This window comes from Nocardia wallacei, assembly GCF_029868745.1.
Classification (GTDB): Bacteria; Actinomycetota; Actinomycetes; order Mycobacteriales; family Mycobacteriaceae; genus Nocardia; species Nocardia wallacei_B.
Genome location: NZ_JARWOP010000259.1, coordinates 1 through 47,596, shown reverse-complemented (window position 1 = coordinate 47,596; position 47,596 = coordinate 1). Strand labels below are relative to the sequence as shown.

General features: G+C 66.3%; 32 protein-coding genes and 1 pseudogene. 16 read left to right on the top strand and 17 right to left on the bottom strand.

Annotation, left to right across the window (positions count from 1 at the left end):
- The first annotated feature begins 422 nt into the window (after positions 1-422).
- From QH470_RS23570 to dprA, 3 genes are all read left to right on the top strand, one after another.
- On the top strand, positions 423-779 hold the full coding sequence (locus QH470_RS23570; protein WP_280274536.1) for a YraN family protein: 357 nt from the start codon (positions 423-425) through the stop codon (positions 777-779).
- The gene (locus QH470_RS23565) at positions 779-2,287 is read left to right on the top strand and encodes a YifB family Mg chelatase-like AAA ATPase (protein ID WP_280274535.1); all 1,509 of its coding nucleotides are present in this window, start codon (positions 779-781) and stop codon (positions 2,285-2,287) included. Before QH470_RS23570 ends, QH470_RS23565 begins: the two co-directional genes overlap by 1 nt.
- Positions 2,288-2,454: 167 nt before the next feature.
- A complete protein-coding gene (gene dprA / locus QH470_RS23560; RefSeq protein WP_280274538.1) occupies positions 2,455-3,612 on the top strand; it encodes a DNA-processing protein DprA in 1,158 nt (385 codons plus the stop codon).
- Between the two features lie 13 nt (positions 3,613-3,625).
- Here dprA and QH470_RS23555 read toward each other — a convergent pair whose 3' ends face one another.
- Positions 3,626-4,579 (bottom strand): GlxA family transcriptional regulator, encoded by a 954-nt coding sequence (locus QH470_RS23555; protein WP_280274534.1) that lies wholly within the window; start codon positions 4,577-4,579, stop codon positions 3,626-3,628.
- A gap of 318 nt (positions 4,580-4,897) precedes the next feature.
- On the opposite strand from QH470_RS23555, the gene QH470_RS23550 reads away from it, so the two are divergent.
- Positions 4,898-5,488: an alpha/beta fold hydrolase gene (locus tag QH470_RS23550; RefSeq protein WP_280274533.1), complete on the top strand. Its 591-nt coding sequence runs from the start codon at positions 4,898-4,900 to the stop codon at positions 5,486-5,488.
- A 23-nt stretch (positions 5,489-5,511) separates the two neighbouring features.
- Here the strand turns inward: QH470_RS23550 and QH470_RS23545 are convergent, their stop codons facing one another.
- Complete coding sequence (locus QH470_RS23545; protein ID WP_280274532.1) at positions 5,512-5,892, bottom strand: hypothetical protein; 381 nt, start codon at positions 5,890-5,892, stop codon at positions 5,512-5,514.
- A 91-nt stretch (positions 5,893-5,983) separates the two neighbouring features.
- On the opposite strand from QH470_RS23545, the gene QH470_RS23540 reads away from it, so the two are divergent.
- Positions 5,984-6,907 (top strand): tyrosine recombinase XerC, encoded by a 924-nt coding sequence (locus tag QH470_RS23540; RefSeq protein ID WP_280274531.1) that lies wholly within the window; start codon positions 5,984-5,986, stop codon positions 6,905-6,907.
- Between the two features lie 303 nt (positions 6,908-7,210).
- On the opposite strand, the gene QH470_RS23535 is transcribed toward QH470_RS23540, so the two are convergent.
- Positions 7,211-7,726 (bottom strand): DUF1990 domain-containing protein, encoded by a 516-nt coding sequence (locus QH470_RS23535; RefSeq protein WP_280274530.1) that lies wholly within the window; start codon positions 7,724-7,726, stop codon positions 7,211-7,213.
- Between the two features lie 133 nt (positions 7,727-7,859).
- Here QH470_RS23535 and QH470_RS23530 point away from each other — a divergent pair, with 133 nt between their 5' ends.
- The gene (locus QH470_RS23530) at positions 7,860-8,621 is read left to right on the top strand and encodes a siderophore-interacting protein (RefSeq protein WP_280274529.1); all 762 of its coding nucleotides are present in this window, start codon (positions 7,860-7,862) and stop codon (positions 8,619-8,621) included.
- A 169-nt stretch (positions 8,622-8,790) separates the two neighbouring features.
- Here the strand turns inward: QH470_RS23530 and QH470_RS23525 are convergent, their stop codons facing one another.
- On the bottom strand, positions 8,791-9,291 hold the full coding sequence (locus QH470_RS23525) for a M23 family metallopeptidase (protein ID WP_280274528.1): 501 nt from the start codon (positions 9,289-9,291) through the stop codon (positions 8,791-8,793).
- A gap of 361 nt (positions 9,292-9,652) precedes the next feature.
- Between QH470_RS23525 and rpsB the strand changes: the two genes are divergently transcribed.
- From rpsB to QH470_RS23500, 5 genes are all read left to right on the top strand, one after another.
- Entirely contained in the window at positions 9,653-10,531 is an 879-nt protein-coding gene (rpsB, locus tag QH470_RS23520) for a 30S ribosomal protein S2 (RefSeq protein WP_280274527.1), read from the top strand.
- A gap of 106 nt (positions 10,532-10,637) precedes the next feature.
- Positions 10,638-11,462 carry a translation elongation factor Ts gene (gene tsf / locus QH470_RS23515; protein WP_280274526.1) on the top strand — a complete coding sequence of 275 codons (825 nt, stop codon included), beginning with the start codon at positions 10,638-10,640 and terminating at the stop codon, positions 11,460-11,462.
- A 240-nt stretch (positions 11,463-11,702) separates the two neighbouring features.
- Positions 11,703-12,431, top strand: a complete 729-nt coding sequence (gene pyrH, locus QH470_RS23510) for a UMP kinase (protein ID WP_187687673.1) — start codon at positions 11,703-11,705, stop codon at positions 12,429-12,431.
- Positions 12,432-12,487: 56 nt separating this feature from the next.
- Entirely contained in the window at positions 12,488-13,045 is a 558-nt protein-coding gene (frr, locus tag QH470_RS23505) for a ribosome recycling factor (RefSeq protein ID WP_280274525.1), read from the top strand.
- A gap of 63 nt (positions 13,046-13,108) precedes the next feature.
- Entirely contained in the window at positions 13,109-14,032 is a 924-nt protein-coding gene (locus QH470_RS23500; RefSeq protein WP_400182838.1) for a phosphatidate cytidylyltransferase, read from the top strand.
- Positions 14,033-14,037: 5 nt separating this feature from the next.
- Here QH470_RS23500 and QH470_RS23495 read toward each other — a convergent pair whose 3' ends face one another.
- Positions 14,038-14,421 carry a LapA family protein gene (locus QH470_RS23495; RefSeq protein WP_280274523.1) on the bottom strand — a complete coding sequence of 128 codons (384 nt, stop codon included), beginning with the start codon at positions 14,419-14,421 and terminating at the stop codon, positions 14,038-14,040.
- 124 nt (positions 14,422-14,545) lie between these two features.
- On the opposite strand from QH470_RS23495, the gene rlmN reads away from it, so the two are divergent.
- Positions 14,546-15,655, top strand: coding sequence for a dual-specificity RNA methyltransferase RlmN (rlmN, locus tag QH470_RS23490; protein WP_280274522.1), 1,110 nt, complete (start codon positions 14,546-14,548; stop codon positions 15,653-15,655).
- Between the two features lie 552 nt (positions 15,656-16,207).
- Complete coding sequence (locus tag QH470_RS23485; RefSeq protein WP_280274521.1) at positions 16,208-16,345, top strand: hypothetical protein; 138 nt, start codon at positions 16,208-16,210, stop codon at positions 16,343-16,345.
- 316 nt (positions 16,346-16,661) lie between these two features.
- Here QH470_RS23485 and QH470_RS23480 read toward each other — a convergent pair whose 3' ends face one another.
- From QH470_RS23480 to QH470_RS23430, 11 genes are all read right to left on the bottom strand, one after another.
- On the bottom strand, positions 16,662-18,752 hold the full coding sequence (locus QH470_RS23480) for a DEAD/DEAH box helicase (RefSeq protein ID WP_280274537.1): 2,091 nt from the start codon (positions 18,750-18,752) through the stop codon (positions 16,662-16,664).
- Positions 18,753-18,766: 14 nt separating this feature from the next.
- Entirely contained in the window at positions 18,767-20,047 is a 1,281-nt protein-coding gene (brxD, locus tag QH470_RS23475) for a BREX system ATP-binding protein BrxD (RefSeq protein ID WP_280274520.1), read from the bottom strand.
- The gene (gene pglZ / locus QH470_RS23470; RefSeq protein WP_280274519.1) at positions 20,044-22,737 is read right to left on the bottom strand and encodes a BREX-2 system phosphatase PglZ; all 2,694 of its coding nucleotides are present in this window, start codon (positions 22,735-22,737) and stop codon (positions 20,044-20,046) included. The genes brxD and pglZ overlap by 4 nt, the downstream gene beginning before the upstream one ends.
- A complete protein-coding gene (locus QH470_RS23465) occupies positions 22,734-26,507 on the bottom strand; it encodes a BREX-2 system ATPase PglY family protein (RefSeq protein WP_280274518.1) in 3,774 nt (1,257 codons plus the stop codon). Before QH470_RS23465 ends, pglZ begins: the two co-directional genes overlap by 4 nt.
- A complete protein-coding gene (pglX, locus tag QH470_RS23460) occupies positions 26,504-30,088 on the bottom strand; it encodes a BREX-2 system adenine-specific DNA-methyltransferase PglX (protein ID WP_280274517.1) in 3,585 nt (1,194 codons plus the stop codon). The genes QH470_RS23465 and pglX overlap by 4 nt, the downstream gene beginning before the upstream one ends.
- Entirely contained in the window at positions 30,088-34,269 is a 4,182-nt protein-coding gene (gene pglW, locus QH470_RS23455; RefSeq protein WP_280274516.1) for a BREX system serine/threonine kinase PglW, read from the bottom strand. Before pglW ends, pglX begins: the two co-directional genes overlap by 1 nt.
- Before the next feature lie 483 nt (positions 34,270-34,752).
- Positions 34,753-35,937: a DUF2399 domain-containing protein gene (locus QH470_RS23450; RefSeq protein ID WP_280274515.1), complete on the bottom strand. Its 1,185-nt coding sequence runs from the start codon at positions 35,935-35,937 to the stop codon at positions 34,753-34,755.
- Positions 35,930-40,153 carry a TIGR02680 family protein gene (locus QH470_RS23445; protein ID WP_280274514.1) on the bottom strand — a complete coding sequence of 1,408 codons (4,224 nt, stop codon included), beginning with the start codon at positions 40,151-40,153 and terminating at the stop codon, positions 35,930-35,932. The genes QH470_RS23450 and QH470_RS23445 overlap by 8 nt, the downstream gene beginning before the upstream one ends.
- Positions 40,150-41,298, bottom strand: a complete 1,149-nt coding sequence (locus QH470_RS23440) for a TIGR02678 family protein (RefSeq protein ID WP_280274513.1) — start codon at positions 41,296-41,298, stop codon at positions 40,150-40,152. Before QH470_RS23440 ends, QH470_RS23445 begins: the two co-directional genes overlap by 4 nt.
- Before the next feature lie 3 nt (positions 41,299-41,301).
- Positions 41,302-42,867 (bottom strand): DUF2397 domain-containing protein, encoded by a 1,566-nt coding sequence (locus QH470_RS23435; protein WP_280274512.1) that lies wholly within the window; start codon positions 42,865-42,867, stop codon positions 41,302-41,304.
- A gap of 274 nt (positions 42,868-43,141) precedes the next feature.
- Entirely contained in the window at positions 43,142-44,008 is an 867-nt protein-coding gene (locus QH470_RS23430; protein WP_280274511.1) for a hypothetical protein, read from the bottom strand.
- A gap of 1,409 nt (positions 44,009-45,417) precedes the next feature.
- Here QH470_RS23430 and QH470_RS38305 point away from each other — a divergent pair.
- The 3 genes and pseudogenes from QH470_RS38305 to QH470_RS38300 all read left to right on the top strand — a co-directional run.
- The gene (locus QH470_RS38305) at positions 45,418-45,933 is read left to right on the top strand and encodes an AAA domain-containing protein (protein ID WP_425302767.1); all 516 of its coding nucleotides are present in this window, start codon (positions 45,418-45,420) and stop codon (positions 45,931-45,933) included.
- A 227-nt stretch (positions 45,934-46,160) separates the two neighbouring features.
- Complete coding sequence (locus QH470_RS23425) at positions 46,161-46,400, top strand: hypothetical protein (RefSeq protein WP_280274510.1); 240 nt, start codon at positions 46,161-46,163, stop codon at positions 46,398-46,400.
- A gap of 13 nt (positions 46,401-46,413) precedes the next feature.
- Positions 46,414-46,536 (top strand): annotated as a pseudogene (locus tag QH470_RS38300) (hypothetical protein); the annotation flags it as partial.
- A 146-nt stretch (positions 46,537-46,682) separates the two neighbouring features.
- Here QH470_RS38300 and QH470_RS23420 read toward each other — a convergent pair.
- A complete protein-coding gene (locus tag QH470_RS23420; RefSeq protein WP_280274509.1) occupies positions 46,683-46,970 on the bottom strand; it encodes a helix-turn-helix domain-containing protein in 288 nt (95 codons plus the stop codon).
- Between the last annotated feature and the right edge of the window lie 626 nt (positions 46,971-47,596).

Below are 47,596 nucleotides of genomic sequence, written 5' to 3'. Positions count from 1 at the left end.
GGCTGGTTTGGCGGCCCCGGGGGCGGACTTGGGCGTTCTTCGGCCCCCCCCCACAAAACCCGTATACGCGCCGAAAACTTACGGGGTTGGCGTGCTACAGGGGAGGTTTTTGGCGGAGGGGGTTGCGTGGGGTGGAATGTGGGCGTGAGGGTTGCTCGGTGGGGGCGTGGGCGTGAGGGTTGCGCGGTGGGGGATGTGGGCGTGGGGAGTTGCGCGATGTGGGTGTGGGCGTGGGGAGCTGCGTGATTTGGGGTGTTGGCGTGGGGGAATGGTTGGCGGACCTGTAGTGGTGCCGGTTTAGGCTCGCGGGTTTTTGGGTTGGGGGTGGGCGTGTTATCCACAGGGGTTCGGTTACTCACAGGGTTTCTGTTTGTGCAGGTCGGCTTGGTTGAGGTGGGTTGGCGGTTCTTCACGCTGGGTGGGTGGCACATAATCTGGCGCTTGGCGCACATGGGGAAGAGTTGGCCGCGCGGTTCTTGCGGGCGGCGGGTATGGAGATCGTCGAGCGGAACTGGCGGTGTCGGTACGGCGAGCTGGATCTGATCGGGCGGGAGGGGGATGTCACCGCTTTTATCGAGGTGAAGACTCGGTCGGGGGTGGGGTTCGGGGTGCCGGCTGAGGCGGTGACATTTACCAAACAGCAGCGTATTCGGCGGCTGGCGCTGCTGTGGCTCGACGAGCAGCCGGGGCCGTGGCGGCGCATCCGGTTCGACGTGGTGTCGGTGCTGCTCGTTCGTCATCGTGAGCCGGTGATCGAGCATCTTCCGGCGGTGTTCTGATGGCGCTCGGGCGGGCCTATTCGGTTGCGGTCACCGGTGTGGACGGTCAGCTGGTCGAGATCGAGGCCGATATCGGGCAGGGCTTGCCTTCTGTTCATCTGGTCGGGCGGCCCGACACCACGCTGCAGGAATCGCGGGACCGCGTGCGCGCTGCGGTGACCAACTCCGGCGAGAAATGGCCCGACGGCCGGGTGATCATGGCGCTGTCCCCGGCGACGCTTCCGAAGATCGGCAGCGTGTACGACTTGGCCCTGGCGACGGCCGTGCTCGACGCGGGGGACGCGATTCCCTCGGTGCGGCTGGCGGGCACGGTGTTGCTCGGCGAACTGGCGCTGGACGGGCGGGTGCGCCGGGTGCGCGGCATCCTTCCTGCGGTGCTGGCCGCGCGGGGAGCGGGGCGGTCCACGGTGGTGGTGCCGGAGTGCGCGCTGGCCGAGGCCGGGCTGGTGGACGGGGTCACGGTGCTCGGCGCGTCGACCCTGCGCGGGCTGATCGACTGGCTGCGCGGCGACGGCATGCTGCGCGAGCCGGACGGCGCGCTCCCGCCCACCCAGCGCACGGGCGGCGACCTCAACGAGGTGGTTGGGCAGGACGAGGCCCGCTGGGCGCTCGAAGTAGCCGCGGCGGGCGGCCATCACTTACTCCTCACCGGCCCGCCCGGCATCGGCAAAACCATGCTGGCGCAACGCCTTCCGAGTCTGCTGCCGCCGCTGACGGAATCGGAGTCGCTGGAGGTGACGGCCATCCATTCGGTCGCGGGAACGCTGTCCGGCGATCACCCGCTGATCACGATGCCGCCCTTCGTCGCGCCACATCACTCGTCGTCGGTGAGCGCTATGGTCGGCGGCGGATCCGGTTCGGCGCGACCCGGCGCGGTCAGCCGCGCTCACCGCGGCGTGTTGTTTCTCGACGAGTGCGCCGAGATCGGCACGAAGGTGCTGGAGTCGCTGCGAACTCCCTTGGAGGAGGGCGAGGTTCGCATCGCCCGCAGAGACGGGGTGGCCCGGTATCCGGCCCGGTTCCAGCTCATTCTGGCCGCCAACCCGTGCCCGTGCTCGCCCGCCCGCGACGTGGACTGCATCTGTGCGCCGCTGGCGCGGCGACGATACCTGGGCAAGCTGTCGGGTCCATTGATGGACCGCATCGATCTCTGGGTGCAGATGGTCGGCCAGGCCGCCGGGGCGTTCGCCTCCACGGAAGCCGAGAGCAGCGAGGCGGTACGCGGTCGGGTGGAGGTGGCGCGACAGGCGGCGGTGCGGCGGTGGGCGGAGTACGGCTGGTCCGCCAACGCCGAGGTCCCCGGACACGTGCTGCGCCAACGGTTCCGGTTGCCGCGCGAATCCCTGGCTCCGGTGGAGACCGCGTTGCGACAGGGCCGCATGTCGGCGCGGGCGGCCGACCGCGCGATCCGCGTCGCCTGGACGGTGTGCGATCTGCGCGGCGGTGACGTACCGAGCACTCAGGATGTCTTGCAGGCGTTGAACTTCCGGCAGCGCGGACCGTCATGAACGCGTGGACCGCGGGACCGTCCATTCGCGGCGCTGTCGTACCGGAGCGGGGTGGGCCGACACGAAATGGGGGAGCGATGAGCGATCGGGACGCGGATTTCGAGGGTACGGAACCACTGGGCGATGGGCTACGACTTGGTGGCCCGCGACGCGGTGACACCGAACTGATGACCCTCGACACCGACGAGCGCCGTCTGGCGTGGATCTACCTGTCGCGTGTGGTCGGAGGCCCGTGCGCGCCGCTGTCGGCGCTGATCGACCGGGTCGGTGTGCTCGAGGCGGCGCGGGCCGTGCGCGAGTGCGACCTACCGGAGTCCCTGCGCGGCCCCACCGAGACTCGGCGTGGAATCGACCGCGCCGAACGAGATCTCGAGGCGGTCACCCGATTGGGCGGGCGCGTGGTGACACCGGACGACCCCGAGTGGCCGGCCTGGCGTCTGCTCGGACTGAACCAACTCGACCCGGCGCGGGACGCCGGAGCCGCGATACCACTGGTGCTGTGGGCACGCGGCCCGCTGTCGCTGCTCGACTCGACCGACCGCGCGCTGGCCGTCGTCGGCGCCCGCTGCAGCACCGGTTACGGCGAGCACGCGACCGCCGAAATCGTGGGCGAACTCGCCTATGGCGGTTGGACGATCGTGTCGGGCGCCGCCTTCGGCATCGATGGCACGGCCCATCGCGCGGCACTGGCAGTCGGTGGCTCCACCGTCGCCGTGCTGGGCTGTGGCGTGGACCGCCCATATCCCGCCCAGCACGAGCGACTGCTCGCCGAGATTAGCGAAACCGGCCTGGTGATCAGCGAATACCCGCCCGGCGCCACCGCGCACAAACACCACTTCCTCGCCCGGAACCGCCTCATCGCCTCCCTCGCCGACGGCGTCCTCGTAGTCGAGGCGGGCCTGCGCAGCGGTGCCAGAAACACGGTCAAATGGGCGCGCCGCCTCGGCCGCCCCGCAATGGCCGTGCCCGGACCGATCACCTCGTCCTCCTCCGTCGGCTGCCATCGCATGATCCGAGAAGGCGAAACACTCCTGGTTAGCCGAGCCGAAGAGGTCCTCGACGAACTCGGCCCATTGCGCCTCCCTCTCGCCACCGGACCCCGCTCCGACCCAGCCGATGCCCTGGACGGCGACCCAGCCACCATCTACGCCGCTCTCCCCGCAATAGGCTCCCGCAGCCCCCTCGAACTATCCCGCGACTCCGGCCTCCCCCTCCCCGCCGTACGCGCAGCCCTGCCCGCCCTGGAACTAGGAGGTCTAGCAGGAGTAGACGAAACCGGCTGGTACCGAATACATCCCACCGACCCGAACCCATCGCCTCCATGAGGGTAGGGACGGGCTATCGGGTTTCGCCGAAGGTGCGGCGGTAGGCGCCCGGGGTCGTGCCGAGATGTTCGCGGAAGCGGCGGCGCAGATTTACCGCGGAGGCGAGGCCGGCTCGGGTTGCGACGGCTTCCACCGGGAGGTCGGTGTTCTCCAGGAGGGCGCGCGCCGCGTCGAGGCGTTGGCCGAGTAGCCACTGGCCCGGACTGGTGCCGAGCTGCTCGGTGAAGCGCCGGGCGAGAGTTCGCGTCGACAGCCCGGCCTGCGCGGCGAGGCGGTCGACGGTCAGCGCCGTGTCGAGGCGGGAGGTGGCCCACTCCAGCAGCGGTGCCAGTGATTCGTCGGGTTTGGCGGGGGCGGGTTGTGTGGCGTACTGGAGCTGGCTGCCCTCTCGATGCGGTGGCAGCACCATGTGGCGAGCGATCTGGGCAGCGTGCGCCGCGCCGTGGTCGGACCGCACGAGGTGCAGGCACAGGTCGATGCCCGCGCCGGTTCCGGCGCTCGTCGCCACATCGCCGTGGTCCACGTAGAGCACGTCCGAGGCCAGCTCCACCTCAGGGAAGGCGGAGGCGAGTTGTGCGGCGTGGCGCCAGTGGGTGGTCGCGCTCCGGCCGTCGAGCAGCCCGGTTTGTGCGAGCACGAACGCTCCCGTGCAAATGGCGACGATTCGTGCCCCGCGCCGGTGAGCGGTACGCAATGCCTCGACGACGGCCGACGACGCGGGCGTGGTCGGTGGCTGCCAGCCGGGAACGATGACGGTGTCCGCCTCCCGCAATGCCGACAGGCCGGCGTCGACGAGCATTGCGTAACCGACAGTGGTGCGCACGGGGCCGGGCCGCTCGGCGCAGACGCGGAAGTCGTAGTGATCCGGTACGTCCGGGCGGACGGTACCGAATACCTCAGCCGCACAACCCAACTCGAACGGCGACTGCGGCGGATTGACCAAAGCCACCACTCGATGACGACGCATGGCAGAAATATACCCAAGGATGTCTTTTCGGACTCTCGGCAGGAAGCCGGACTCGGACCACAGTGGTCCCATGAGCGAAACCACCGAAACGGGCGCGGTGAGGAAAGAGGTCCGCGTCGACGGCGAAACGATTTCGTACCTGACCGCGGGTCGGGACGGCCCTCCCGTATTGCTGCTGCACGGGACCTACTGGAGCCGGGTGTGGCTGCCGGTATTGGAACCCCTCGCCATTGCAGGGCTCCGCCCGATCGCGGTCGATTTCCCCGGACTGGGCCGCTCCGGGGGAGAACTCACCTGGAAACGGCGACCGTCCCGGCCTTGGCGGAATGGGTGCCGCGATTCGCGGCCGCGCTGGGCCTCGCCGAGCCCATCGCCGTCGCGGGCCACGACATCGGCGGCGCTGTCGCCCAGCATCTCCTCGCGCGCGATCGGCTGGCGGTGCCCCGGATGGCATTGGTCAACTCCGTCGCCTACGACTCCTGGCCCGCGCCACACGTGGCCCGATTCCGCGACCCGGAGGTTATCGCGGCCACCACCGCCCTCGAACTCCTCACGGCCCGCCGCGAGGCGGTGACCAGGGATCTGGCCGGTGCCGCCACAGCACAGCGTGTCGCCGACTATCTGGAGCCGTGGACCGACCCGCGCGTGCGCAGTTCTTGGCTGGCCATGGTGGCCGCGGCCGACAGTCGCCACACCCTCGATCTCGTCCCCGCATTACGCCGCTGCCCGACCCCGAAACTGCTGGTCTGGGGCGAGGACGATCGCTTCGAGAAAGTCGAGTACGCCGAGAAATTCGCCTCGGAGATCCCGCACACCACGCTCGTGCGCATTCCACAGGCCGCGCACATCCCGACGGAGAATGCTCCTGACCAGGTCGCCCGCGCCCTCACAGACTTCCTCGCGGCGTAGCGCTGTCACCCTGTCATCGAGGCTCACACACCTTGCGGGGGCCGCTCGCTATCCGTCGAAACGGTCGACGGAATCCCGTGCGCGAGGGCAGTTTCCATAGCCGCTTGCGTAATTCCCTCGGCGACCGCGGCCCAGAGCCGACTGTTGCCGGCGGCGACGGTGAAATCACCGTCGGCCGCGGTGAATCCCGCGCACATCATGGTCGTGTGCCAGGCGTCGCGCAGGCTGGTGCCGACGATGCGGGAGATGGTGCCAAGCTTCGCCGGGCCGCCCTCGACGCCAGGCCCGCCGGGACATAACCAGCTACGTGCGGTCCGCGTACCGCTGTGGTGCCCGGCATAGTTGTGTGCGCCGCCGCGGACGGTGCTGGCGGCGGTCGAACGCGACATCAAGGCGGTACTCACCGACTTGCAGGGTTTCGTGGAAACCCGTCGCCGGACGTGGTTTCCGGCGCGGGAGCTTGCGGCGAGCCCCGCTCCGGGCGACGGTGGAGGCATGGCCGACCTGCCCGAGGACCTTGCCGCCTTGCTCGAGGAGTACGGGCGGCACCTGCGACTCGGGCGGAACCGGTCGGCGCACACCGTGCGCGCCTACCTCGGCGATGCGCGTTCGCTGCTCGAGCACCTGCTGTCGCGATCGCCGGATTCCGGTGTGGCCGAGGTGGATCTGCCACTGCTGCGGTCCTGGCTGGCCGAGCAGGCGAGCGGCGGCGCGGCGCGCACCACCATGGCGCGCCGGGCGTCGGCGGCGCGGACGTTCACCGCGTGGCTCACCCACACCGGCCGGCTCGCCGTCGATCCGGGACCGCGGCTGGGTTCGGCCAAAGCTCACCGCGTACTGCCCGCGGTGCTGGGCCTGGAGCAGGCGAGCACGGCCATGAAGGCCGCCGAATCCGGTGCGGCGCAACACGACCCGATGGCGCTGCGGGACCGGCTGATCGTCGAGATGCTCTACGCGACCGGCATCCGGGTAAGCGAGCTGTGCGGACTCGACATCGACGATGTGGACCGCGAGCGTCGCCTGGTGCGGGTACTCGGCAAGGGCAACAAGGAGCGCTCGGTCCCGTTCGGACTGCCCGCCGATCAGGCACTGGAGGCCTGGCTACGCTCTGGCCGCCCTGCCTTCGCGACCGTCGACTCCGGCCGCGCCCTGCTGCTCGGTCGCCGCGGCCGCCGCCTCGACCAGCGCCAGGCCAGAACGGTCGTGCACGAAGTCGTCGCCGCCATCCCCGGCGCCCCCGACATGGGCCCGCACGGCCTGCGCCACACCGCCGCCACACACCTGCTGGAGGGCGGCGCCGACCTGCGCGTCGTACAGGAACTACTGGGCCACGCCAGCATGGCCACCACCCAGCTCTACACCCACGTCTCGATCGACCGCCTGAAAAAGGTGCACGACCAGGCCCACCCCCGCGCCTGACCGGAGCGCCCGCGAAGACGCTCGCCCACCTCGTCGCCTCCCGTACCGCCACATGCCGTCCGCCCCGTCCACCGAACGGCTCCTGCCGCGTGGCACACTGTCGCACCCGAACGACACTCCGCCGCAGCCGAATACGACTCGCTCGGCCACCCGCCGCCCCGCCCCTCCACGTGATGAAGCCGCCGCCCTGACAATGCACTTGGCTGCCGCTCTGGCGATGCACTTGGTCGTTGCTCTGGTGCTGCGGTAGTAGCACCCGCACAAGCACTGCGGCCAGAGTGCGAGCTGCCTCGTGCGGTGGGGTTAGCGGGGCCGGATGGCGTCGATGTACCGCCCGGCGAAATAGCGTTGTGCCAGGTGTCCGAAGGGACCGGCGAGGCGGGTGTACCAGGCCCCGGGGCGGGAGAAGGCGGAGATCACGCCGTATACCGCCTCGTCGGCGGGATCGAATTCCGCGGCGAACAGTTCTTCGCCGATCTCCGGGTGGCCCGGCAATGTGCCGTAGGCGAAGCCGCGGCGATTCGGCTCGTCGAGGACATAGACGACTCGGCACGGGGCGATGATGCCTACGGGTCTGGGGCCGAGGCGGACGGTCAGCAAGGTGCCGGGCTCGGCGGTGGGAGTGCTCGCCGAATGAAAGATGCCGGTGCCGTGCTGCATTCGATACGCGAGGATCTCGTTGCCCGTCGACTCGAACATCGGCCGCCCCGTGCCGATGCGGCGGCGCACCCGAAAATGGTGATACCCGGGCGGGAATTCCCCGTTGGTGGCACCGGTTTCGGCATAGGTGAACGGGGGAGTATCGCTCGGGTCGGGCATGGGGCCATCCTCCTCTCGACCGGGCCGGCCCGGAAAGCGCCCGCCCAGTGAAAATGTGCAGATGTATCGAGAGCTATCGGCGATACTTCGTGCTACCGTCGCTTAGGTAACCCTAATTATGGAGGTGTCTTCCTTGGCTCGCCCCCGTCACAGCTTCGTCGTCAGTCGTACCGAACGCCTGACCGACCACCTGATCCGGGTCTACCTCGGTGGACCGGGTTTCGCATCCTTCCAGCCCAACAGCTACACCGACGCCTACGTGAAGCTGGTTTTCCCCGGCGCGGACGGCGAAACCGTGCGCACGTACACGGTGCGCGCGATCGACCCCGAAGCGCAGGAGATCGCCATCGACTTCGTCTACCACGGCGACGAGGGCGTCGCCGGACCCTGGGCGGCAGCGGCTCAGCCCGGTGACAAGATCGAACTCATGGGCCCCAGCGGCGCCTATTCGCCCAATCCCGAAGCGCAGTGGCATCTGCTCGCCGGCGACGAGGCCGCGCTCCCCGCCATCGCCTCCGCCTGCGCCGCACTGGCGCCCGACGCGGTGGGCCGGGTCTTCGTCGAGGTCGCCGGTCCCGCAGACGAACTTGCATTCGACCGTCCCGCAGGCGTCGAACTGACCTGGGTGCACCGCGGCGACGGCGCACCGGGTGAGGCGCTCGCCGCGGCGGTCCGGGCCGAGCCGTGGCGCGACGGCCAGGTGCACGTCTTCATCCACGGCGAGGCCCAAGCGGTCATGCACGACCTGCGCCCCTACATCCGCAAGGAACGCGCCGTCCCCGCGGCATGGGCATCGATCTCCGGATACTGGCGCCGCGGCCGCACAGAGGAAACCTTCCGCGAATGGAAGCGCGAACTCGCCGAACGCGAGGGCACCGTCCCGGCCGGCCGCTGACCCGAGCTCGAAACCATCCTCGCCACAACGGCGATCGATTGTGCGAAGCGTCCGCGGCAGTCCCTCGCTGTTGTGGTCACTTCGGCGGCACGGGTCGAGCGATCGACACCCGGTCCGTGTGTCTCGGCTGACCGTTCGCGCATCGCTGAAGTCCTCGTGGCGAAGTTGATCACGGGCCTGGGCCGATCGGTTTCAATCGCAGCGGTGCCGAGTGGATCAGGGCGAGCGGGTCCAGGTACTCGCGCTCGCGCCGGACTCCCCAGTGCAGGCACGGTCCATCGCACCCGGCATGACCGGCCTCCAGCGTTCCGAGTACCGATCCTCGGGAGACCCTGTGGCCCTTCGTCACTGAAGCGCGCACCGGTTCGTAGGTGGTGCGCAGACCGCCGGGATGGTCGACCGAAACCACAGGCTTGCCGCCGACCTCCCCGGCGAAGGCGACCACTCCGTCACCGGCCGCCAGCACGGCTTGCCCGGCGCTGCCGCCGAGATCGACTCCGCGGTGCCCGGGCAGCCAGTCCTGCGGCGGCTTCTCGAACCGGCGCAGCACAGGCGGCCGCGGCTGCAACGGCCACCCGAACACCGCACCCGGCGCCGCATCGGCCTCGGGCGCGGCCAGCAGAACCGGCAGCAACACCCACCCCAGCACGAACACGATCACCCGGCGCATACCGCAACCTTGCCGCCGTCCCCCTCTATACAAAAGACCCGCTCCGGCGAGTGTGGATAAATCCAAGGTTGTGAACAACGCACGCGCCGGACCCGCGGTGCGATCTGCGCGCGGCCGATACGACTGCAACGCTCCGGCGCCCGCACGCATACCCCCACCCACCGATTAGGCCCGAACAGGCCGGGAGCGTAGACTAGCCGGGCGGTTCACCCAGGGTGAACCGACTTCGCGCGCCCGCATCGCAAGGGTCGTCGGCTGGTCCCGAGTGTTCTTCCGAATCCCGGGTCCGGCGGCCTCGGGCGCCAGGGCGGGGATCGCCGATCCCTGCGTCAACCGGCAACGAAAGCGAGATACGAGAGCTATGGCTGTCGTAACAATGAAGCAGCTGCTCGACAGCGGCGCACACTTCGGGCATCAGACCCGCCGTTGGAACCCGAAGATGAAGCGATTCATCTTCACCGACCGCAACGGCATCTACATCATCGACCTGCAGCAGACGCTGACCTACATCGACAAGGCGTACGAGTTCGTCAAGGAGACCGTCGCCCACGGTGGCACGGTGCTGTTCGTCGGCACCAAGAAGCAGGCGCAGGAGTCCATCGCCTCCGAGGCCACTCGCGTCGGCATGCCGTACGTGAACCAGCGCTGGCTGGGCGGCATGCTCACCAACTTCTCGACCGTGCACAAGCGCCTGCAGCGCCTCAAGGAACTCGAGGCGATGGAGCAGACCGGCGGTTTCGAGGGTCGGACCAAGAAGGAAATCCTCATGCTCACGCGTGAGAAGAACAAGCTGGAGCGCACCCTCGGCGGCATCCGCGACATGGCCAAGGTGCCCTCGGCCATCTGGGTCGTCGACACCAACAAGGAGCACATCGCCGTCGGCGAGGCGCGCAAGCTGAACATCCCGGTCATCGCGATCCTGGACACCAACTGCGACCCCGACCTGGTCGACTACCCGATCCCGGGCAACGACGACGCGATCCGCTCGGCCGCGCTGCTCACCAAGGTGGTCGCCTCCGCGGTCGCCGAGGGTGTGCAGGCCCGTGCCGCGCGCGCCGGTGGCGACGCCAAGCCCGAGGCCGGCGCCGGTGAGCCGCTCGCCGAGTGGGAGCAGGAGCTGCTGGCGCAGGCGACTCCGGCCACCGAGGATGCCCCCGAGGCGGCCCCGGAGACTCCGGAGACCGCCGCCGAGGCGGAGCTGAAGGAGGAGCCGGCCACCAAGACCCCGGCCGACTTCTGATCGCTCGCACAATGTTTGTTCACCGTGCCGACCCTTCCTCTTCGGAAGCGGTCGGCATGGTGTTGCCAGAGACCTGAACCTTTACCGTTGAAGGAGGCTCGCCAGGATGGCGAACTACACCGCCGCGGATGTGAAGCGGCTCCGTGAGCTCACCGGCTCCGGAATGATGGACTGCAAGAAGGCCCTCGAGGAGACCGACGGCGATTTCGACAAGGCCGTCGAGGTCCTGCGGATCAAGGGCGCCAAGGATGTCGGCAAGCGTGCCGAGCGCGCCACCGCCGAGGGTCTGGTCGCCGCCTCGAACGGCGTCATGTTCGAGATCAATTCGGAGACCGACTTCGTCGCCAAGAACGACGAGTTCCAGAACGTCGCCGGCGACATCGCCGAGGCAGCGGCCAAGTCCCGCCCGGCCGACCTGGACGCGCTGAAGGCGCTCGACGTCAACGGCAAGACCGCCGACCAGGTCGTGCAGGAGCTGGCCGCGAAGATCGGCGAAAAGCTGGAACTGCGCCGCGTCGTCTCGTTCGACGGCCCGGTCGCGACCTACCTGCACAAGCGCTCCTCGGACCTGCCGCCGGCCGTCGGCGTGCTGGTCGAGTACCAGGGCGAGGGCGACGCCGCCGCCGAGGCCGCGCGTTCGGCCGCCATGCAGGTCGCCGCGCTGAAGGCCCGCTACGTCACCCGCGACGAGGTCCCGGCCGACATCGTGGAGAAGGAGCGCGGCATCGCCGAGGCCACCGCCCGCGAGGAGGGCAAGCCGGAGGCCGCGCTGCCCAAGATCGTCGAGGGCCGCGTCAACGGCTTCTACAAGGACGTCGTGCTGCTGGAGCAGCCGTCGGTCACCGACTCCAAGAAGACCGTCAAGCAGCTGCTGGCCGACGCGGGCGTCACCATCACCCGCTTCGCCCGGTTCGAGGTCGGTCAGGCGTAGTAGATCGAGAAGGGCTCCCGTGCAACCGATCCGGTTGCGCGGGAGCTTTTTGCTACGCCGCGCGGCGCGATCCGGACGCTGTCCGAAGTGCGCCGAGATGGTCACGAATCAGTGGGTCGGTGCGCGTCGGGCCCCGGTCGTAGGGCAGGATGGACGCAGCTTTCGTCACCGTCCCGTGTACCTCCCGACACCGGATGGTCTTTTCGCGTGTGTACCAGGTTGCCGAGTAGAAGGAGACCGATGTCCGACCCGGAACCGGCCCGAAAGGGCTATCGCCGAGTGCTCCTCAAGCTGGGCGGGGAGATGTTCGGCGGTGGCAACGTCGGGCTCGACCCGGACGTGGTGCAGACGGTCGCCGAGCAGATCGCCGAGGTCGTCGGCTCCGGCGTGCAGGTGGCGGTCGTCATCGGCGGCGGGAACTTCTTCCGTGGCGCCGAACTCGAGGAACGGGGCATGGAACGGGCGCGCTCGGACTACATGGGCATGCTCGGCACGGTGATGAACAGCCTTGCCCTGCAAGACTTTCTGCAACAGCAGGGCGTGGATACCCGCGTGCAGACGGCGATCACGATGGGTCAGGTCGCCGAGCCCTATCTCCCGCTGCGGGCCAAGCGGCATCTGGAGAAGGGTCGGGTGGTGATCTTCGGCGCCGGAATGGGCATGCCGTATTTCTCCACCGACACCACCGCCGCCCAGCGCGCGCTGGAGATCGGCGCGGAAGTGGTGCTGATGGCCAAGGCGGTGGACGGGGTGTTCGACGACGACCCGAAGGTGAACCCCGACGCCATCCAATTCACCGAGGTCACACACAAGGAAGTTCTCGAACGCGGGCTGAAGGTCGCCGATGCCACCGCATTCAGTCTCTGTATGGACAACCAGATGCCCATGTTGGTGTTCAATCTTCTGACGAAGGGCAATATCGCCCGTGCGGTGGCCGGTGAGAAGATCGGCACATTGGTTCGGTCCTGAATCGTGGCTCACGAGCCCGGTACCGACATACGACGAATGCTGTGGAGGAAACGGTCGTGATTGAAGAAGCGCTCTTCGACGCCGAGGAGAAGATGGAAAAGGCCGTCTCGGTGGCGAAGGACGACCTCGGAGGCATCCGGACCGGACGCGCCAACCCGAGCATGTTCAACAGGATCGTCGTCGACTATTACGGGTCGCTGACGCCGGTCACGCAGATGTCGAGCATCTCGGTGCCCGAGCCGCGCATGGTCATCATCAAGCCGTACGAGCAGGCGCAGCTACAGACCATCGAGACCGCCATTCGCAACTCGGACCTGGGCGTGAATCCGACCAACGACGGCAACATCATTCGCGTGTCCATCCCGCAGCTGACCGAGGAGCGTCGCCGCGAACTGGTCAAGCAGGCCAAGTCCAAGGGCGAGGACGCCAAGATCAGCATTCGCAACGTGCGGCGCAAGGCGATGGAAGAGCTGGGCCGCATTCAGAAGGACGGCGAGGCGGGCGAGGACGAGGTCGGCCGCGCCGAGAAGGAACTGGACAAGACGACGCACCGGTATGTCGCCCAGATCGACGAACTGGTGAAGCACAAGGAATCGGAACTGCTCGAGGTCTGAGGCCTTCGGCAGTTTGCCCGCCGGGGCCGGAGACGGAGTAGACGACAAGTGAGCGACGGGACAATGGTGGCCGAAGAAGCCGCCGCCGGCGATGCGGTGCCGGCGAGCGACGCGCCCGGTGTGACGCCGGCGCGGGAAACACCGTCGGCGGCGCAGCCGAACGGTAAGACCTCGCGTGCCGGCCGGAACTTACCCGCGGCGCTGGGCGTCGGCTTCGCGCTCGGCCTATCGCTCATCGCGATCCTGTTGTTCGTCCCCAAGGTGCTCATCGGCGTGGTGGCGGTGGCCATCGCGGTCGCCACCTGGGAGGTCGCCAAGCGGCTGCGTGAGGCGGACGTGCTCGTGCCGCGCATCCCGCTCCTGCTCGGCGGGCAGGCGATGCTGTGGCTGGCCTGGCCGTTCGGCACCGAGGGCGTGGCGGGCGTGTTCGCGGGCACCGCGCTGGTGTGCATGGGCTGGCGGCTGTTCGACCACGGTCTGGCGGCGACGCCGCGAAACTTCCTGCGCGACACCGCCATCACGCTGTTCGTGCTGGCATGGGTGCCGCTGCTGGCCTCCTTCGCGGTGCTGCAACTGCAGCAGGACGACGGCAATCTGCGCGTGCTGACCTTCATGATCCTGGTGGTCTGCTCGGATGTCGGCGGCTATGTGGCCGGGGTGCTGTTCGGCAAGCATCCGATGGTTCCGGCCATCAGCCCGAAGAAGTCATGGGAGGGTTTCGCCGGGTCGCTGGTGTTCTGCATCATCGGCGGTCTGCTCACGGTAACCCTGTTGCTGCAGGCGAATTCGATGATCGGCGTGCTGGCGGGTATCGCGGTGGTCCTGGTCGCGACCGGTGGCGACCTGGTCGAGTCGCAGGTGAAACGCGAGCTGGGCATCAAGGACATGGGCACCCTGCTGCCCGGGCACGGCGGCATCATGGACCGCCTGGATTCGATGCTGCCCTCGGCGTTCGTGTCGTGGGTGGTCTTCACCGCTCTGCTGTAGGCCGCTCAGCCCCTCCTGGCAGCCCGTCGCAACTGCAGGATTCGCCCGCCGCCGACGAGTGCCATCACGAGCGCTCCGGCGATCACCGAGAGCAGGATGGTGATCCCGAGCGGCAGCGAGAAGCTCCAGAAGAACAGCGTCACCTCGGCTTTGTCCAGGTTCTGCAGGATGAATACCAGCAGGATGATGCCGAGCACGGCGGCGGCGACGAGGGCGACCCAGGTGTAGCCGGTGCGGGTCTTGAGTGAGCGTTTGCCGCGTGTCGTCGGCGGTGCTGGTGTGGTGGGCAGTGTCTCCGCGCCGGGAGTCGCGGGCGTGACAGGGGTTACCGGCGTGCCGGGGCCGGTGTACGGATCGGGTCCCGAGGTCGGTGTGGTTTCGCTGGTCATACCTCGATCATTGCCGCTGGCTATGGTATTTACACGCATAACCCTCCGCTGATGTCGGCATGTGACCGCCGCCTCCGCGCCCACCTGCCGGTTCGGATCGCGCTGATGGGAGAATGGACGAGTTATGGCTACCTCCCTCCCGCTCGTCTTCGATGCCCCGCGCCGGGGCATGCCGCCGCGTCACCTCGCCGACCTCGACGCGGACGAGCGGCGCAGCGCGATCCAGCAACTCGGACTGCCGAAGTTCCGCGCCGACCAGATCGCCCGCCAGTACTACGGCCGCCTGCAAGCCGACCCCGAACAGATGACCGACCTCCCCGCGCCCGTGCGAGCCACGGTCGCCGAGGCGCTGTTCCCGCCGCTGCTGACCGAGGTCCGGCACGTGGTCTGCGACGACGGCACCACCCGCAAAACCCTCTGGCGCGCGGGCGACGGCACACTGCTGGAGTCGGTCCTCATGCGCTACCCCGACCGCAACACCCTGTGCATTTCCAGCCAGGCCGGCTGCGGCATGGCCTGCCCGTTCTGCGCCACCGGCCAGGGCGGGCTCAACCGCAACCTCTCCACGGCCGAGATCGTCGACCAGGTGCGCGCCGCCGCGGCCGCTCTACGCGACGGTGAGGTCGCGGGTGGACCGGGCCGTCTCTCGAACATCGTGTTCATGGGCATGGGGGAGCCGCTGGCCAACTACAAGCGGGTGGTTGCGGCTGTCCGCCGCATTACGTCCCCCTCACCGGATGGTCTGGGTATCTCGCAGCGGAACGTCGTGGTGTCAACTGTCGGCCTGGCCCCCGCGATCCGCAAACTTGCCGACGAAAACCTGTCCGTGACTCTGGCCGTCTCCCTGCACACTCCGGACGACGAACTGCGAGACACGCTGGTACCGGTCAACAATCGCTGGCCGATCTCCGAAGTCCTCGACGCCGCAAGGTATTACGCCGACAAATCCGGCCGCCGAGTATCCATCGAATACGCCCTCATCCGCGACATCAACGACCACCCCTGGCGAGCGGACCTGCTGGGTTCCAAACTCCACAAAGCCCTCGGTTCGCGGGTCCACGTAAACCTGATCCCCTTGAACCCGACCCCGGGTTCGAAGTGGGATGCCTCCCCGAAACCCGTTGAGCGGGAATTCGTCCGGCGGGTGGAGGCCCAGGGTGTGCCGTGCACGGTGCGGGATACGCGGGGGCAAGAGATCGCGGCGGCGTGCGGGCAGTTGGCGGCGGAGGGGTAGGTTTCGCATCGGCTGCTCAGTGATGCTGGGTCCGTATCAGCCGTTCGATGTTCGCGCTGTACAGAAGTAGGTGAGTGCGCGGCGGGCCTCAGCCCTCACTCGGGTGGGAGTACACGTGGCCAGCGAGTGTTCGCCTAGTGTTCTGCGCTTGAAATTCGTTGGGTAATTGGAGGGTTCGGCGGTGGCGAGGACTGGTGGCCGAGGTCGGGCCCGGAGTTGGTAGTGACCGAGGCTCAGTGTCGGGAGTTGGTGGGGGTGCGCGAGGGGCTACGTCGACGCAGGCTTAGCGCTGCGGCCTGCGGAAGTGTCGTGGCCGTCTAATCGAGTATGGGCTGGCCGATGAGACGCGGCCGGGCCGCCCGTCGTCGATCCGGCTGAATCAGGTGCAGCAGATCGTGGTCCGAGTTGACTCTCAAACAGCTGCCTTCCGTTGCCACGCACTGGTCGCGGTCGTCGATGGCTGAGCGAACCGGGCTGTCGAAATCGACCGTTGGGCGGATCTGGTAGCGGTTCGAGCTGAGACCGCACCTGAGTGACGGGTTCAATATCTGCATGGATCCGTTGTTCGTAGAGAAGGTCGTGGATGTTGTTGGCCTGTACCACAATCTGGCCGAGCGGGCGGTGGTGCTGTGCGTGGATGAGAAGTCGCAGATCCAAGCTTTGGATCGGTCGCACCCGGGCTGCCGATGATGCCGGGCATGCCCGAGCGCCGCACCCACGACTACGCCTCACGGCACCACCAGCGTGTTCGCCGCGTTCAACATTGCCAACGGCACCGTGATCGGTGAACTGCACCGCCGGCACCGGGCGGCCGAGTTCCGCAAGATCCTGGCAAGTATCAATAAGGCCGTGCCCGCCAAGCTGAACGTGCACCAACCCACGCCGTCGTCTGGCGCAAGACAGCCGAGGAAATCTTCGACTCATCGCACGATATCTACAACGGTTTTCAGGCGTGGAACACTAGGTTAAGTGACACTGTGGTTCTCTTATAACCTGAAAGATCGAATTAGAGGTTGTCTAAGGTCTCACCGCGGTGGATGACACGAGGATCGCTGACGACAGTTCGGGCCGAGTCGAGGTCGGCGATACGAATTGCGAGGGTGTCCTGGGCGAGGGCCGGTGGTAATGCAATGGAGAACTTCAGGCCGTTGAGGGCGCTACGGTCGACTCGCGGCAGATTCAGGGTGACGTCGGCGAGTGCCGCGGAGATCTGTGCCGCAGTGATATCGGGTAACAAGCGGAGAGATTTGTCGTCGATCCGTTGCCGGGGGTCGACGATCATCGCCAGCGATGCCTGCAGAGTGCGGTTGGCCGCAGCGCCCGCCCACGTCCACCAGCGCCCGGGGTTGTCAGCGGGCAGGGCGATGACGAAGCGGTTCGGATCGACGCAGTCGGCGTGGTTGAGGCGAATTTCCGACAGTGCTGTGACAGCGCGGCCGGTCAATTTCACACCATCCGGGGTCGCCCCGAGCGCGACAGTGCGCATAGCGCGGGTTATCGGAAACGATATTCCCCCACCCAGAGACGACCATTTCGCCTTGCCGCCACCGTCGGTAGGTTCGACCTGACAGCGGTGGCGCGCCCAGTCGATATGGGTGACCTTCCAGGATCGTCCGGCGAGTAACAGTAGTCGAGGGCCCTCGATCTCTTCGACGAGCAAGTCCGGTCCGATGGTGCCGATCTCCGACCGTCCGGCGAGTACGGTGAACTCGGGCGGTGCGCTGAAAACGGCGGTGAGATCGGAGAAGTAGCGGCGCCCGAAATGATGCTCGGCCAGCGGGCCGACGTGCAGGAAGTCCCCGTCCGGCTCGAAGTAGCCTTCCGCGACGAGATGATCCAGAATCTCGCCGGCGGTGTCGTCGAAGACCGGCAGCGAACCCCACCACTGCGGCCAACTGTGTCGGCCGATCTTGTGTTCCTGCAGACACAACGCCATCAGCTGCTGAGCCGCGATGTGCCGTGGCGCGGGCGGCGGGATGATCGGCTCGACCCAGCCGGTGGACCAGCACTGCAGCATCCCCAGGGTCTGCAGCAGCGCATCGTGAGATGTGGTGAGGAACAGGCAGTTTCGACTGGTGCCCGCGCGTCGGCCGGTCCGGCCGAGGCGCTGCAGAAACGATGCCACCGTGCGCGGCGCGTCAATCTGGACGACACGGTCGAGGTCGCCGACGTCGATGCCGAGTTCGAGGGTTGAGGTAGCGACGATGACGGTGTCGCGGGCATCGGCGAATGCCTCCTCGGAGCGCCGCCGCTCCGTTGCCGACAGTGACGAATGGGATAAGAAGGTCGTGACTCCCAGTCGGCGTAGTTCTGTCCCCAACTCCTCGGCGCGCCTGCGACTATCGACGAAGACGAGACGCTTCTCGCCCTGGTGCAGCGCGGCGATCACCTCTGCCGCGTTGTCGATGGAGCCGACATAGTCGACGGTGAGTTCTGTTGTCGCCGAACCGGGATCGGCAGGGGGAGCGACAACCTGGCGGTGGCGGTCGGTGAAACCGCCCTGTAACCAGGACAACAACTCCTCCGGGTTGCCGACAGTGGCAGAGAGCCCGATGCGCTGCAGAGGGCGACCGGCGATGCGGGAGAGTCGTTCCAGCACGGCGAGCAGATGCCAGCCGCGATCATCGCCGGCGAAAGCGTGAATTTCGTCGACGATTACGGCTCGCAAGTCGCCGAACACAGTCCGGGTGTCGACCTTGGTCGACACCAGCATCGCTTCGAGTGACTCTGGTGTGGTCAGCAGGATGTCCGGGCGTTCCACCATGATTCGGCGGCGCTCGCTCTGTCCCACGTCGCCGTGCCATACCGAGGCAGATCGTCCGAGCCACTGCGCGTATCGGTGCAGCCGCGGGCCGAGGTTGTTCAGCAACGCCCGCAGCGGGCACACATACAGAACCGACAAACCCTCCCAATCATGCTCGGCCATTGCGGTCAACACCGGGAAGATCGCCGCTTCCGTCTTTCCCCCCGCGGTGGGAGCGATGATGATCGCGTCCTCGCCGCGCAACACCGGCGGAACCGCCGCCGCCTGGGTCGGACGTAAGCCGGGCCAGCGCAGCGTATTCGCCAAGTGGTACTGCAGTCCCGGGTGCAGCATCCCGAACGAATCGTTCACAGCTCGAGGTTCACGTCGTCGGCGGACAGGGCTTCCCGCTCGGTCTCGCCGAGTTCGGTATCGGCGATGTGGATCTCATAGTCCTGGTAGGGGTTGAAATCCGCGTGGATATCAATCTTGTCGAGCACATCCACCAGTTTGCGCAGGAACAGTCGTGGTGCGATGCCCACACGCCCGCCGAGCGCGCCCGCAACCGCCTCGGCGAAACGGCACAGGAATACGTCGTCGGCGGTCGTGGCGATGCGGTCGCACGATTTCGCATCAGCAGCGTACAGGTCGCGGACGCGGCCACCGAGTTCGGTGAGTTTATCGAGGTCGAAACCGGTTAAACGCAATTGCGGTGCCCGTGGGTTGTCGAACTTCGGATCCCCGGAGAAGTCGGTGTGCAGCCGGTCGGCGAGCGGCGGAAGTAGCTGTACGCCTTGCCGGCCCTCGAAGAATGCGGGCGTGCCGGTGATCAGTAGATACAACCCGGGATAGTGGCCGTCATGAACTTCGTCCACCAACTGTCGTAATGCGTTGAGCGCCTTGGCTCGTGCATCGCTGCGCACCCGCTGCAGCGTTTCGACCTCGTCCAGGACCAGCAGCAGTCCCGGGTGACCGGCGTCGCGCAGCACGGTCAGCAGACCGCGCAAAAAGCCCATGGCCAGGAAGTGGTCGAGGTCGCCTTTGATATTGGCGGTCCGTTTCACCGTGGCCGAGACGTGTGGTTGGCCGCCCAGCCAGGCCACCAGCCCGTCGGCGTCATCATTCCCGCCGTTCACGGTGGCACGGCGATAGGCACGGATTGCCATGGGGAACACCGGCGCCCGCGTGGCGACGTCGGCCAGCCGCCGTTCGAGCAGGGTATCCGGATCGATACCCTGCTGTTCGGCGTCGGATTCCACCGTGAACAGCCAGGAATCGAGGATCGGCCGTAGGGCGCTCGGCTGCACCGTTGCGGTGCGCAGGGATTCGATGCTGCGCCGGTACACCGTCTCCAATTTGTGCAGCGGCGTGTCGATTTCGTTGATCTGTACCTCGGCGACGGCGAACTGTTTGCGCATTGCGCGGTCGGCCAGCCAGCGGGCGAAGAAGGTTTTACCTGAGCCGTATTCGCCGCGCACCGCTTTGAACACGCCGCCACCTGCGGCCACGACGTCGAGCTCGGTGTCGAGTTCGGTTTCGAACCGGGCGAGCCCGACGGCGAGTTGGTCGAGGCCGTTGGACGGTACGGTGCCGCGGCGCAGCGCATCCAGTATTTCGCGGCGCCGCCGCGGCGACACGGCCCGGGTCATTCTGCTATCCCGAACTGTTCACGTAGCAGTGCCTCGTCCAGCCGGACACTGCCGGGGCCCATCAACAGCACCTCGTACCCTTCGACGTCGAGGACGCGCTTGATCTGATAGAGCGGGCCGGCGACACGTGCCTTACCGACCTTCAGGACGTTTGCCGCCTGTGCCAGCGTAATCTCGTGCGCTGGGCTCGCCATCAGGGCCGTCAGGAGATCGACGAACTGTTCGTTGTCCACCACCAGCCGACCGGCGAGCTTTCGTTGTTCGGCGAACACTGCGGTGCCGACCACTCGATCGGGCAGCCTCGAAGCGGTGGCCGGAGTGGCCTCCGGTGCGGTCTCGATTACCTCTTTTTCGAACAGGGCGGGTATCTCGTCGACCGGCAGCTTGTGTGGCTTCGTCGGTTTCTCCACGCGCACTGGGGGTTCCACGACCTGCGCCGACCCGTACCACCAGGGGGGCTCGGTTGCGCCGAGCTTAGTGAGGCCGGCGGGGCAGTCGCGGGTGTAGAGCACGACCACTGGTACGACGACCTCCGCGGGCGAGCCACCGCCGTGATAGCCGGCGTTCAACCGGTCGTAGCGAATTGTCTCGTCGACCGCCAGCACCACGGAGCGCGGTTCGGTGAGCACCCGTGGCCCGCGAACGAGCACCTCGCCCGCTTCCACGGTGTCGAGATCGAGATGGGCTCGCTGCCCGACAGCGTTGATGCGATTTCGTTTGTGACTGTTGCGGTGTTCGATGATATGGCCGTGGTCGGAAGTGATCACCACGGCACGGCCCGCCGCACGGGCTTCCGCCAGCAACGGCTCCAGATGGGTGATGGTCGCGATGTTCCAGGTGGTGCCGCCCGGACCGACGTGGTGCAGCATGTCGTCGACGTAGTTCAGCACGGCGGCCACCAGCGGGCAACCCTCGGTGTCGGCGATCGCATTCCTCACCTCGGCGGCCAGTTTGGCGCCGGTGGTCTTGGTGTCCAGTGCGCCCTTGTGGAAGATCGGGTCGGGCTTACCCGCCTCGGGCTGCAGGCCGTGTGCCCGCAGTAGTGCTGTAAAGCCTTGGCGTTCATCGCGTTCGGTGCCTTCGCGCAGTTCACCGCTCAGCAAGGAACAACGGCTGCGCAGAGTCAGCGTCGGCAGGACCGCGAGTGCACCGACCCGGCTGTGCCGCTGCAGCGGGGCGGCCTCCGACCAGCCGCGAGCTTGCGCGTCGCGGACGATGTCGGTGGCGGCGGCCATGGACAGACCGTCGATCACCAGCAGCAGAGTCGGCCGGTTCTTCGCCAGCGGGAGTACGACCTGGTGCATCAGGTTCTCCACCACCGGCACGTTGGGCTGCTCGGCGTCGGCGAGGGCGGCAGCGAAGGCCACGTCTCGCTGTGCGCGGCGCGCAGTCACCTGCTTGATCGCCAGCCCGAGCGCGTCGACCAATCCGGGCGACGTCGCACCGCGGCGGGCGGTGGACAAGGCAGCATCCACCCAGGCGTCGATATCGACATGGCGCTGGGTGTATTCGGCCAGGTCGGCGGGAGTTGGGTCGACGGAACCGAGCCATCGGACCAGTCGGACTGCGGCCTCCAGCGCCTGGCATTCCGGATGGCTCTCGGCCAGTGCGTGGTGCTGAACCGACTGCCATGCCGACTCCATCCCGGCTAGGGTCGTCACCTCATCGTTCGGTAGTGCGGCCGTAATGGCCTGTGCCAGTGCGTCGATGCGGTGGGCGATGCCTTGCGGTAGCAGGTCCGAGGCGCGCGCGGGATCATCCAGGCCGAGCTCGTGCGCGCGACGTTCGGCGATATCCAGTACCGACTGCCGAACCTGGTCGGGCATGGTGTCTTTCGGGCCGGTGACGAGACCCGCCGCGTCGCGAGACCAGTCGCGCAGATCCTCGTGGCTCAACGAGGTCAGCCCGTAACGGCCCTTGAGTTCGCCGAGGGCCATGAGTCCGGCTGGGCTGCCCGGGACGATCACGCTCGCCACCAGGCCCAACGGCACGAGCTCGGCGATTTTTCCCGTCTTCAGCAAGGACGTCACAATCGGCTCCAGTCGTCCGGAGCGTTCGGCCAGCCACGATCGGACCGCAACCGTCAATTCCGGTCCGCCTTGATTCTGCAGCGTTGCGAAATCCGCCGCAGCGTCTGGGCGCAGGCTCCACTCGAGTACCGCCAGTGGGTCGATCTCGGTATCCGGCTGGTCGGTCACCTTCAGCGAGTTGCGTGCTACCGCCGCCAGCGCATGGTCGCGAGTGAGTACGCCGCCCGGCGCGGGTAGGCACGCGTCGGGCGGCAGTACCGCGAGCAACCCCTCGGCAAGGCCGCGGTCGTTGCTGCTGGACTGATACAGAGCCGGTTCCAGTGTGGTCGCGGAGAAGTTGCCGCGTACCGCATCCCACGGCTGCGCCGCGAGCACGCGGCCATCCACCAGGTGCGCCTGGATACCGATGCCGAGATCCTCGTTCGACACGTTGGTGAGGATCACCAGCCACTGATCGGGCTTGCGGCCACCGATGGCCTCCCAGATCGCCAGCGGCGACGGACATCCGACCACGGCGACGTCGGTTCCGTCATACCGGAAGTCGCCCTCGCTCCACGTCGGCTGTGCCTGTAGCGCGAGAACGCCGGACCGGTGATTCGCGTCCGAGGCCTTGCGCAATTTGGCGAGGATGATGGGCCGAGTGGCGATCAACGAGCTCATTGATCCTCCACCCACCAGCTCACCCGCACCCGGCTGCCGTACTTCCCGTAGGCGGCCGTCAAAGTGGACGTGATCGAGTCGATGTCGTCCAGCCCGTGCAGGGTGACCGTTTCAGGGTCGGTGGCCGGGGCCGGGATCGAGCTGTCGTCCGTGAGTTGCGGTTCAGTCGCAACGAATTCCGGTCTTGTCGTGCCGACGGTAGCAGTGCCGGGAGCAGTTGGCTGTGGTGTTGGAACCTGGCCCGTGACAACCCAATCGACCACGCGATTCTCCGCGCTACCCAACTCCCCGGCGAGATGCCGACCCGGGATGGAGATCACCTCCCGCAGGTGCCGCAGCAAGGCGCGGGCCTCGTCGGCGCGGGAGTCGGCGGCATCGGATCCCGCGATGACGGCGTCGATGAGCTGCCATTTGAACCCGCGCAGCGCTCGGGCGTCGGCCTCCGCCTCGTTCTGGATACCTGCTGCCGTCGGTACGCCGACCCGGAACTCGGTGGCGGCCATATGATCGATCAGCGCGACGTTGTCCCGGGTGCTTTCGATGGTGCGCACGAACTCCATCAGCCGTTGCGTCACCGCGATCCGGTCGTTGTCCTCGGCGGTGAAGCTCAGCCGCCGATGTGCTTGCGACAGCTCATCTACCACGTCCTGCAGCGCGGACGTCTTCCTGGACGCCCACGATCGCATCTGATCGGCGAACTCGGCCACGTTCGCTCCGGTGAGATAGGTGCGTGGACTGGTGTAGCTGACCAGCCCGGACGCGAGATTGCGAGCCGCGTCCCAGGACTGTTTCCCAGGCAGCCGCTCGGCGCGCAATTCGATGTGTTCGCGCAATTTGCCAACGGCAGGTGTGGGAATGGAGCTGCCCGCCTCCACCCAGGCGCGCTTACGCAGCAGCGTCCACGCACTGATCACCAGGTCGATCGCCTCTGGCCGCAAGCCCCATGCGGGAGTGAGAGATTGAATGTGACGCTTCAGTACGCCCACCGTCAGCGGAGCCTGCATACCTGCGGCGTTGACGGCGCGGTCGAGTTCGCCTGCCCAGAACGCGAATCGGTCCTCTGCGAACAGGTAGTGGGTCTCGGTAGCGGTACCGACGCGCAGCGGCCCCGCGATTCGTGCCAGTGTCTTGCGGTCGTCGCGCTCGACGGGCACTCGGCCCTCCGGATGCGCACATGCCTTCTCGACGTAGTTGCGCACCAGATCGAATTGTGCGGGCCGAACCTCCTCACTGCTGGGTTCGAACTCCGGGTGGGCCGGATAGATATTGGTGAATGCCTGATCGGCCAGTTTGTCGAAGGCATCCTGCATCGAGGTCGCTGCGGGCAGCCGGGGCTCGAAGTCCATGCTCAGCGAGGTCAGCGTGCGGACCTCGGAGTCCGCGAGGAGCCACTTGTGCTCTGCCGCCTCCACACCGTATGCCTGTTTCAGGATCGTCTCGAAGCGGGTGGTCAGGCCGCTGTGCATGTTCTTCAGGATGCCCAGGGCCTGGCTGCGGTCGGCGTCGGACAGGTGGTTGGAGTGCTCGATCCAGCGGTCGGCGTTGCCGTTGGCAGGGAACAGCCAGTCCAGCTTCACCAAACTGGCGAGCTCGTCCAATGCCGCGTCGGTGAAGAAGTACGGCAGCCACACCACCGTGTGCCGGTCGATGCCGCCGGAGATCAGGCGTTCGAGCCGCTGCATGTCCTCGGCCGTGGAGTGGTTGTTCTCGTCGAACGGGTAGTCGACGATGAAACGCCATGTGCCGGGCCGGTTTTCGAACGCCTGGGTCACCACCGAGCTGGGATCTCGGACGTTGCCGAACACCACGTCCACCTCGCGACGGCTGCCGCGCCATACCAGCTGGCGGGTGGCCGCGCCACTGAGATCATCTTGGTCGGGAACGCCGAGCGCATGGTGCACCAGCTTGCGCATCAACGCGCGCCGCCGACCCATATTGTCTTCGCCACGCACCCGCTCCAGCACCGACTCGTAGTCGACATCGGCCAGCATCACATGGATCACCGGGTTGGTGCCGTCCCCGACCTTGATTTCGGGGACGCCTCCTTCGACCCACTCGTGCACGGCCGCCAACGCCACTCGTGGTGCGCCGGTACGCAAGCGAGTCCGGATCGACCCGTGATTCAACGCCGCCAGCCGGCTCGCCGTGAGGTCCTGTAGCGCCGGTACCTTCTCGGCGATCGCCGACAGCAGCAAAGTTTTCGCGATCCGATCGCCGGTGCGATACCCGTCCGGGACCGTGCCCTGGTCGAGCTGCTGCTGGGTGACACTGTGTTTGGTCATCAGCTGCGGGCGCAGTTTGGCCTGGAAGAGTTCCGTTGCCGCCTTGAACTTGCCGGCCATGGTCGAGTCCAGTGGCTGGTTGCCCGACACGATGTAGTCGAATGCGTCGCCTACCGGGATCAGGTCGTCGACGGTAAGCGTGTTACGCCGGTCGACAAGCATGCGCTGCATTACCTTCAGCGCGGTCCGTTCACGCTGCATCACGCTGGACAGCACCCGCAGCGTAGACACCAGCGCCGGCGAGAACGGGTAGGTGAGTTCGAACTCCTGCTCCGATGCACCCTTGTGATCGTCGGAGGTATTCATGCTGTCGCGCAGCACATCCCACACCTCGGGGGTGCGGGTTACATTGCGGAACGCCTCCTGTAGCACTTGCTCCATCCCCGGTTTCGGCTTCAGCAGCCGGGCATGTGCCACTTGCGCGAGGTTGTCGTCGCCGAGTTCGATCTTGAGGAACCGGCCCTCTTGGAAGTGGAAAGCGCGGTCGAGCGCCTCTTGCTCGGCTCCGGAGGCGCCAGCGTCGCCGAACCATTTACGCAGGTCCATCTGCTGAGACACGAAGGAGATCAACGGGATCGCGCGCCGGGTGCCCGCCGCCTCCACCAGTTTGGAGATCTTCTGCGATTCGCGGGAGAAGAATTCGGTGTCGCGGACGGAGAACGCCAGCCATAGCACCAGCTCATCGAGGAACAGTGCGATGGCGTCGTAGCCAAGGCTTTTCGCGTGGTCGGCAATCAGGACGAACCCGGTGTCCAGGTCCACGAAGTCGGCCTGGTTGGTGAAGGACCCGAACAGGTTGTCGACCAAAGCGGTGACGAGCTCGCTACGCTCGGTCGATTCCAGCGGAGCCGAGAGCGCCGCTTTGTACCTGTCGATGTCCCACGCTCCGCCGCCGAGCACCGCACCCCAGGCGTCGCCGGGCGCTTGGTCGCCGCCGAGCTGCTCGAGGAACGTGTTGTCACCGAGTCGACCGCGCAGCCGCTCGGCGTCTTCCAGCAGCCCGTCGGACAGGTGCACCGGCGGCAGCGTAGCGTCCGGATGCAGCGTACGGACTTGCCGCACATAGCCTTTGAGAATCGCCTCGTCCAGGCTCTTCGCACCCAGCAGATGGTAGGTCAGCCGGAGAATCTTCTTCCCCGACAGGCTCTCGTCGCACTGCCCGGTGAGGTTCTTGAACTTGTCGAGGTTCTCGCCCTCACGCAGACCCAGGTTGTTCCCCAGCAGTGCGTACAGCACCGCCATGAAGTGGCTCTTACCGGAACCGAACGAGCCGAGCAGCCGTGCCGCCTTCGACTGGTTCTGCCGAGTCGCGTCCGCGACCAATTGCAGTGCCGTCGTGAGGTTTTGCTCCAGTGAGGGCGTGAGCACATACTCGTCGAGAGTGGTGCGGATGTGTTCGTCGCCGGTGCTCTCGGTCAGTTTGAGCACGTAATCGTCGGTGCCCGCGTGCTCGGGGATCTCGATGACATCTTTCAGCAACGTACTCATGCCGTCTCCTCGGACCTCTTGCGGCGTCCGCCGCCCCGTCTCGCCTGCTCCGGTGGCCGCCACGCCGATGCCTCCTCGGCCGTGACGCCGAATTGCACACAGCGGCTGCGGATCTCCTCGTCGATGGTGTCTGCCACGCTGTCACTGAATGCGGCGTCCACCTCCGCGTGCCACTGCCGCACCCATGGTTGCAGCTCTATCAGTCCCGCGAGCAGTGGGACCAACGCGGATTCCGGGGTGCCCTCTTGCAACCGGTCCTCGATCAACCCTGCCAGGGCGATCGCCTGTTCGCCGTGATCCCAGCCGGCCCAGCCGAGTAGCTCGGTGGGGTCGGTGGCGCGGCCGGCATTGGGGTAGCTGATGAATCGTTCCTTCGGGACGTCCAGCTTGCCGCGGCGGGACCAGTAGGACTGCTTGGCGAAATCGGTGGGTTTGTACTTGGGCGGCACAGGGATTGGCGCGTCGAGCTTCTCGCCCTCGTCCTCGCGGCGTTGCAGGTCCCAGGTTCGCTCCCAGGCTGCGCGCTTCTCCAGCCCGGCGGGCTTGTAGCGGTAGGCCGCCAGGAACGGCACACCCTCGTCGGCCAGGAATGTCTTGAGCGCCGCGCTAGTCGAGACTGCCTGATTGCTTGCCCACATGCGCAGAACGCGGGTGAAGCCCTGGTCCCGGTCGAGTATCTCCGCTAACTGCGCGACGCTCCGCGGTGTTGGCCGCTCCTCCCGATCGAACCACAAGGCCCGGTCCTCGATGCGATCAAGGATCCAATCCCGCAGTGCGTCGGCAACTTGATCCTCCCAGGTAACGATTCCGCCACCGCGTTTCTCTATCGTCCAACGACGTTTGCATCCCGGTTTCTCCAGCAACTGGAGGTGGGTGTTCGAAGCAATCGCGTCGAGTCGCCGCTGCAGAAGGGACTTGTATTCGCTTGGGAGGTGCGGGGGAATATTGCAGACAGGTGTGGATCGGTGTTCGCTAAACCAAAGAATGTCCTCGCCGTCATTCATCCGGCGAGCGAGCGCGATCTCAAACGGCCTCTCACCCAACTGGATCTCGGGCACATCGATACCGGTTGTAAGGGAGGAATCGACCAGGCCATATGCCTTATAGCATTCCCAGTCGAGTTCTTCCTGGTGGGCAACCATGAGGCGTCGTAATCGCTCGGTCTCGCGGCAAGCGTGTTCCAATGCTTCATAGGTCGGAGCCGACCGCGCGGCGACTGCGGCAGGAGAATGCATTGCGATCTCTCTGGCAAGGCTATCCAGCTTACGGGCACGCTCCAGCGGGTAGGCCGACGGCAGCGGGGCGTCTTCGAGAGTTTTGGCGTTGATCTGGTATGTGCGGGTCCACAGGTGTTGAGAGGCGCCCCCTTTGGGTTTGCATTTCTCCTTGAGCCAGAAACAGAAAACTGAAGTATTGAGGATTCCGAGTAACCCTAAATGTTGATCGACGTTCGCCGATTTCCGGAGCTTAACTATCGGCGCTGTCTGTTTTAAAGCATATCCTTCCCAGTTTATTGAGAAATGGTTGACTGATGTCACCTCGGCGTATGCAATAGCCAGATTGGAAGTATTTACATCTTCAGGTAGCTGGTGCCACTCATGCCATGGGCGACCCTCGGAAAAATATGTGCCGCCACCAAATGTCGTGCGGTTGCCTAGTTCGGTTCTCATGGGCCACATGTGTTTGGCCGTAGCAGGGAATTTATCAAGCGCAACTGGCTTATGACCTTCGGTGTAGGGAAAGAATACTGAAACTCGGGAACTTATGGCGTAGTCCCTAATTTCTTCACCCCGGGACAGTGGGCGAAATCCCTCTGCTTGTGAATTTCCTTGCATCATTTTGGGGACGATGAATGCGTCGTCGGCGCCGATGATTCCGAAGAATCCGATCCGCGCTACCTTGGACCCCAATCGTTCTGATGCATTGCCCTCTATCAGCATGACAAGATCGGCCGCTCCACCGCCTGAGAGGCTCAGCGGGTGTTTTGCTATTGTTGATCGAGGAAGGTTGACAATGTTGATGAAGTTGTCTTCAAAACCGGGATTTGAAACGTTGTTTACCAGCGACTGCCATACGGGTCCGTCTCCGGTAGATCCGACATCACTCGTTTCGCGGATTCCTTTGCTTAGTGCGGCCCGGACGCTATTGGAAGACGCCGCACCTCCAGTGGAAATCAAAATAACAGTAGGGGTGCCATCTGAATTATGGCCGGGAATCCAGGCGCCTTCGGAGTCGATTATTAGACGAAGGTCGCGTGTCGGAAGAAACTCTTCAATGAGCTTCGAACCGAACTCGCGCTTCATGAACGAGTTGGATGTAATCTGGCCGACCCAGCCGGGATGAGCGCCGCCCTTGTCGGACCGCGCCAAGGCGTGGAACAACTCCATGAAGGGGACGGTCAGGGCGTACTTGCGGTGGCAGGTCGAATAGAGCTCGCGATAGCGCGCATTGAGTACAGTATCTTTTGCCGTAATATATGGCGGGTTCCCGACCACCACGTCGTACTTCCGTTCGAAGATCGCCCTCAGCAATGGCGCGTTCTCGGTTGTGTAAGAGAACTGATCCTGGCCGAGGGTAATCATGCTCTCGAAAACTTGTTGTTGTGCCCCCCACAGCAGCGAATCGCCCGAGCCGAGGTTCAGTTCGAAGCCGATTGCCTTCTCGATGCTCTGGTCGCCGCTGGCCTCCAAGGCCGCGACGAGTAGTCTGAATCGTGCGATGGCTACCGCGAATGGGTTGATATCTACTCCGTAGACACCTTTCAACGACCGGCCCACCAGGGCCCGTCGCCCGAGCCCCGGTGCCTCCCGCTCCCATCGCCGCAGCAACCTCTGGAAAGCGCCCAGCAGGAAATGTCCCGAGCCGCAGGTCGGGTCGATGACGGTGAACCCCTCCAACGGTCGTTCGGCCAATGCAGGTTCCATGGTCTGGTCGAGGATGAATTCCTCAACGAACTCCGGCGTTTGCAGCAGCGCGTAGGTCTTGCGAGCCGATTCGGACAGATACTGGTAGACGTCGCCCAGGAACCGGGTACCGATATCGGAGAATGACCAGCGAGGCTCGCCGGATTCGTCTCTGTCCCACCAGAATTCGAGCACCTCCAGCGCGACATCGCCGGAGGGGGCGACGACGTGCATGGGAGAGTAATCGTCGACCAGGCTCTTGGTGGCATCGAACTTGGCGAAGTGAGTGCTGATCTGTTCCAGCCACTCCCGGTCGGTGTGTTCGGGGTGGGCGTGGAAGTACGCGCGACGGGCGTCGAGAGCCTGGGCGTGAGCGTCAGGGTTCGGACCGGAGATCCAGTTGACCGACACCAGTCGGTGGTCCTCGCAATAACGGGCGAAGACAGTGAGCAGCACCCAAGCAACAGCGGCCTGGGTGACGCGTTCGTCGCGCCATGCCTCCCAAGCGGCCGCGGTGCGGCGGGCTTTGAGGGCGGCTTCGTATTCGGCGTACCAGCGGTCGTGTACCTCGGGCTGACGGTCTAGATCGTCGGGGCCGTCGACGCGGGCACGTAGGTCGTTTTCCAGCGTGAGCACCAGCTTGCGCAGCGCCGGAACCAGACCGTCGATGCCGGCCATCACATCACCCTCTCGATTGCGGAATTGTTCTGCCACTCAACGAATTGGCCGCTGGGCGCGCCGAGTTGGATTGGTTTGCCGTCGATCTGGGCGCCGCGCTGTTGCCACATCTGCGGCAGGATCGCCCAGACAGGACGGGCCCGCTGCGCCGTGAGGTCGCTCCAGCGGGCCACGGCGTCGAGAAATCCGTAACGGGCCAACGGAGATAGTTCGGTAAGAATCAGAGGGCCGGCAGCGGGTCGACCGAAGATTCGCTTGTCGAGGTCGCTGATGGCCTGGGGGACGACCTGGTCGACGAGGGCCCGCAACCCGCGTGCATCACGCGAGGATGGGGTGGCGGCATCCGCGGCTCGTACCACGTCCCACGGCACCCGGTTCTCCGCGAAACTGCGCATAGCGGCGATGATTTCGCCGGTGACATCGACGATCTCCCCGTGGTACTCGGCGGCGAGCTGTTCGGCGGCGCGCAGGTGGTTGCCGGGGCGTCGGCCGATGGTGACGCCGATGGCGAGGAATCCGTGTTCGTCGATGCTGCGGCCCAGGATGGCGGTCCGAGTGGCTTCGTCGAAGCCAACCCAGCCGGTCGTGGTCGTCCCCTCGGCACGGGTAGGGACGTTGGTGGCCCCGTCTCGTGTGAGCAGGCGGGAGTCGCTGGCAGGAGCGATCGTGTGGAAGCGGTATCGGCCGTCGCGGAAATCCAAGCCCAGGTCCGCGTTCTCGACGATGCGATCGAGCATGGGCCGAGGCGGCAGCCTGTCGATGGCGGGAAAGCGAGTGGCGACCCGGTCCCGCAGTTCGGACGGTTCCAGGCTTGCGGACTGAGCGAGGCCGGCGAGCGCCGTCTTGACAGCGACTGAGGTAGGCAAGCCCGGGTTGTGCAGTTCGCTGCGACCGGATGCCCGGGCAGAACGCGACGCGGCGGCGGCGAGGCGGATCAGCCGGTCGGGAGATAGTGCGGGTGGTGTGAGGTCGGCGGACTCACACACCCTGACGAAAACCTGACTCAGCTCACGAACCGCGGTTGCAGTGGGGACAACCGATGTGGCGCGATCCGAGACCAACTCGTCGGCTCGGCGGCCCACGGCCTCGGCGGCGGCCAGCAGGACCTCGTTCTCGGCGACGAGAGCAAGTCGGCCACCATGGCGGCGACGTGCCAATTCGGTTTCCCCCTCGGCCTTTTCGTGTTCGGCGAGGCGGTCGAAGGCAAGCCGGATCAGGCCCTCGGCCTTGCGGTCCGCGAGCTTGTCCGGTTCGGTCGAGTCCGAATTGGGCAGCAGCGCACGGACTTCGGAGGTGAGGGTGGAAATGGCGGCGACTCCACCGAAGTCGGCGATCACCTTGCGAAGAACATCGACTACGTCGTCGAGGAGTTGCCGGGTGGCGTGGTTCTCGCCCCAATCCTTCTGCAGTTCCCGCAGCACCTGCCCGGCGCGCATGGGCGTCTTCGACAGGGCGGCACCGAGTTCGTTCTGATTGGCGAAGGCATCCAGTCCCACGCATTCACCGAGCAGCAGCTCGGCAGCTTGGCGTTTGGTGCCCGCGCGGCTCTTCGGCACCGCGGCCAGCAGCAGCTGCACGGCCTGATCGAGATCGAGCAGGTCACCGCCGGACACGGCCCGCTGCTCGCCGAGCTTCTCCTGCCATTGCGCACGCCGCTTGGTGACCTCCTGACGGGTGGCCTTACCTTCCTTGCCCAACAGCCAATTGAGTTTGGCCGGGTCCAGTGCGAGCAGTTCGCCGACCGTCACCACTTGGGCGGTGGCGAGCGCGGAAACCGCGCGGGCGGACAGGCCCGCATCGGTGAGCGGGGTGCCCACGGTGGCCTTGGCCGCGACGGCGTCGGTGTCGACGATCTTGGACGCGGTGTCGAGTTCGTTGAACACGCGACGCCAGCCACGAAGCATGTCCTCGGCGGTATCCGGGCGGTTGGACACCTCACGCGAGAGCGCAGAGGCGAAGAACGCCGCGAGGGCATCGGCCACCGCGGATTCGAAGAAGCCGAGTTCGATGCTGACGTCATCGTCGACGACCGCAGCATTGGCATCCGGATCGGGGCCGTACTGAGGCGTGCGGCCAGTGGCCATCTCGAACAAGACAGCCGCAGCACCGTAGCGTTCGGCGGCGCTGTCGTATTGTTTGCGGCCACCCAATCCCAGGAACGGATCGTGATATGGCGGAGTCCCGGCGTTGACATCCTTGGGGTCGACCCCGGCCATGGAAAAGTCGAACAGCACCAGGTGGGTGTCGGCGCGGCCGCTGGAGGACCACACACCGAGATTCGACGGTTTGATGTCGCGGTGGGCCAGACCCTCGCGCTCCAACGCCACCAGTGCGGAGAGCAGGTCGACGCCCCAGCGTTCGAGCAGATCGATGGATAGGCGCCCGCGGGAGGACAGCTCCTCGGCGAGGGTGGTGGTGCCGGCGAACTGCAACACCAGGGTTGCCCGGCCGCCGACCGGTACGACGCCTTGCTGCAACCGGGCAATACGGTCGTGGTCGAGACGTCCCAAAACATCTGCCTCGGCCTGCAGCCGCGCCGCAGCCGAATCGTCCTTGGCGACCTTGAGCACGCGCTTCGCGCCTCCGGCCTGCCGGTCCGCCACCAAGATTCCGACCGCGGTGGATCCGGCGCCCAGGCGTTGTTTGTACTCGAAACGATCATCGAGCAACGCTCCGGGGCCGGCCTCCAGCGGATCGGTGCGTCCTTCGACGCCGACCAGCTCGGCGCGGACTTCGTCCAGCCGCGCCAGAAATTCGGCAACGCTGCCCAGTCGCTCTGCCGGACCGGGCCGGGTCGCATCGATGATCAGTTTGCGCAGTGGCGAGGAGATCTGCGGCAAATCCGCGGACGGGTCCAGCCCGTGATCGCGGCGCAATCGCTCCAGTAGCTCGCCGCGCTCGGTGGCAGGCGAGACTCCAGTGAGCAGGAAATAGGCCAGTACACCCAGACCGAAGACATCCATGCGGGCCGGGTCGGCGGGTCGGCGGCCCTCCGGTGCAGCCAGCAGTCGGGCCTCGGTGGTGTCACCCGCCAAGCCGGACAGCGGGCCGGACGAGATCTTGGTGACTCCGGCTTCCGCATTCGCCGGTAGTACACCCGCGTTGTCCCAGTCCGTCACCATCGAAACCGGGCGACTTCCACTCAGGCGCACCGAGACTGCGCGCTGGCACAGCAGACGATGCACGACCCGGTGCCGGTGCGCGTAACGCACCGCGCCGGCGATCTCGTGCAGCAGTTCGAGCTGTTGCTCCAAGCCGAGGTGGTGCTCGGCCAGCCAGAGGTCGAGCCGTGTGTAGTCCGTAGGCTGGTCGAAGACCAGGCCGACGCCCAGCTCGACGTCCTTCACCACATCGCGTGGCACCTGGATGCTGTCGTGGCGAAGCCTGGTGAGGACGCGGAACCCGTGCTCGACTGCCCGCACGTGCTCCACTTGCTCTGCCGACGACGTGCCGGGCTTCTGCGGGTAGAAGCGGATCCGGACGTGCTGTCGCTGGTCTGCGTGGTGAAAGCCGTTCCAGTCCTGCCAGCCCTCGCCGTCGTCGAGCGGATCGTCGATTACCCAGGAGCCGACTTCGCGCTGTCGCCGCTCGGCAATGCCGATCTTGTCGATCAATCCGGCGATCAACGCGGATTGCTTCTCGGACACCGGCTTGCGGTCGGCCGGGGCAAGCAGGACTTCCGAGATCGGTTGCAACCCCGAGGTGGTAACCGCGCTGTCCAGGCCGCATAGTCCCTGGCGTGAACCGAGCGGAAGCTGGCAGACCAGCTTCGGGTGATGCAGAAATACCAGCTCCTGCACCCACGGGACGGTATTACGGGGCGCTTGGCCCCGGCTGATCTCTGCGAGTTTGTCTTTGAGCAAGCTGCTGAAGTACTGCGCCTTGCGACGGGCGAGCAACAGCGGAGAGTCCGCGGGGCGGTGCCCGGTACGGGCCCAGCGGTAGTCGTCGCCCGAGAGGACACCCTTCCAGTACTTGAGCTCGATCAGGTACAGCCGATCGCGCGCGAGAACCGCGAGGTCGATTTCGTGCCAACGGCCGTGATTGTCGCGGAATTCGAAGTTGGACCAGGCACGAAAGGGCGGGGCGTCAGGCAGCAACTGCCGAACGATCTGCAGGCCCTCCTGTTCCCAGGAGAACTGTGAGGGACTGACCTCAACCCAACGGTCATCGCCCAGCATGGGCTCCCACTCCTTCGAACCGGTCGGCGCTCGATACGAACTGATTCATTCTGCCTGCTCAACCCCGGCTCGCCGAATCACGCACGCCAAGGTGGTTGTTCCTGCAACCGATCTTTGTGCAAATGTCCGGATGTACGGCCTAAATTCGAGATCCGCCATGGTGATCGGAAATCAGGTCCGGCGAGGAGGACGCCGCGGCCGACCGGCCGCCTTCGTCGGCGCCGCGGCGCGTGAGAGCGGCGCAGGTGCAGGCTTTTTCACAGCGCACCCTGTCGGCAGCCGTTTCGGTCGCAATCTCCGGTGGTCATACCCCACGATCCGTCCGTAGCCGGCGGTAGGGTGCTCAATCACGTTGATCAGCGCGCCGAATGCGCCAGCGATCTCCGATCGCCGGCCGAACCCGCGGGTACCAGCATGATCGGGTAGTTCGTTGCCGACATACGGTCACCGTGGACCATGCTTGCGGGGCGGAGCCCGGCCGATTCAGACAATTCGCAGGTCATCGAGCAGCTGGGGCAGGAGAACCTCTTCGTGCAGGTCCCGGCCGTGGCGGTGGTGGATCTCGACGAGTGTCGCCGCGTCGGCAGGTATGCCGAAATGTGTTGTGTACGTATTGATGTCGAATCGCCAGGGCGTGGCTGCGGGGGCGACGGACTGGAGGGTGTCCGTAATCGTGAAACCGGCGCGGTCGATATCAGCGCGCACGAGGATCGTGATGTCCTGACCGGCCGCGCCTGCGATGAGATCGAGTGCGGCGAGGGAGGGGATGCCGTCGGTGCAGACCAGTGGCGGGCAGTCGGCGCCCAGTTCATCGGCGGCAGCCTCGATGATGGTGGGGTTCTCGCATACGTAGAGCCGTGACGGTATCGGGGTGAAGTGCCAGGGGCCGGTCATATCGCGCAGGGTCAGCCACAGCGGCACCCCGCGACGGTGGCCGGCGGTGATGTCGAGTGGCAGGTTGAGGGTGAGCACGCGTGAGGAGACGGTGTCGCACCGTACGCCGGCGGCCGCCCAGGCCGCTCGCCATTCGCGCCCCGGTCGCTTCGGCCGCGCGACACCGGCTGTTGCCGCGATGAGGCGTGCCACCGCCCGACCCAGATCGGTGTCGTAGTCGAGGCCGTGCGCGCCGTCTGCCGCGGTGGCGGCCAGTTGTGCGAGCCGGGTGGGCGGTCCTGCCCAGGGCAGCTGCGGCCACACGCGAGCGATGCGGCCGGCGAGCGCCGCCGTGGCTCCGGTCCCCGGGCGTGGCGCGCCGGGGGCGGACAGCCACGCGTCGATGCTGGCGCCGGTGATGCCCGCGGCGGTGAGGGTGTGCTCGACGTGCTGCCTTTCTTGTTGGGCCGCACGGTATTCGGCTGCGGCGATGTCGCGGCGTGCGACCAGTGGCGTGCCGTCGAGGGTTTCGACGAATTGCCGGATGGTGAGCCCGTGGTCAGCAAGTCCGCGGGTCAGTGCCGGTAGCGAGACCGGGCGTCCGGACACCTCCCAGGCCGTTCCCAGTAGGCGGGCCACTTGGCGGCGTCGTCCGGCGGTCAGGTCGACCCGCAGTGACCCGGTCTCCAGTTGTGCGCCGCGGCGCGCCCGCCGGCGAATCGCATCGAGGACCGACGCGGGCCCGGGCAGTTCGGCCCAGGCCCGCAGCCCGTCGGGTAGGTCGCCGTCAGTCATCGAGCAGTCCCAGCAATCCCGCGTCCGCCGGTGGTGCCGACTGCTCAGCTACACCCAGTCGGTCGACGTTCACGCTGGTGAGGGTGCCGCCGCACCAGAGGTAGGGCAGGGCGTCGACACCGGGCAGGTGACGTTCGCGCGCGAGGTCGTAGACCGCGACGGCGGGCACCGTATCGTAGGTGCACCATTCGTCGTGGGCGGTGAGCATGATGTCGAGCTCGAAGTCGACCGTGAGCCCCATGAACGACGCCTTGATCTGCGCGTCTACTCCGGTCATCGCCTCGTCGAGCCACACCCAGCGCGGGGCGTGTTCGGCGGCGGCGTCGTAGGCGACAACTGCCGCCGCGAACAGCGGTTGTGAGAGCAGCACAACTTTCTCGCCACCGGATTTCGCGCCGTGGCGGGCCGCGTCGAACAAGGCCCACCTGCTGGCGGCTCCGGGACGGTACTGCAGGCTGATCTTGAGCCACCCGCGGTAGTCGAGGGCCTTGGTGAGTTGCTGCTTCCAGTCCGCGGCGCCTTCGGCGGTGGCCTCACTGCGGGCCTCGTCGATCTTGCGGGCGAGGAATTCGCGCACCATCTCCTGCCGATCCGGTGACAGTTCGTGATAGCCGCGGCCGAGCGCTCCGACGACTGCCTCCGCGTCGGGATCGGAGGGATCGGGCTCGCAGACCACGCGCACCGCATGTCCCTGGCGCGTGGGGTGTTTCGCCAGGTGGTCGTTGATATTGGCGAAGGTGCGGGTGGTGTAGTCGAGGCGGTCCTTGAGGTGTTCGATGAAGGTCGAGCCGAGCAACGTGGCCAGCACTCGCTGCTGTTCGGCGTCATAGCTGTGGCGTTGCTCGGCCACCCGTTGGGCCAGGGTGTCGGCGGCGTCGGGTGGCAGTTGGAAGCCGTGAATGGAGTCGCTGTGGATTTCCACCCGGGGCAGAGTGTTGTCCTCGTCGAGTACCCGGGCGTCCTGTTGCGGGAGCAGGGCCTGCCGCAGCTCCTCCATTTTCACCAGGCAGTGCCGCCAGGCGCGGTCCTCGTCGGCCGCTTCGGCCTTGGTCGCGACCTCGCGCCGAACGATGGCCGCGAATTCCCTGGCCGCCTGGACGTTCTGGCGTTCTGGCGGTTCGATGCCCAGCGGCTGGGTGAGTCCGTTGCCGACGGCCTCCCAGAGCGCGGTCATCGCCGCGTCCCGCCGCAGTTCGGCCTCGGCGCGGCGCTCCTCGTGGTTGCGCAGGACCTCCTCGGCCCGCGCCTCCGCCGTGCCCGCCCGGGTGAGTTCGTCGCCAACGGTGTCGATGCGATCGGTCAGCCGGGTCAGCCGCGCCTCGAGTGTGTTCTTGCGGTCGAGCTGTTCCCGGTGTCCCGCGCCCAGCGCGTTCCGGGCGGTGTCCAGTTGGACTCGTGCCTTGCGTCGGCGGGTGTCCACGTCGGCGAGTTCCTCGTCGGCCAGCTTGCGTGCGCGTTCGCGTTCGGCGTGCTGTGCCATCGACTCGTTGAGCTTGTCGGAGTACAGATCCTGTTGTGTGAGGGCGTGGGAATAGTTGCCCACCCTGGTGCGGAACTCGGTGAGCGCCTCGCGCAGCTCGTCGAGTCCGGTCAACGGGAACCGGTGTGCGCTCGCGAAGTCGGCGAATGCGGCGCGGGCCTGATCGTGCCGTGTCTGTTCGGACGCGTGGACGCCTTCGGCTGTCGCGAGTTCCTCGGCCAGCGTCGTCGTGGCCCGGCAGCGTTCCGCCCACCGGACCACTGTGCTCGTGACCGCTCGTTCCCCGTCGACGGGCAGTGCACGTTCTTCGGCCTGCAGCCGGGTCAGCGCATCCTGGGCGGCGGTCAGCTGATCGTCGAGTTCGGCCAATCGGCCGTCGAGTTCGGTGAGTTCGGTTTCCAGTCGTGCGATGAGGCGCGCGCGTGCTGCCTCGCGCGCGGCGGCGCCGATATAGGCGGCCGGACCGGTCGGCTCGGCCCGGCCGGCGAGCCCGCCGACGTGCCAACTCCCTTCTGCCGCAACCCAATCGCGGTCGTCGAGCGCCACACCGCCGTTGTGGTCGCGCCAGCCGATTCCCGCCAGCACCCGTTCGACCACGGGCATGGGGACGCCGCCGTAGGAGACCGGCATGAGCACCGACAGCAGGTTGGGGTGGTCGGCACCGACACCGTCGCGGGCAAACGCGGTCACCTCCGGTGCGCCGAAGTCCACCGCGCCGTCCGGCGTTACCCAGGCATCCAGCAGGCCGGAGGCGGCCAGGGCCGCTTCGAGGACCGCAAGCGCGTCGTCGTCGAGGCCCGGCGCGGGATTGAGCAACCGCCACAGAGGCGCTCCGGCCGCGTCCGGAGCGTCCGGCCGCTCCCGTCGCCGCCACGACGTCGGTGCGGGTGGCGCGGACTCGGTGCGCTGACGTGCTTGCCCTAGCTGGTCGGCGATTGTAACACGTTGTGCCGCAAGGGGAGCATGTTCGAGGCGGAGTTCTTGGACGCGGTCGGTCCAGATCGCCCGGACGCCGCTGAGGTGTCCGCGCATCGCCTCGATTACCGAGGCGTGCCGTGGAACGCCGCCATCATCGTCGATGACCGTCAGATCGGCGATCAGGTCGCACCATTCGCCGACCACGGTGTCGGAACAGGCCGCCACGTCTGCTGCGGCCGCCCATGCCCTGACCTGTTCGGTGAGGGTTTCGGCATCGCGTTGCACGGCCGTGAGGGCCCGGGCCTCGTCATCGCGCGCATTCTCGACGGCCTGCGCGGCGCGCTCCACGGCGTGCCCGGAACGTTCCACCCGTCGTTCGGCCTCGGCACGCGCCGAATCGAGTCGCCGCAGGTGCTCGAAACGCTCTCGGCGCGACTGCAATTCGCTGATCAACGCGTCGATGTCACGGCCCGGCAGGTGGTGGGTGACGGCATCGGCGAGACCCGCGTCGTCGGCCGCGGCCTCGAGCGAACGTTCGGCGGCGGTGACGGTCTCACCCGCCCGTTGTGCCTCGGCGCGGGCCACCGTGACGCGTTCGGCGGCGGCGCTCTCCGAGGCGCGCTCCCGTTCGAGCCGGCCCCCTGCCGCGGTGTACTGGCCATCCAGGTCGGCACATTCGCGTTGTAGGGCGGCGACGCGACCGGTTGCCGCGACGGCATCCCGGTAGGACCGGGACTCGAGCAGTTCGCGCAACGCGGTGTCGCTGTCGGCACGTTCCTGTTTGGCGGTGGCCAAGTCCGTGCGCGCTTGTCTCAGCGCGGCCCGTGCCTGCTCCAATTGTGTCTCGGCGGCCTTCTTCGCGGTCGTCGTGTTGTCGAGACTGGTTGTGGCGGAGGCCATTTCGTCGGATCTGCGGCGCATCACGATGCGCGCCCAGGGTCGCCAGCCGGTGCGCGCGAACAGGGCGATAGCGCGGGCGGCGTCCTCGGTGCGCTGCATGGCCACGCGCAACTGCTCGAGGTGTTCCCAACCGTCGGCGAGCTGATTGATCTCGTGGGTGGCCAACGGCGGCAACGCATCCCGTAGCGTCGCGGCCAGGCCGACCGGGTTGAGCCGCTCACCGAGTTTCGGCTTGCGCAACTGCTTGAGCAGTTCGGTGAGGTTGTCGTAGGACTCGGCCGACAGGCCGAACAGTTCCTCTGCGAGCCGCGCGCGGTAGGCGGTGGCGTTCGTCGGTACGGTAATACCGTCGATCCGTTTCAGGTCCCGCTGTTCGAGGGCGACCCCGGCCGTGGTCAACCGAAAGTCCGCGCCGGGCCGTTTTCGAGTGACGAAATGCCATGTCGTGACCGCGTTTCCGCCGGTGCCGCGGCGCGCGGACGCACCGAGTCCGCAGACGAAATAGTGCGGCGTGCCGTCGGCGGCGCAACGGCCGAACTCCACCCAGGCGTAGCCGAGTCCGGCGTCGGCGGGCTCGCGCGGGTCGTCGCCGTCGCCGCTGGGCAGCAGGTTGAAGCTCATGGTGCGGTGCTGGGAACCGAACGGGTCCAGCACGGCGGGCTGGATCTCGCCGCGCAGCAGCATGAGGGTCGTCAGTTCGAGCACCTTGGTCTTGCCGGTGCCGTTGCCGCCACGCAGCACCAATCGTCCGTCGGCGAACCAGAATTCGGCGGCGTCGTATTCCCACAGGTTGGCGATGCCGACCCGCAGCGGCTGCCAGCGTGCCCGGCCCGGTATCGGCAGGCCGCCCGACGTCGCCGCCCGGAGCCAGTCGGTGGCAACCTGGTCCGGTGTCGACACGGCGGCACCGTCGATCATCGGGTGTCCTCCTCGAGCCGGGTGCTGACCGAGACGACCCGGGGATCGCGGTACCGGGCGGCGGTCGGCGTGAGTTGCCACAGTCCTGGTCGCGGCCCGGGGCGAAGCAGGTCGAGCGCACGCAGCAGTTCGACCGCGCGATCGCGCCGGTTTGCCTCGGGAGCAAGGTCTTTCGTGATCGCCTTCGGGTAGCGGACCACGACCTCCCGGACCGCCTGCGCGAGATTGTCTTCGGTGACGCCCCCGGTGTCGTCGCGCCGGTGATACAGCTCGCCGAGAATCATCAAGGTGATGAAATCGACGGCGCGCAGGCGGGGAAACGGCAGGTCGGTGTGTGCTTCGTCCGCGGCGATCAGCGCCAGCCCCTCGGCTCGCTGCTCGACGGTCCAGCCGGTCATCTCAGTGCACCAGGCCACCAGCCGGGTACGCTGCCGGATCAGATAGCTCCGCTCGGCCTCGGTGAGATCGGAATGCAGGCACACCGGCAGTTCGATGAGGCGCCGCATGACCATGAATCGTTCGGCAGCGTCGCTGACCGCGGGTCCGCGTTCGTGCAGCGCCGCCGCGAACGACGCCGGATCGACCATGCGCAACAGCATCTCGCGTTGCACCTCGTAGGCGCCGCCGATCTTGTTCGTGCTACGTGCCCACCCGTCACGCTGTTCGTCGCTATCGGCGTCGACGGGCCACAGCGCTCCGGCGGTTACCAGCAATTCGACGCTCGCCGCGAAGAGCTTCCGCTCGGCGAACCGGTCCGGATCGTAGGCGGTGAGGTCCACGTCGTCACGTGCTGACATTGCCCGCACCCGGTCCGACAGGTCCTGTGTGGTCGTGATGTCCTCGGCGTCCTCGGCCGCGGCCGCGGCCAGCAGGGCCAGTACCAGCGCTCGTCGCGCCGGCGGTGCGACACGGCGGGGAGCGATCACGGTGTTGCCCAAGGGAAGTCGAAACAGCCGCGCCGTGGTGTCGGTGACGACGAGCCGATAGCCGAGCCGGTTGGTGAACCAGTTCATCAGTTCCGGGCGATGCCGGGGATGACGCACCAGACCGAACAATTCCGGGTGGCGACGACGATCCAGGACCGGGTTTGCCAGCAACCCCACGAAGGCTCGGCGCCGGTCGACCTCGTCCCTGCTCGCCACCACACGCTAAACAATAGCCGAGCCGGGAGTCGGCGGTTCCAGCTCGAATCGCCAATTCCGCGTGACGAATTGCCCCTGCGGCACGGCCAGCGCCACAGTTGCGCCGTCGTCCGGAGCGGTGAGTGTCACTCGCCAGCGACCGTCCTCGGTGACGGCGGAGCCGACCCGTGCGTCCGACCGCGCCCGGGCCACGGCGAGGTACTCCAACAGCAGCTGGAATTCGGCTTGCGCCAACGGTTCCCATTCGTTCAGGCGGGTGCCCGAGCGGGAGCGCAGTGCCGCTTCGGCCGCGCTCCGCTCCGCGATCGCCGCGGCACGAGATCGGCGCGCTGCCGCTCGACCCGTCGAATGGTCGATGGCCCTGGTGCGTTTCCCGACCGCGGCGCGGTGGCCGTGCTCGCGGAACCTGCCCGTGATCGGTGCCGCCGCGGCGTCGTCCCACGGCATCGTGTACTCCTCGGGACCTTCAGCGGCGATCAGCAGATGCCGAGCCGGGAAGACTCCGACCGCCGTATCCCACATCTGCCATGCGGTCTCGTCGTCCGGCGCGCGCTCGATCGCGCGGGCCAACGCGAGCAATTCGGCCTGGCGGGTCAATGCGCCACCGGTATCCATCAGAATGTGCATATTGCGCGCCCACGGCGCGACCAGATCACGCAACTGGCGGCGCAGCCGACGCGCCTGGCCGTCGTGCCCGCCGAACCATCCGCGCAGCGCATCCCAGGTCCGCGCCCACCGTGACACCTGGGCGTCGACGATCTCATCGGGCGCGTCCGCGGGAAGAGCGCCTCGCACGCAAGCACCCCACACCGATTCGCTGAGTATCGGCCGCAGCTCGGCGATCATATCGGCGATGGCGGGGGTGTAGATGTCGACCTGTTCCCCCCACATGCCGACATACGACTGCAGCGTGCGCCACAGCACGTCTTGTTTATCGTGATCCGGGCCGCCCGACAGCGCGTGGGCCAGACTGCGCTGCCAGGCGCGCGCCGCGCCGGCCATGCGCAGATGCAGGGTGATGATTTGCTGATACTCGGCGGCCGCCGCCGGATATCGACGGTCGGTGACCGCATCGGCGAATTGCCGGAGCCGATCGTGGATTGCGCGCGGCGCCAGTGTCAGATCCGCCGCGGCATCCTCCTCGGCCGCCAGCTCCACTGTCCAGAACATATGCAGCCGGGCGGCGGTCGGTGTCAGCTGGAACCGATCCCGCCGGCGCAGGAAATCCTCACCGGTGCGAGCCGGCTCCTGCCACCGCGTCAACACCCCCCATTGCACAAGCCGGTCCAGCCGGGCGTCGAGTGCGAAAACATCCTCGTGCAGGAGCCGATCGGCCACCTCGGGCGGATCGGTGCGCGCACCCACCCACGCCCGCAGCCGGCCGGTGATCTCGTCGTAGGACATGCCTGTAAGGCTGATGTCCTGGGCTTCCAGCATCACGTCCACGACCGCCCGGTACTGCGCCGCGAACCGCGACACCAAATACGCCGGAACCAGCTCCTGCCCCGGCAGATACGCGGCCCAGGGATCGGCTCCGGTAGCAGCCTCCATCAGCTCCTCCCCGGTGGTCACCCGGTCACACTATCCCGAAGCGGGACACGAACATCCAGATCGGTAGATCTCCTGTCCGGGTAGCGGATGGGATGCCTCCCCGAAACCGGTTGAGCGCGAGCTCTTCGCCGTGGCGAGGCCCGGCGTGCCGTGCACTGTGCGTGACAACCGTGGCCAGTTCTGCGGAACGTGAGGGGCGGTATCGAGCAAAGTACCAGTTCAGAGGACGAAGCTGGGCGATGGTGGGACCGATGCCAGATCTTCTGTAAGGCGGTGGTGTCCGGTCGGGCAGCGATCAGAAATCGCCGAAGTAGATCGGGCGAATCGTCGCTCCGCCCGGCTCGGAGTCTCTCTCGTGTGTGAAGCCACGACTGTGGCGTAGACGATCAGTGAATTCGCTGGTGCGCCAGTGAAATATGTATCCATCGAGTCGCATGTCGTCGAGCACTTCCAGGTCGAGTTGTACTCCTCGCCTCCAGTTCCACAAGGCCATACCGATTGGGTTGCCCGGTACTTTCATCAGATCGGGGTTATCGAGCTGGCCGACTGGCCCCCAGGAGAGTTGGAACGATCGGCCCCCATCGGCTTCGCTATTGGTTGGGTGCGGCGTGAACGGGCGCCAGGTGAGGGTGTGGTTGATTCGGTCGGCATCCACGGTCACCAGAGCGGTCTCGTAGTTTCCAGGGCCGTTCAATGAAGTCCTCATGTCGGCGTGTTCCCATACGAACAGTAGGCGTGTTGCACCGGTAGCTGCTGCTGCTACCTCTAGTCCCGAAATTGCCAAGTAGGCATCGGTACGTGCGGCCTCGGGGTTGTCGCTGCCCTGGACCGGACGACACGTGACGCATCCGACGTACGGATCCGGTCGTTCCAGAAACATGTGCAACTGAGGACTCGCCGGGCGCCCTGTTTCTCGGGCGAGGGTCTCAGCGGTGGAAACACAGGCACGCTCCACTGCCCTAACGTACGAGTCGCACCAAGCGGGATCCGGCATGTCGCGGACATTACCGTTTCGATTATTCCCAGGGTAGGTCGCGGTCGGAGGGTCTTCGAGGTCGGCGAAGTCGTCGATGTTGCGGGTGTAGTGGCTGGCGGAGCGGGCGTGGGATGAGATCCATAGTGCGGGCGCGAGGTTGACCGTCACGACCGTCCCGACGGTCATGCGCTAGCTTGTCGCGATGGCATCGTCGACAGGTAGGGTATCGAACCGTCGTTGCATTGCGGACAGTCGCCGGAGTCGCTCGGTTCGGACGGTGTCGGTTCGTGCGTCAGTTACCTCGCCCATGGGTCGCGGAACTGTTTGTCGATGAGGTCGCGGTCGTGCTCCCAGGCGGTGCGGGGCAGCAGATCGCCGTGGCGCGGTTCTTCGGTCCTGAACGGACATCTCGATGGCGTCGAACTTCTGTGGCCGACCCTGTACTGGCAATGCGAGTTCGCTGAACCGAGGGCATATCCGTTCTATGACCTGTATGGCTGATAGGGCATATGCGCAGGTTCGCCCGGGGGAACAATGAGGTTGTCACCCGGCCAGAATGCGCCCTGTGCCTCATACGCGCCCACATGCCGAGTGAGGTCGACTAGCTGCTGTTGGCGCTCAGTGGGGCCGACTTGCTCCTGCCTGCCGTCGGGGTGATACAGCGTATGGATTGTGGTAGGGCCGCCGGAGATAAGCGTGGCGGCAACCTGAGGAAGGCCCATCGGTATTGCGTCACACTGCTTGCTGCGAGCAACGTAGGAAACGGCCTCGCTCACCCGCTCCCAGTCTCCGATCATGTACCACCACTGTCCCCCGTTCAGCTCATATGTCAACGTGGAGAGCGGGACGAGGCAGCCAGCAGTGCGACCAGGGAACTCTGTAAGACATCGATAGATCCTTCCACCGTCAGGCTGAGGCACGGCCGGGTGAAGGAGGGTCAGCGCATGGACGATCGTCGCGTTGATCGGGACGGGGTGCTCGGGCGCCTGATATGGCTCGTGCATGGTAAGGAAGTAGACGTTCTCGATTGTCATAGCTGCCCCTTGTCTGATCGTTGCGAATGAACTCGGCCTTCCGAGTCTCGCACGCACCTCGGCTGTGGGATCCGCAAGTAGGCTACTGCAGCAGGTCGAGGTCCCCGAAATCGCTGTGCTTCAGTCTTGCAGCGCCCAATTGCCTTCTCCAACAACGTAGTATCGAAAAGTATCACCGACACTTCGATCGACGGAGTCAGCAGCAGCCCACCTCGTATGCCGACCCTTGTGTCCGAAAGGGCAATCACCCGTGCGTCGCTGACAATCATTCGGCAGATCAGGGCCGATTACCGTTGGAAGGCCTGCCTGCTCGATCATCCAGACGTGCGCTCGGCAAGTCGGGATGTTCACAGAGGAGTATGTAATGGATCCGCGCCAGGTGGCAGTGCTCATCGATACGCAGGGTGTGTTCCAGGACAGGCCCGGGGATGTCGTCGGCCTGCGGCCCGAGAGCGGGTGCACGTGACGTTCCGTGACGGCAAGACCTACCCGTACCAGGCGAGAAAGGTCATCGTGCTCCACCCAGCTCAGGCCGTGCCGGTCGATCCTGATGTGGGCGTCATGGTCGATGGTGTGATCTGGGAGAACAAGGGTTTGGCGGAACTAACCTTCATACACCCGGGCAGTGCATTGCATCGATTCCTCGAGGGAGCGCCGATCGAAGCGTGTGGAGGTACACGGGTGCTGCCGATCTATACGTTCCACACCAACAGCAGCCAGCGTGATGCAGCCGTTAATGTTCTGCACCAATCTATTTCGATAATCGATGGGCCGGGAACGGGCAAGACGCAGACGATCCTGAACCTGGTCTCGAATGTCATTTCCGACGAGTCGAAGACGGTCGCTCCGACAACGCGGCGGTGGAGAATGTCCACGACAAGCTCATGGAGGCCGGATTCGACTATGCCGCAGCCGGTCTCGGTCGGAAGGAGGAGCAGTCGCACTTCCTGGACAATCAGAGCCCGCAAACCACGTTGTCGCCCAACTACGGGCCCAGTCCCAGCCGGCTCCACCCTCGGAGAAACACCTGCAGGATCTGGGCAAACGTCTGTGAGACCTGTTGGAAACCGAACGTAAACTGGCACAGCTGCGTTCGCAGCTGGCTGGATTCGAGCTGGAGCGACGTCATTCCAAGGCTACCTTGAGCAACATGAACTGCCGCCGGAGGGCAGACTTCCGCTGCTGTGGTGGAGTTCGGCAAAAAATTCTGCGCTACATCGGCGGCACCGGCCCCGAATTGGTTCGGGGAGAGGGGGTTACGCAGGAGTTGGATCGCGGCGCGGCGGTACTTCGCGTATCGATCAATGCGACAGGTCGACGCCGGGGATGTAGAGGTCGTGCCGCGGCTACACCGGATCTTCTACGACAAGAAGATCGCCGAACTCGAGCGGCGGACTGATAGGTTTCGAAATTCGTTGGAGGGAGCCGGATTCGAGCGACTGATCGAAGAGCAGCGGCAACTGTCGCAGAGGCGGCTCGCCCTGCGCCTGCACCAGCGGTACGCGCGGCGGGAGGTGCGTCTATACGAGCCGATATCGACGTGACTGGGCTCGATTCAGCCATGACTATCCGGTCATTCTGAGTACATGTCACTCGCTCCAACGCAGTATCGGCAAAGGGCGGTCGGTGGATTACCTCGTCATCGACGAGGCATCGCAGGTTGATCTGCTGGCGGCGGCTATTGCCATGGCATGCTGCCGAAATCTAATCGTGGTCGGTGACCGGGCGCAGCTGGTCCCGCGGTACGGCCTGCCTTGTACACGTCGGCTTTCTCGACGGTGCGGAGATCGGCGAGGTCGCTCGGCGCAGTCACCGGTGGAGGTCCTCTACTGCGCGCAGTTCGCAGTTTCGCCGCTGATAGTTCCGGCATCCGCTGGCGGCATGGTGACGAGCGTCTGCCCGAGAGCATCCAGGATTCGGGCGGTGATGGTGAGAGTCGGCGACAGTTGTCCGGTCTTGAGCTTGCGCATCGAGGAGGCGCCGACATCGGCGAGGTCGGCGAGGTCGAGTTGGGTCAGCTCGAGGACGCGTCGCCGCTGCGCTACGAAGTCGCCGAAGGATGCGACGGGACTCGTAACGATAGCGGGCGTGGCTTCGGGTTCGTCTCCGTCCATGACGGCTAGTCGTTGCGATCGAAACGCTATTTCTGGGATCGCGCGAGGGCGGAGTTTCACCGCCGAGAACGCGGACGAGGCCCAGGGCGTTCTCAACCCCGGGCCTCGTCGGACTGCGTACAGCGGGTGGTCGGCGGCTTGGGCTACCCTCGACCACCGGTGTCCTCGGGGGCACCCGGGGACGTAGGGGAGCTTACGGCTGTGAGACTGGTCGGCTAGGTTTTTCCGTACGGGAGCAATTGATCTGTTACCTCCAACCGAACGGTTCGGTTTGGGGGCGGCCAGGGAAGATCCATCGATCCACGACACGCCGCCGCGCCGGCTCCGGTTTCGGGCTACACCTGGGCAATATGTCGGCGATTGCCATTCGGAGGAAGGGGACGGTGTGGCGACGATCGACACTCCTGTGCCGCAGGCGTGGCCGCGGCGGGTGGCGCGGCGGCGGGATCGGCGGCGGTTCGCGTTGAGTGCGGTCGCGGTGCTGTCTGAGGTTCACCCCGGGGAGTGGACACCGAGTTAGCGGGATGGTTGTTCCCGCTGGTTAGGATGTCTGTGTGCCTCCTCGTAAGCGTCGGTCGTTCACGGCCGAGTACAAGGTCGAGGCTGCGCATCGTGTGATCGATTCG

Excerpts from the sequence above, each read along its gene's own strand:
- QH470_RS23565 (WP_280274535.1), top strand. The coding sequence starts at position 779 with ATGGCGCTCGGGCGGGCCTATTCGGTTGCGGTCACCGGTGTGGACGGT.
- dprA (WP_280274538.1), top strand. The coding sequence starts at position 2,455 with ATGACCCTCGACACCGACGAGCGCCGTCTGGCGTGGATCTACCTGTCG.
- QH470_RS23555 (WP_280274534.1), bottom strand. The coding sequence starts at position 4,579 with ATGCGTCGTCATCGAGTGGTGGCTTTGGTCAATCCGCCGCAGTCGCCG.
- QH470_RS23540 (WP_280274531.1), top strand. The coding sequence starts at position 5,984 with ATGGCCGACCTGCCCGAGGACCTTGCCGCCTTGCTCGAGGAGTACGGG.
- QH470_RS23535 (WP_280274530.1), bottom strand. The coding sequence starts at position 7,726 with ATGCCCGACCCGAGCGATACTCCCCCGTTCACCTATGCCGAAACCGGT.
- QH470_RS23525 (WP_280274528.1), bottom strand. The coding sequence starts at position 9,291 with ATGCGCCGGGTGATCGTGTTCGTGCTGGGGTGGGTGTTGCTGCCGGTT.
- rpsB (WP_280274527.1), top strand. The coding sequence starts at position 9,653 with ATGGCTGTCGTAACAATGAAGCAGCTGCTCGACAGCGGCGCACACTTC.
- tsf (WP_280274526.1), top strand. The coding sequence starts at position 10,638 with ATGGCGAACTACACCGCCGCGGATGTGAAGCGGCTCCGTGAGCTCACC.
- pyrH (WP_187687673.1), top strand. The coding sequence starts at position 11,703 with ATGTCCGACCCGGAACCGGCCCGAAAGGGCTATCGCCGAGTGCTCCTC.
- QH470_RS23500 (WP_400182838.1), top strand. The coding sequence starts at position 13,109 with ATGGTGGCCGAAGAAGCCGCCGCCGGCGATGCGGTGCCGGCGAGCGAC.
- QH470_RS23495 (WP_280274523.1), bottom strand. The coding sequence starts at position 14,421 with ATGACCAGCGAAACCACACCGACCTCGGGACCCGATCCGTACACCGGC.
- rlmN (WP_280274522.1), top strand. The coding sequence starts at position 14,546 with ATGGCTACCTCCCTCCCGCTCGTCTTCGATGCCCCGCGCCGGGGCATG.
- QH470_RS23485 (WP_280274521.1), top strand. The coding sequence starts at position 16,208 with ATGGATCCGTTGTTCGTAGAGAAGGTCGTGGATGTTGTTGGCCTGTAC.
- QH470_RS23480 (WP_280274537.1), bottom strand. The coding sequence starts at position 18,752 with ATGCTGCACCCGGGACTGCAGTACCACTTGGCGAATACGCTGCGCTGG.
- brxD (WP_280274520.1), bottom strand. The coding sequence starts at position 20,047 with ATGACCCGGGCCGTGTCGCCGCGGCGGCGCCGCGAAATACTGGATGCG.
- pglZ (WP_280274519.1), bottom strand. The coding sequence starts at position 22,737 with ATGAGCTCGTTGATCGCCACTCGGCCCATCATCCTCGCCAAATTGCGC.
- QH470_RS23465 (WP_280274518.1), bottom strand. The coding sequence starts at position 26,507 with ATGAGTACGTTGCTGAAAGATGTCATCGAGATCCCCGAGCACGCGGGC.
- pglX (WP_280274517.1), bottom strand. The coding sequence starts at position 30,088 with ATGGCCGGCATCGACGGTCTGGTTCCGGCGCTGCGCAAGCTGGTGCTC.
- pglW (WP_280274516.1), bottom strand. The coding sequence starts at position 34,269 with ATGCTGGGCGATGACCGTTGGGTTGAGGTCAGTCCCTCACAGTTCTCC.
- QH470_RS23450 (WP_280274515.1), bottom strand. The coding sequence starts at position 35,937 with ATGACTGACGGCGACCTACCCGACGGGCTGCGGGCCTGGGCCGAACTG.
- QH470_RS23445 (WP_280274514.1), bottom strand. The coding sequence starts at position 40,153 with ATGATCGACGGTGCCGCCGTGTCGACACCGGACCAGGTTGCCACCGAC.
- QH470_RS23430 (WP_280274511.1), bottom strand. The coding sequence starts at position 44,008 with ATGACCGTCGGGACGGTCGTGACGGTCAACCTCGCGCCCGCACTATGG.
- QH470_RS38305 (WP_425302767.1), top strand. The coding sequence starts at position 45,418 with ATGGTCGATGGTGTGATCTGGGAGAACAAGGGTTTGGCGGAACTAACC.
- QH470_RS23425 (WP_280274510.1), top strand. The coding sequence starts at position 46,161 with ATGCGACAGGTCGACGCCGGGGATGTAGAGGTCGTGCCGCGGCTACAC.
- QH470_RS23420 (WP_280274509.1), bottom strand. The coding sequence starts at position 46,970 with ATGGACGGAGACGAACCCGAAGCCACGCCCGCTATCGTTACGAGTCCC.